This is a genomic window from Sulfitobacter sp. M85 (genome assembly GCF_029285915.1).
Taxonomy (GTDB): Bacteria; Pseudomonadota; Alphaproteobacteria; order Rhodobacterales; family Rhodobacteraceae; genus Sulfitobacter; species Sulfitobacter faviae.
The window spans coordinates 224,806-281,227 of the sequence record NZ_JABECQ010000002.1 but is presented as its reverse complement, the minus strand read 5'-3'; the positions used below and the strand labels follow the sequence as shown (position 1 = coordinate 281,227).

57 protein-coding genes (1 of these 57 cut by a window edge) are annotated in these 56,422 nt (G+C 63.1%); 28 read left to right on the top strand and 29 right to left on the bottom strand.

Annotation, left to right across the window (positions count from 1 at the left end):
- Positions 1-41 precede the first annotated feature (41 nt).
- From modA to modC, 3 genes are read left to right on the top strand one after another with little or no spacing between them, the layout of a single operon-like run.
- The gene (gene modA / locus HKX24_RS05200) at positions 42-779 is read left to right on the top strand and encodes a molybdate ABC transporter substrate-binding protein (RefSeq protein WP_271693193.1); all 738 of its coding nucleotides are present in this window, start codon (positions 42-44) and stop codon (positions 777-779) included.
- Positions 769-1,461 carry a molybdate ABC transporter permease subunit gene (gene modB / locus HKX24_RS05195; RefSeq protein WP_271693192.1) on the top strand — a complete coding sequence of 231 codons (693 nt, stop codon included), beginning with the start codon at positions 769-771 and terminating at the stop codon, positions 1,459-1,461. Before modA ends, modB begins: the two co-directional genes overlap by 11 nt.
- Positions 1,458-2,546: a molybdenum ABC transporter ATP-binding protein gene (gene modC, locus HKX24_RS05190; RefSeq protein ID WP_271693799.1), complete on the top strand. Its 1,089-nt coding sequence runs from the start codon at positions 1,458-1,460 to the stop codon at positions 2,544-2,546. Before modB ends, modC begins: the two co-directional genes overlap by 4 nt.
- Here modC and HKX24_RS05185 read toward each other — a convergent pair whose 3' ends face one another.
- Positions 2,547-3,314, bottom strand: a complete 768-nt coding sequence (locus tag HKX24_RS05185) for an EcsC family protein (RefSeq protein ID WP_271693191.1) — start codon at positions 3,312-3,314, stop codon at positions 2,547-2,549.
- Between the two features lie 51 nt (positions 3,315-3,365).
- Positions 3,366-3,845 carry an N-acetyltransferase gene (locus HKX24_RS05180; RefSeq protein WP_271693190.1) on the bottom strand — a complete coding sequence of 160 codons (480 nt, stop codon included), beginning with the start codon at positions 3,843-3,845 and terminating at the stop codon, positions 3,366-3,368.
- A 105-nt stretch (positions 3,846-3,950) separates the two neighbouring features.
- Between HKX24_RS05180 and HKX24_RS05175 the strand changes: the two genes are divergently transcribed.
- Entirely contained in the window at positions 3,951-4,556 is a 606-nt protein-coding gene (locus HKX24_RS05175) for a flavin reductase family protein (protein WP_067267806.1), read from the top strand.
- A gap of 242 nt (positions 4,557-4,798) precedes the next feature.
- Here HKX24_RS05175 and HKX24_RS05170 read toward each other — a convergent pair whose 3' ends face one another.
- Positions 4,799-6,430: a SulP family inorganic anion transporter gene (locus HKX24_RS05170; RefSeq protein ID WP_271693188.1), complete on the bottom strand. Its 1,632-nt coding sequence runs from the start codon at positions 6,428-6,430 to the stop codon at positions 4,799-4,801.
- A gap of 266 nt (positions 6,431-6,696) precedes the next feature.
- Between HKX24_RS05170 and HKX24_RS05165 the strand changes: the two genes are divergently transcribed.
- Entirely contained in the window at positions 6,697-7,569 is an 873-nt protein-coding gene (locus HKX24_RS05165) for an S-methyl-5'-thioadenosine phosphorylase (protein WP_271693187.1), read from the top strand.
- Between the two features lie 167 nt (positions 7,570-7,736).
- Positions 7,737-8,267, top strand: coding sequence for an adenine phosphoribosyltransferase (locus HKX24_RS05160; RefSeq protein ID WP_271693186.1), 531 nt, complete (start codon positions 7,737-7,739; stop codon positions 8,265-8,267).
- Here the strand turns inward: HKX24_RS05160 and HKX24_RS05155 are convergent.
- The 10 genes from HKX24_RS05155 to coxB form a co-directional block, all read right to left on the bottom strand.
- Positions 8,264-9,679 (bottom strand): FAD-binding oxidoreductase, encoded by a 1,416-nt coding sequence (locus HKX24_RS05155; protein ID WP_271693185.1) that lies wholly within the window; start codon positions 9,677-9,679, stop codon positions 8,264-8,266. The genes HKX24_RS05160 and HKX24_RS05155 overlap by 4 nt on opposite strands.
- Before the next feature lie 135 nt (positions 9,680-9,814).
- Positions 9,815-10,399 (bottom strand): GNAT family protein, encoded by a 585-nt coding sequence (locus HKX24_RS05150; RefSeq protein WP_067267819.1) that lies wholly within the window; start codon positions 10,397-10,399, stop codon positions 9,815-9,817.
- On the bottom strand, positions 10,396-11,658 hold the full coding sequence (locus tag HKX24_RS05145; RefSeq protein ID WP_271693184.1) for a pitrilysin family protein: 1,263 nt from the start codon (positions 11,656-11,658) through the stop codon (positions 10,396-10,398). Before HKX24_RS05145 ends, HKX24_RS05150 begins: the two co-directional genes overlap by 4 nt.
- Positions 11,655-13,043 carry a threonine synthase gene (gene thrC / locus HKX24_RS05140; protein ID WP_271693183.1) on the bottom strand — a complete coding sequence of 463 codons (1,389 nt, stop codon included), beginning with the start codon at positions 13,041-13,043 and terminating at the stop codon, positions 11,655-11,657. The genes HKX24_RS05145 and thrC overlap by 4 nt, the downstream gene beginning before the upstream one ends.
- 4 nt (positions 13,044-13,047) lie before the next feature.
- Positions 13,048-13,734 (bottom strand): SURF1 family protein, encoded by a 687-nt coding sequence (locus HKX24_RS05135; protein WP_271693182.1) that lies wholly within the window; start codon positions 13,732-13,734, stop codon positions 13,048-13,050.
- 95 nt (positions 13,735-13,829) lie between these two features.
- On the bottom strand, positions 13,830-14,636 hold the full coding sequence (locus HKX24_RS05130; RefSeq protein ID WP_271688018.1) for a cytochrome c oxidase subunit 3: 807 nt from the start codon (positions 14,634-14,636) through the stop codon (positions 13,830-13,832).
- Positions 14,637-14,671: 35 nt separating this feature from the next.
- Positions 14,672-15,247, bottom strand: a complete 576-nt coding sequence (locus tag HKX24_RS05125; RefSeq protein ID WP_271693181.1) for a cytochrome c oxidase assembly protein — start codon at positions 15,245-15,247, stop codon at positions 14,672-14,674.
- Positions 15,247-15,414, bottom strand: a complete 168-nt coding sequence (locus HKX24_RS05120; RefSeq protein WP_271688021.1) for a cytochrome C oxidase assembly protein — start codon at positions 15,412-15,414, stop codon at positions 15,247-15,249. The genes HKX24_RS05125 and HKX24_RS05120 overlap by 1 nt, the downstream gene beginning before the upstream one ends.
- Positions 15,414-16,349 (bottom strand): heme o synthase, encoded by a 936-nt coding sequence (gene cyoE, locus HKX24_RS05115; protein WP_271693180.1) that lies wholly within the window; start codon positions 16,347-16,349, stop codon positions 15,414-15,416. The genes HKX24_RS05120 and cyoE overlap by 1 nt, the downstream gene beginning before the upstream one ends.
- Before the next feature lie 60 nt (positions 16,350-16,409).
- Complete coding sequence (coxB, locus tag HKX24_RS05110; RefSeq protein ID WP_276153844.1) at positions 16,410-17,327, bottom strand: cytochrome c oxidase subunit II; 918 nt, start codon at positions 17,325-17,327, stop codon at positions 16,410-16,412.
- Between the two features lie 179 nt (positions 17,328-17,506).
- On the opposite strand from coxB, the gene tldD reads away from it, so the two are divergent.
- The 6 genes from tldD to HKX24_RS05080 all read left to right on the top strand — a co-directional run bounded on the left by tldD (position 17,507) and on the right by HKX24_RS05080 (position 25,254).
- Entirely contained in the window at positions 17,507-18,928 is a 1,422-nt protein-coding gene (tldD, locus tag HKX24_RS05105; protein ID WP_271693176.1) for a metalloprotease TldD, read from the top strand.
- A gap of 96 nt (positions 18,929-19,024) precedes the next feature.
- Positions 19,025-20,179, top strand: coding sequence for a DNA-processing protein DprA (gene dprA / locus HKX24_RS05100; RefSeq protein ID WP_271693174.1), 1,155 nt, complete (start codon positions 19,025-19,027; stop codon positions 20,177-20,179).
- A gap of 243 nt (positions 20,180-20,422) precedes the next feature.
- Positions 20,423-23,092: a type I DNA topoisomerase gene (topA, locus tag HKX24_RS05095; RefSeq protein ID WP_271693797.1), complete on the top strand. Its 2,670-nt coding sequence runs from the start codon at positions 20,423-20,425 to the stop codon at positions 23,090-23,092.
- Positions 23,093-23,243: 151 nt separating this feature from the next.
- Positions 23,244-23,831, top strand: coding sequence for a L,D-transpeptidase (locus HKX24_RS05090; RefSeq protein ID WP_271693172.1), 588 nt, complete (start codon positions 23,244-23,246; stop codon positions 23,829-23,831).
- A gap of 95 nt (positions 23,832-23,926) precedes the next feature.
- Positions 23,927-24,631, top strand: a complete 705-nt coding sequence (locus tag HKX24_RS05085; RefSeq protein ID WP_067267259.1) for a CoA transferase subunit A — start codon at positions 23,927-23,929, stop codon at positions 24,629-24,631.
- Positions 24,631-25,254 (top strand): CoA transferase subunit B, encoded by a 624-nt coding sequence (locus HKX24_RS05080; RefSeq protein WP_271688030.1) that lies wholly within the window; start codon positions 24,631-24,633, stop codon positions 25,252-25,254. The genes HKX24_RS05085 and HKX24_RS05080 overlap by 1 nt, the downstream gene beginning before the upstream one ends.
- 45 nt (positions 25,255-25,299) lie before the next feature.
- Here the strand turns inward: HKX24_RS05080 and HKX24_RS05075 are convergent, their stop codons facing one another.
- On the bottom strand, positions 25,300-26,103 hold the full coding sequence (locus HKX24_RS05075; protein ID WP_271693796.1) for a lytic transglycosylase domain-containing protein: 804 nt from the start codon (positions 26,101-26,103) through the stop codon (positions 25,300-25,302).
- 58 nt (positions 26,104-26,161) lie between these two features.
- On the opposite strand from HKX24_RS05075, the gene HKX24_RS05070 reads away from it, so the two are divergent.
- The 16 genes from HKX24_RS05070 to HKX24_RS04995 all read left to right on the top strand — a co-directional run bounded on the left by HKX24_RS05070 (position 26,162) and on the right by HKX24_RS04995 (position 42,573).
- Positions 26,162-26,473: a hypothetical protein gene (locus HKX24_RS05070; protein WP_271693170.1), complete on the top strand. Its 312-nt coding sequence runs from the start codon at positions 26,162-26,164 to the stop codon at positions 26,471-26,473.
- Position 26,474: 1 nt separating this feature from the next.
- Positions 26,475-26,675, top strand: a complete 201-nt coding sequence (locus HKX24_RS05065; RefSeq protein WP_271693169.1) for a hypothetical protein — start codon at positions 26,475-26,477, stop codon at positions 26,673-26,675.
- Between the two features lie 401 nt (positions 26,676-27,076).
- Positions 27,077-27,937, top strand: a complete 861-nt coding sequence (gene cpaB, locus HKX24_RS05060; protein WP_271688033.1) for a Flp pilus assembly protein CpaB — start codon at positions 27,077-27,079, stop codon at positions 27,935-27,937.
- A 204-nt stretch (positions 27,938-28,141) separates the two neighbouring features.
- Positions 28,142-29,569, top strand: coding sequence for a type II and III secretion system protein family protein (locus HKX24_RS05055; protein ID WP_067267251.1), 1,428 nt, complete (start codon positions 28,142-28,144; stop codon positions 29,567-29,569).
- A 4-nt stretch (positions 29,570-29,573) separates the two neighbouring features.
- A complete protein-coding gene (locus HKX24_RS05050; RefSeq protein WP_271693168.1) occupies positions 29,574-30,248 on the top strand; it encodes an OmpA family protein in 675 nt (224 codons plus the stop codon).
- 289 nt (positions 30,249-30,537) lie between these two features.
- On the top strand, positions 30,538-31,782 hold the full coding sequence (locus tag HKX24_RS05045; RefSeq protein ID WP_271693167.1) for an AAA family ATPase: 1,245 nt from the start codon (positions 30,538-30,540) through the stop codon (positions 31,780-31,782).
- Between the two features lie 24 nt (positions 31,783-31,806).
- Complete coding sequence (locus tag HKX24_RS05040) at positions 31,807-33,276, top strand: CpaF family protein (protein WP_271688036.1); 1,470 nt, start codon at positions 31,807-31,809, stop codon at positions 33,274-33,276.
- Positions 33,277-33,287: 11 nt separating this feature from the next.
- Positions 33,288-34,250 carry a type II secretion system F family protein gene (locus HKX24_RS05035; RefSeq protein WP_271693166.1) on the top strand — a complete coding sequence of 321 codons (963 nt, stop codon included), beginning with the start codon at positions 33,288-33,290 and terminating at the stop codon, positions 34,248-34,250.
- 10 nt (positions 34,251-34,260) lie between these two features.
- Positions 34,261-35,238, top strand: a complete 978-nt coding sequence (locus HKX24_RS05030; RefSeq protein WP_271693165.1) for a type II secretion system F family protein — start codon at positions 34,261-34,263, stop codon at positions 35,236-35,238.
- Positions 35,238-35,837 carry a tetratricopeptide repeat protein gene (locus tag HKX24_RS05025; protein ID WP_271693163.1) on the top strand — a complete coding sequence of 200 codons (600 nt, stop codon included), beginning with the start codon at positions 35,238-35,240 and terminating at the stop codon, positions 35,835-35,837. Before HKX24_RS05030 ends, HKX24_RS05025 begins: the two co-directional genes overlap by 1 nt.
- 27 nt (positions 35,838-35,864) lie before the next feature.
- Positions 35,865-36,716, top strand: a complete 852-nt coding sequence (locus HKX24_RS05020; RefSeq protein WP_271693161.1) for a tetratricopeptide repeat protein — start codon at positions 35,865-35,867, stop codon at positions 36,714-36,716.
- A 3-nt stretch (positions 36,717-36,719) separates the two neighbouring features.
- Entirely contained in the window at positions 36,720-37,214 is a 495-nt protein-coding gene (locus HKX24_RS05015; RefSeq protein ID WP_271693160.1) for a prepilin peptidase, read from the top strand.
- Between the two features lie 121 nt (positions 37,215-37,335).
- Entirely contained in the window at positions 37,336-38,643 is a 1,308-nt protein-coding gene (locus HKX24_RS05010) for an ATPase (protein ID WP_271693158.1), read from the top strand.
- A 45-nt stretch (positions 38,644-38,688) separates the two neighbouring features.
- Entirely contained in the window at positions 38,689-41,142 is a 2,454-nt protein-coding gene (locus HKX24_RS05005) for a ligase-associated DNA damage response DEXH box helicase (RefSeq protein WP_276153842.1), read from the top strand.
- Positions 41,143-41,428: 286 nt separating this feature from the next.
- The gene (gene pdeM, locus HKX24_RS05000) at positions 41,429-42,100 is read left to right on the top strand and encodes a ligase-associated DNA damage response endonuclease PdeM (protein WP_271693156.1); all 672 of its coding nucleotides are present in this window, start codon (positions 41,429-41,431) and stop codon (positions 42,098-42,100) included.
- Positions 42,100-42,573 (top strand): PaaI family thioesterase, encoded by a 474-nt coding sequence (locus HKX24_RS04995; protein ID WP_271693155.1) that lies wholly within the window; start codon positions 42,100-42,102, stop codon positions 42,571-42,573. The genes pdeM and HKX24_RS04995 overlap by 1 nt, the downstream gene beginning before the upstream one ends.
- On the opposite strand, the gene folD is transcribed toward HKX24_RS04995, so the two are convergent.
- The 15 genes from folD to ruvB form a co-directional block, all read right to left on the bottom strand.
- A complete protein-coding gene (gene folD, locus HKX24_RS04990) occupies positions 42,518-43,408 on the bottom strand; it encodes a bifunctional methylenetetrahydrofolate dehydrogenase/methenyltetrahydrofolate cyclohydrolase FolD (RefSeq protein ID WP_271693795.1) in 891 nt (296 codons plus the stop codon). The genes HKX24_RS04995 and folD overlap by 56 nt on opposite strands.
- Before the next feature lie 74 nt (positions 43,409-43,482).
- Positions 43,483-45,159 carry a formate--tetrahydrofolate ligase gene (locus tag HKX24_RS04985; RefSeq protein ID WP_271693154.1) on the bottom strand — a complete coding sequence of 559 codons (1,677 nt, stop codon included), beginning with the start codon at positions 45,157-45,159 and terminating at the stop codon, positions 43,483-43,485.
- 111 nt (positions 45,160-45,270) lie between these two features.
- Positions 45,271-45,855, bottom strand: coding sequence for a sulfurase (locus tag HKX24_RS04980; RefSeq protein WP_271693153.1), 585 nt, complete (start codon positions 45,853-45,855; stop codon positions 45,271-45,273).
- Between the two features lie 39 nt (positions 45,856-45,894).
- Entirely contained in the window at positions 45,895-46,548 is a 654-nt protein-coding gene (locus HKX24_RS04975) for a hypothetical protein (RefSeq protein WP_271693152.1), read from the bottom strand.
- A 145-nt stretch (positions 46,549-46,693) separates the two neighbouring features.
- Positions 46,694-48,610 (bottom strand): ATP-dependent zinc metalloprotease FtsH, encoded by a 1,917-nt coding sequence (ftsH, locus tag HKX24_RS04970; RefSeq protein WP_067262909.1) that lies wholly within the window; start codon positions 48,608-48,610, stop codon positions 46,694-46,696.
- Positions 48,611-48,711: 101 nt separating this feature from the next.
- Entirely contained in the window at positions 48,712-49,983 is a 1,272-nt protein-coding gene (gene tilS / locus HKX24_RS04965) for a tRNA lysidine(34) synthetase TilS (RefSeq protein ID WP_276153841.1), read from the bottom strand.
- A 6-nt stretch (positions 49,984-49,989) separates the two neighbouring features.
- The gene (gene ybgF / locus HKX24_RS04960) at positions 49,990-50,850 is read right to left on the bottom strand and encodes a tol-pal system protein YbgF (protein WP_276153885.1); all 861 of its coding nucleotides are present in this window, start codon (positions 50,848-50,850) and stop codon (positions 49,990-49,992) included.
- A 73-nt stretch (positions 50,851-50,923) separates the two neighbouring features.
- The gene (gene pal, locus HKX24_RS04955; protein ID WP_067262930.1) at positions 50,924-51,448 is read right to left on the bottom strand and encodes a peptidoglycan-associated lipoprotein Pal; all 525 of its coding nucleotides are present in this window, start codon (positions 51,446-51,448) and stop codon (positions 50,924-50,926) included.
- A gap of 98 nt (positions 51,449-51,546) precedes the next feature.
- Positions 51,547-52,890 carry a Tol-Pal system beta propeller repeat protein TolB gene (gene tolB, locus HKX24_RS04950; protein ID WP_271688056.1) on the bottom strand — a complete coding sequence of 448 codons (1,344 nt, stop codon included), beginning with the start codon at positions 52,888-52,890 and terminating at the stop codon, positions 51,547-51,549.
- Position 52,891: 1 nt separating this feature from the next.
- A complete protein-coding gene (locus tag HKX24_RS04945; RefSeq protein WP_271693150.1) occupies positions 52,892-54,040 on the bottom strand; it encodes an energy transducer TonB in 1,149 nt (382 codons plus the stop codon).
- 3 nt (positions 54,041-54,043) lie between these two features.
- Positions 54,044-54,517, bottom strand: a complete 474-nt coding sequence (tolR, locus tag HKX24_RS04940) for a protein TolR (protein WP_209218187.1) — start codon at positions 54,515-54,517, stop codon at positions 54,044-54,046.
- Positions 54,518-54,520: 3 nt separating this feature from the next.
- Positions 54,521-55,216, bottom strand: coding sequence for a protein TolQ (gene tolQ / locus HKX24_RS04935; protein ID WP_271688060.1), 696 nt, complete (start codon positions 55,214-55,216; stop codon positions 54,521-54,523).
- Positions 55,217-55,346: 130 nt separating this feature from the next.
- Positions 55,347-55,745, bottom strand: coding sequence for a YbgC/FadM family acyl-CoA thioesterase (locus HKX24_RS04930; protein ID WP_209218189.1), 399 nt, complete (start codon positions 55,743-55,745; stop codon positions 55,347-55,349).
- Positions 55,742-56,365 (bottom strand): hypothetical protein, encoded by a 624-nt coding sequence (locus tag HKX24_RS04925; RefSeq protein ID WP_271693792.1) that lies wholly within the window; start codon positions 56,363-56,365, stop codon positions 55,742-55,744. The genes HKX24_RS04930 and HKX24_RS04925 overlap by 4 nt, the downstream gene beginning before the upstream one ends.
- Before the next feature lie 30 nt (positions 56,366-56,395).
- Positions 56,396-56,422, bottom strand: the 3' end of a protein-coding gene (ruvB, locus tag HKX24_RS04920; RefSeq protein WP_271693148.1) for a Holliday junction branch migration DNA helicase RuvB. Its footprint extends 993 nt past the window's final position; only the last 27 of its 1,020 coding nucleotides appear in the window; its start codon lies beyond the right edge, outside the window; the stop codon is at positions 56,396-56,398.

The window sequence follows — 56,422 nt, the reverse complement described above, 5'->3', positions numbered from 1 at the left end:
ATCCCCTTGCCCCCTTTCATCGCATCAAAGATACTACCAAAATGATAAGATTTTCCGCTCTTCTGACAGTGCTTTGCAGCCTTGCCCTGCCCCTTCGGGCCGAAGCACCCGTGACGGTCTTTGCCGCCGCCAGCCTGCGCGGCGCGTTGGAGGAGGTCACGGCGGATTTCCACACGCCGGTGGTGCCGTCTTACGGCGGGTCGGGCACGATGGCACGGCAAGTCGCCTCCGGAGCGCCCGCCGATGTGGTCTTGCTGGCCAATAGCGACTGGATGACATGGCTCGCAGATGAAGGCGTGGAGGGGGCCGGGAATGCGCAGATCATCGCCCGCAACCGCCTCGTGCTGATTGCCCCCGCCGACAGCGCCCCACTTGCCGATCCCGCCGAGCTGCCCGCCCGGCTCGGCGCCGAAGGGCGGCTTGCCATAGGGCAACGCGACGCCGTTCCCGCAGGCAGCTATGCCCGTGCATGGCTCACCCATGCGGGGCTTTGGCAACGGCTGCAAAGCCGCTTGGCCGAGACCGACAATGTCCGTGCCGCACTGGCGCTGGTCGCGCGGGGCGATGCGCCACTTGGCGTGGTCTATGCCAGCGATGCGCAGGCCGAGCCGGAGGTGCAGACCATCTACGAGGTCCCTGCCGAGGCCCATGCCCCGATTACCTATCCTGCCGCGGCGCTGACGGCCAAGGGCAGGGCACTGGTCGATTTTCTGACCACCGACGCGGCTCAGGCGATCCTTGTGGACCACGGGTTCCTTCGGGCCGATCATGGATCTTGACGCCGCCGCTTGGGCCGCGCTCTTGCTGTCGCTGCGGGTGGCGAGCGTGGCGATGCTTTGTTCGCTGCCGCTGGCGCTCTGGGTCGCGTGGATTCTCGCCCGGAAAGAGTTTCGCGGCAAAGGCGTGCTGAGCGCGCTGGTCCATCTACCGCTGGTGCTGCCGCCGGTGGTGACGGGCTATCTGCTGCTGCTCAGCTTTGGCCGCAACGCCCCTTTGGGCCGCCTGTTGGAGAGCCTCGGCATCGGTCTTGCCTTTCACTGGACGGGCGCGGTGCTGGCGGCGCTGATCATGGGGTTCCCGCTGATGGTCCGCGCCATGCGGCTGGCGATCGAGGCGGTCGACCCCCGGATCGAAGACGCCGCCGCAACCCTCGGCGCGCCGCGCCTGAGCGTATTTTGCCGCGTCACCCTGCCGCTGATCTTTCCCGGCATCCTCGCCGGGGCAGTGATGGGCTTTGCCAAGGCGATGGGCGAATTCGGCGCCACGATCACCTTTGTCGCCAATATCCCCGGCCAGACCCAGACCCTGCCAAGCGCGATCTGGACGGCCTTGCAGGTGCCGGGCGGTGAAAACCGTGCACTGGCCATGGCCGCGCTGGCCGGGTTGGTAGCGCTGACCGCCGTGCTGCTCTCCGAAGCATTGGCACGGCGGGTCGCGAAACGCATTTCGGGGGCGCGCTGATGCTTGAGGTCACGCTGCGCCATGGGTTCGACGGCTTCGATCTGGACCTGTCTTTCACCACCCAAGGCGGGATCACCGCGCTCTTTGGCCGCTCCGGCGCGGGCAAGACGACGGTGATCAATGCACTCGCCGGATTGCTGCGCCCCGATGTCGGGCGCGTGGTGCTGGACGGTGAGGTGCTTTTGGATACACAGCGCGGCATCTGGGTGCCGCCACATCGCCGCAGGCTGGGCTATGTCTTTCAAGACGCGCGGCTTTTTCCCCATTTGGACGTGCGCGGCAACCTGACCTTCGGCGCGCGCTATGCCCCGCGCGGCAGCCAAGGCGCGGGTTTTGCCGATGTCGTGGCGCTTCTGGGGCTTGAGCCCCTGCTCGACCGTGCCCCGGCAACGCTTTCGGGCGGGGAGAAACAGCGCGTCGCCCTTGGTCGCGCCCTGCTGTGCCATCCGCGCATGTTGCTGATGGATGAGCCGCTGGCCAGCCTCGACGGGCCGCGCAAGCAAGAGATCCTGCCCTATCTCGAACGGCTGCGCGACGGGGGGTTGGGCCTGCCGATCCTCTACGTCAGCCATGCGGTGGATGAAATCGCCCGCCTCGCCGATCGCTTGGTGCTGCTGCAAAACGGGCGGCTGAAGGCCCAGGGCGCGCTGTTCGACGTGATGGCCGACCCGGCAGCCGTGCCGCTGCTCGGCGTGCGCGAAGCCGGCGCGGTGCTGGAGGCCGACGTCATCGCCCATGCCGAAGATGGGCTTTCGACCCTCGCCGTGCGGGCGGGGCAATTGGAGCTTCCCGGCGTGCAAGCGCCGGTGGGCGCGCGGGTGCGGCTGCGGGTCTTGGCGCAGGATGTGATCCTGTCGCGCGCGCGGCCCGAGGGGCTGTCTTCGGTCAACATCCTGCCCGTCCGGGTCGAGGCCGTGCATCCGGGCGACGGGCCCGGTGCGGCCATCGCGCTCGACGCGGGCGGAGACCGCCTTTTGGCGCGGGTGACGGCCCGGGCGGTCCGCGACCTTGATCTGCGTGAGGGCATGGGCTGCTATGCCATCCTCAAGGCCACCACAGTGGCCCCGGGAAGCATCGGGCGCTGATCACAGTTTGGGCGGCGTCCTGCCCATTTTCTTGCGTAGGCGGGCGACCAGTTCCTCTTGCGGGATATCCGCCTCTATCGCCAGTTTGCGCAGGCCGAAATGCACATGGGCCATGTCTTGGTAATAGCTGGTATAGGCATAGTTCGTCGCAGCCCCAGCCACTGCGCCCAGCACCGGCACCGCCTGCGCGGCAAGCTTTTGTCCCAGCACCAGCGCCAGACGCGGCGCCACCCGGGCGATCACCGCATTCATCGCGCGGCCCGTGAGCGCCATGCGCACGGTGAGAAACCCCAGATCGGCGCTATCGTCATCCGCCAGCGGCCCGGCGGCGGTAAAGACATGCACGCAGTCGAATTGCACATTCTCCGCCGATGGATCGAACCCATGTTCAGCCGCCACCCCTTGGATGACCCGCAAAAGCAGCGTGGTGGTCACCGGCAGTTCGGCCAAGGCGGTCGGCAGCCCCCCGGCCCCGCCCGCGGCGCCCATGGCGGTCGAGACGGCTTGGTTCAGCCAGCCTTGCTGGTCTTTCACATAGCTGCGGCTGGAATGGGCGGCCTGCATGGCATGGCCAAGTGCCTTCATCGTCGCCCCTTCGAGGTTGCGGCGCACCGCCCCTGGCAAACGGTCGATCAACCCATCCGCGCTGCCGCCGATAAGGTTGAGCACATGGATGCCCACGCCGCCCGCCTGTTTATAGCGGCGGGCGATCTCATCCAGCCGGGCATCGACATCAATGGTGCTGGGCAGGTTGCTTTCGATCTGCATGGGCGTCCCTCTTCGAGCTTAGGCTCAATGTGGGTCGCGGGCGGGGTAAAATCAATCGTGCCAGCGGCGAACCTTGCCCGTCACCCCGGCCCAAGCCCCCTCGGTCAAGGCGCGGCCCAAGATGCGCGCGGGGTTCGTGGGCGGCGGCATCTCGACCCCCTGCAACAGGGCAAAGCCGAAGCGATTGTAATAGGGCGCGTCGCCCACCAGCATCACCCGTTCCCACCCCAGCGGGGCCGCCTGCGCCAGCGAGGTCTCGATCAGCCCCGCGCCCAGCCCTTCGCCCTGCCTTGTGGGGTGCACCGCCACCGGCCCCAGCAAGAGCGCCTTCGCCGCGCCGATGCGCACGGGCCAATAGCGGATCGCCCCGGCCAGAATTCCGCCGCTGTCACGGGCCACATGGCTGAGCCCTGCCACCGGCGGCACGCCATCGCGCAGACGGTAAGACGACAGCGCCTCGCGTCCCGGCGCGAAACAGGTGTCATAGAGCGCTTCGACCTCCCAATGGTCGGCGGGCACCTCCGGGGTCATCTTGTAGGGCGTCTGATGCAAGGCCGGAGGCTTTCAGGAGCAATTGCGGGTGGCGCTGGACGTAGCATGAGGCTAGCCATGGGTGCAAACCATCAAGGAGTGTACATGTTCTATCGTCCCGAAGACGGCCATGGTCTGCCGCATAACCCGTTCAACGCCATCATCAGCCCACGCCCGATCGGCTGGATCTCTACCCGTGATGGCGCAGGCCGCGACAACCTCGCCCCCTATTCCTTTTTCAATGCCGTCGCCTATGTGCCGCCGCAGGTGATGTTCGCCTCGACCAGCGCCAAGGAAGACGTGGACGGCACCAAGGATTCCGTGGCCAATATTCGGGAAACCGGGGTGTTCTGCGTGAACGTGGTGGAATATGCGGCGCGTGACGTGATGAATGTGAGTTCTGCCATGCTGCCTCATGGCGAGGATGAATTCGCCCGTGCCGGGATCGACAAGGCCGAATGCGAACAGATCGCCTGCGCGCGGGTGGCCAATGCGCCCGCGAGCCTCGAGTGCAAGCTGACCCAGATCGTGCAACTGCCGGGCGAGGCGAATTTCGCGGTTTTCGGTGAGGTCGTAGGCGTGCATATGCGCGACGATTGCGTGGTCGATGGGCGGTTCGACGTGACCCGGTTCCAGCCGCTGTCGCGTTTGGGGTACCGCGATTACACGGTGGTGCGGGATGTGTTCGAGTTGAAGCGTCCGGATGATTGATAAGGGCCATCGCCTGCCCGCGGGTGGGTGATCCAACGCTCAGCTCGGGCCACTTTATTGCTCAGCCGTGATGTGCGTTCTCAGTGTCGCGCCTCGCCTCGCCGGATCGCCTACCCGTGGGGCGGGCAGGCGATGGCCCGGCGCCTGCGGCTTGTTCCGGGCCGGGTGGCAAACTTGACCAAGAAGTTGCTGACTAAGAAGGCTACAAATAACCCGGCACCTCTCGGCGCCGGGTTTTCCATTCAGTGCCCGCCCAGAACCCCGGTGCGCACATCGTAATCAACCGCCAATTCGTAATCGGGGTCGTCATCGCTATCGACCATCAGATGCCCCGCCTTGGTCAGCAAACGGTGGCAATCACGGCTCAGGTGACGCAGTTGCAAACGTTTGCCCGCAGCCTCGTATTTCGCGGCCATCGCCTCGATCGCCTGTAGCGCGGATTGGTCCACCACCCGGCTGTCGGCGAAGTCGACGATCACCACCTCGGGGTCGTTCTCCACATCGAAAAGCTCGGCAAAGCCGTCGGAAGAGCCGAAGAACAACGGCCCGTGGATCTCATAGACCTTGGCGCCCTTCTCGGTCACCGAGTCCCGCGTGGTCGCGTGGATACGGCGCGCGTTGTTCCACGCATAGGCCAGCGCCGAGACGATCACGCCGACAACCACCGCCACGGCGAGGTCTTCCATCACGGTCACCACGGTCACCAGAATGATGACGAAAGCATCCATCAGTGGCACTTTGCGCAGGATGGTGAGCGAGTTCCAAGCGAAGGTGCCGATCACCACCATGAACATCACACCGACAAGAGCGGCCAGCGGGATAAGCTCGATCACCGAGGAGCCGACGAGGATGAAGAGCAGCAAGAACACCGCCGCGGCGATCCCAGCGACACGGGTGCGACCGCCGGATTTCACGTTGATCATAGACTGACCGATCATCGCGCAGCCGCCCATGCCGCCGAAGAAACCGGTGACCGTATTGGCCACACCTTGGGCGATACACTCTTGGCTCGCGCCGCCACGTTTGCCGGTGAGGTCACCGACGAGGTTCAGGGTCAGCAGGCTTTCGATCAGACCGATGGCCGCGAGGATGACGGCGTAAGGCAGGATGATCTCAAAGGTCTCCCAAGTCAGCGGCACCATGGGGATATGCAAGCTCGGCAAGCCACCTTGAATCGACGCCAAGTCACCCACCCGCGGCACGTCGAGGCCGAAACCGATCACGAGGGCGGCAATCACGCCGATGCCCGCTAGCGGCGCGGGGATGACCTTGGTGATGCGCGGGGTGATCCAGATGATCGCCATGGTCGCCGCCACCAGCGTCAGCATGAGGTAGAGCGGCTGGCCCGAAAGCCATTCACCACCGCCCACGCCATGACCGGTGTCGACCATGGTGCCGGGCACTTTGAACTGACTCATCTGGGCGAGGAAAATCACGATGGCGAGGCCATTGACGAAGCCCAGCATCACCGGATGCGGCACCAACCGGATGAACTTGCCCCATTGCATGACGCCCGCGAAAATCTGCAACAGCCCCATCAACACGACGGTGGCAAAGAGGTATTCGACCCCGTGCTGCGCCACCAGCGCCACCATGACCACGGCGAGCGCCCCGGTCGCGCCAGAGATCATCCCGGGCCGACCACCGATCAGCGCGGTGATGAGGCCCACGAGAAAGGCGGCATAGAGCCCGACCAGCGGGTGCACCCCGGCGACGAAGGCAAAGGCCACCGCCTCGGGCACCAGCGCCAGCGCCACGGTCAGCCCTGACAGCAGTTCGATCCGCAGCCGACCGATGGAGAAACCGTCATCCGGCATCCAACGCAGATCGGTCACATCGAGGTTCTTGGCGAAATTGTGCAGCGTGGCGCGCATGGGGGCGTCCTTTGACTTTCGGAAAACGGATATAGCGCCCTGACCGCGGATGCGGGGCGCTTTTGGCTGCACCTAGAGGAATTTCGCCGCAAAGAAAAGCGTCTTGGCGACGGGGCCACGGAAGTTGCTGCAATGCAGAAACACTTTCACCCCCTCGCCTGACGCAGTCGTGTTTTGCCTCTCGGCAAAAACACTTGATCCCCGTGGCATTCTATGAGGTTCTTTGACCCTTACCCGCAACCATCCTAGGCACAGGCTTACCCCTCATGACAGATACGAAAATCGCCGTGATCGGCGGCTCCGGCATTTACGACATCGACGGGCTTCAGGATGCCGATTGGGTCACCGTGGAGACCCCATGGGGCGCGCCCTCGGATCAAGTGCTGACTGGCACGCTAGATGGGGTCGCCATGGTCTTTCTGCCGCGCCATGGCCGCGGGCATGTGCATACGCCGACCTCCGTCCCCTACCGCGCGAATATCGACGCGCTGAAACGGCTCGGCTGCACGGATGTGATCAGCGTCTCGGCCTGCGGGTCGTTCCGCGAGGAGATGGCCCCGGGCGATTTCGTCATCGTCGACCAATTCATCGACCGCACCATGGCGCGCGAAAAGAGCTTCTTCGGCCCCGGCTGCGTGGCCCATGTATCCATCGCCCATCCCACCTGCCCGCGGTTAAGCGACGCCTGCGAGACCGCCGCGCGGGAGGCGGGCATCAACGTCCACCGCGGCGGCACCTATCTGGCGATGGAGGGGCCGCAATTCTCGACGCTCGCGGAATCCAAGATGTACCGCGACAGCTGGGGGGCGGATGTGATCGGCATGACCAATATGCCCGAGGCGAAACTCGCCCGCGAGGCGGAGCTTTGCTATGCCAGTGTCGCGATGATCACCGATTACGACAGCTGGCACCCGGACCACGGCGAAGTGGATGTGACGCAGATCATCGCTACGCTGATGGGCAACGCCGACAAGGGCCGCGCCATGGTTTCGCGCCTGCCCGCGCTTCTGGGGGCCGAGCGCGCGCCCTGCCCGCACGGCTGTGACCGGGCGCTGGAATTTGCGATCCTGACCCAGCCGGATGCGCGGGATCCGGAATTGCTGGCCAAGCTGGATGCGGTGGCGGGGCGGATGCTTTGACCGCAGGCGGCGGCTTTGCTTGGCTGAGTGCGGAAGGTATTTAAGAAAGGATGAAGGGAGGGGGTTGGCGCCCCTTCTTGGATGTTGTGCGGTGGGCGCAGATGGGGGGTTCGCCCGGGCGGCGCGTTGCGCTAAGACGGGTCCGGTCAAACACGCGGAAGGGCGCCATGAAACAGGTTCAGGACTATATTCGCACGATCGTAGATTTTCCCCATGAGGGGATCATGTTTCGTGACGTGACAACGCTTTTCGCCGATCCGCGCGGGTTTCGCATGGCGATCGACCAGATGCTGCACCCCTATGCGGGAATTGCGATTGATAAGGTCGTGGGGCTGGAGGCGCGCGGTTTCATTCTTGGCGGGGCGATTGCGCATCAGCTGAGCGTGGGTTTCGTGCCGATCCGCAAGAAGGGCAAGCTGCCCGGCACGGTGATCAGTCAGGAATACCAGCTTGAATATGGCGAGGCCATTGTCGAGTTGCATGACGATGCGATCAAACCGGGCGAGAAGGTTTTGGTTGTGGATGATCTTTTGGCCACCGGCGGCACGGCGGAGGCCGGGATCAAACTGATCGAGCGTTTGGGGGGCGAGATCGTCTCCTGCGCCTTTATTATCGATCTGCCCGAACTGGGCGGGCGCAAGCGTTTGGAAGCGCTTGGCAAAGAGGTGCATGCGCTCTGCGCTTTTGACGGGCTTTAAGCCCTTAGGACGGCGCCGGGGTTCATGATGCCCTTGGGATCAAGGGCCGCTTTGATGGCGCGCATGGCGGTGAGTTTGGCGGGGTCGCCGTAGCGTTCGAGGTCATCGACCTTGACTCGGCCCACGCCATGTTCCGCGCTGAACGAACCGCCGAGGTCGTGGACGAGGTCATGGACCAGACGTTTCACCGCGTCGCGTTGGCCTTCGTAATCGGTGCGGTCTTTGCCCTTTGCGGGGAAGACGTTGTAGTGCAGGTTGCCGTCCCCGACATGGCCGAAACAGTTGATGCGGAAGTCGCCGAGGGCCGAGAGCGCATCGGTGGCGCGGGTGATGAATTCGGGGATCGCGCCGAGGGGCACCGAGATGTCGTGGCTGGAGACCGAGCCGATCAGGCGGTTGGCCTCGGGGATGGTTTCGCGGATGGTCCAGAAGTCTTGGGCCTGTTGGGCGTTCTGGGCGATGAGGCCGTCGGAGACGAGGCCGGCGTCGAGGGCTGCAGCGAATAGGGCCTCTAGGGCGGCGTCGGTATCGATCTCTCCGGGGGTGCCGATGTCGATCAGGACGCACCATTGCGGGGTTTCGGCGAAGGGTTGGCGGATGTTGGGCAGGGTTTCGTTTAGGAAATCGAAACCTCTTCGGTGCATCAATTCGAAAGCGCTGATCATTTCGCCCAAGTGATCGCGCGCGAGGGAGAGGAGCGCCAATGCGGCGGCGGGGCTCTCGATCACCATGAGTGCGGTACCACTGCGGGCGGGGCGCGCGTAGAGTTTGAGGGCCGCGGCGGTGATCACGCCGAGGGTGCCTTCGGCGCCGATCAGCAGGTTGCGCAGATCGTAGCCGGTGTTGTTTTTGCGCAGGCGGGTCAGGCCGTGCCAGATTTGGCCGTCAGGCAAGACGGCTTCGAGGCCGAGGCAGAGGTCGCGGGCGTTGCCGTAGCGCAGCACGCCGGTGCCGCCTGCGTTCGTCGAAAGCGTGCCGCCAATGCGCGCGGTGCCCTCGGCGGCGAGGGACAGGGGGAAGAGGCGGTTTACCTCTTCGGCGGCGGTTTGGACATCGGCGAGGATCGTGCCTGCTTCGGCGACCAGCACATTCTCTTCGGGCAGGACGGCCCGGATGCGGTTCATGCGTTCGAGGGAGAGGATGAGCGGTGCGGGACCATCGCTGCTGATCTGGCCGCCGACAAGTCCGGTGCCGCCGCCATAGGGCACGACCGGCACGCGGGCGGCATGGGCGGCGCGGATCAGGGTGGCGACCTCTTCGGTGCTGCGCGGCAGGGCCAAGACGCCCCCCTGCCCCGCGTAGCGGCCGCGGGGTTCTTCGAGGTAGCGCTGCTCGGGGTCGCGCAGCACATCGTCTGGCAGTTGCGCGCGCAGGGTGTCGATGAAGGCGGTGTCGGCGGGGTTCAGTGTCATGGGCCTTTGATCCTGCGCGGGGCGCGCAGATGCAAGGGCAAAGCGCCGGACCGGCGGGGAGAATGCGGGGCGTGAGGCGGGGCGATCATGCCCCGGCGATGCTTATGTTGTCAGCGAGGCGTTTCGCGTTGAGCCTTAGCCTACGTCCGTGCGGCCCCGCCGGTCTTTGCGGAGAGAAGCGTAGAGCACATGGGTCCGCCAGCGGCCATCGATCTGTAGATAGCTCTGCGCGACGCCCTCGTATTTGAAGCCCGCCTTTTCGAGCAGGCCGCGGGAGGCTTGGTTTTCAGGCAGGCAGGCGGCCTCGATGCGCGACAGGTCGAGGCGGGTGAAGGCCTGATGCACCGTCGCTTCGATCGCCTCGCGCATGTAGCCTTGGCGGGCAAAGGGTTCGCCCGTCCAATAGCCCAGGGTGCCGGATTGAGCCGGCCCGCGACGGATGTTGTCGAGGGTGATCGCACCGACGAGGTTTTGGTCGCTGCGCCGGATGAGAAAGAGCGGCATGGCGTTACCCGAGGAGACCGAGCGCTGCGCCCAGTAGACACGGTTTGTAAAAGCCTTGCGGGTCAAATGATCCTCGGCCCATGTCGGCTCCCACGGGCGCAGGTAGTCGTTGCTGGCGCGGCGCAGGGCCGCCCAGGCGCGGAAATCGGCGTGGATCGGCGGGCGCAGGGTCAGCCGTTCCGTCTCTATCCGCAGTTTGCGTCGCCCCAGCATCAGGCGGCGCGTCTGTTGTGAAGGTCGTCCAGCGTCGGGGCGGCGTCGACCGGACCGTAGAGCGCGAGAGCCGCAGGGGCTTGCGTGGCCATGCGTTCGGCGAAATCGCGCACGTCGCCAGTGGTGACCGCGTCGATCTGGGCGACGGTTTCTTCCAGCGGCGGTACACGGTCCCAAATCTGGATGAGCCGGGCAAGTCGTTCGGCACGGTTGGAGGGGCTTTCCAGCCCCATGAGCAGCCCGGCCTTCATCTGCGCGCGGGCGCGGGCGACTTCGGCAGGCGACATGTCAGAGGCCGCGCGCTTCATCTCGTCGATGGTGATATTGGCCAGTTCGGGCAGTTGCTCGGCGCTGGTGCCGGCGTAGATCGTGGTCATGCCCGTGTCGGCATAGGCGCCTGCTTGGGCGAAGATCGTGTAGCAAAGGCCGCGATTCTCACGAATCTCTTGGAACAGGCGGGAGGACATGCCGCCGCCCAGAGCTGAGGCGTAGATTTGGGCGATGTAGATGTCGTCGGAGCGGTACCCGGGGCTTTCAAAGCCAAGCGCGAAATGGGCCTGTTCCAGTTGTTTGACCTGTCGATATTCGCCGCCGCCGAAACGGGCGCTGTCGATCTGGTAGAGCGTCTTGGCGGGCATGTCGCCAAAGAGGCTTTCGGCGAGTTTGACGATTTTGTCGTGGTCCACCGCACCGGCAGCCGAAAGGATCATCTGCTCCGGCCCGTAGTGATCGGCGATGAAACGTTGCAGGTCGTCACGCGAGAAGGCCGAGACCCGCTCGCTTGGCCCAAGGATCGTGCGGCCGATGGGCTGATCCGGGTAGGCCTGCTCTTGCAGCCAGTCGAAAATCACATCGTCGGGCGTGTCGAGCGCTTGGCCGATCTCTTGCAGGATCACGCCGCGTTCGACCTCGACTTCCGAAGGGTCCAGCACCGGGTTGCGCAGAATGTCGGCGATCACGTCGAGGCCGAGCGCCACGTCATTTTCCAACACGCGGGCATAATAGGCCGTCACTTCGCGCGAGGTATAGGCGTTGATATAGCCGCCCACATCCTCAATCGCCTCGGCGATTTGCAGCGAAGAACGGGTCGCGGTGCCTTTGAACGCCATATGTTCGAGGAAATGCGCGATGCCATTTTGCTGCGGCGTCTCATGCCGCGCGCCTGCGTTGACCCAGACGCCGATGGCGGAGGAGGCAAGCCCTTCCATATGTTCGGTGACGATGCGAAAGCCGTTGGGCAATGTGGTCTGTTGTAGGCTCACGCGGAGAGGTTTCCTTTGATATGCGCTTTGAGCGCGTCGAGGTCGTTGGGCAGCCGGGTGAAACGTTCTTCCCGGTCGAAAAGGTCCGCCATGCGGGGCGGCAGGCCCGGGCGAATGCCGGTTGCGGCTTCGACCGCGTCGGGGAATTTTGCCGGATGGGCGGTGGCGAGGGTCACCATCGGGGTTGCCGGATCGCGCAGATCATCCGCGACTTTCACGCCGACAGCGGAGTGCGGGCAAAGCAGCTCACCCGTGGTCCGGCGACGGTCAGCGATGGTGGCGGTGGTTTCCTCTTCGGAGACGCGGCCCGAGCGGTAGATGTCTTGCAGCGCTTGCATCGCCCCTTGAGAGACGTCGAAACCGCCCTGCCCCAACTCGTCCATCAACTGCGCCACGGCACCGGCATCGCGATCATAGGCGTCAAAGAGGGCGCGTTCGAAGTTCGAGGAGACCTGAATGTCCATTGACGGGCTGATCGAGGGGGTCACGCTCCCCTTGTGATAGCCTTGGCCCGAGAGGCAGCGGTGCAGGATGTCGTTCTGGTTGGTGGCGACGACCAGATCAGCGATGGGCAGCCCCATGCGCTTGGCGATATAGCCCGCGAAGATGTCGCCGAAATTGCCGGTGGGCACGGTGAAGCTGATCTCACGCAGGGGCGCGCCGAGGCTCGTAGCGGCGGTGAAGTAATAGACCACCTGCGCCAGCACCCGGCCCCAGTTGATCGAATTCACCCCTGCCAGCCGCACGGTATCGCGGAAGTCGAAATCGTTGAACATGTCCTTAAGGCGGGCTTGGCAATCGTCGAAATCACCGTCGATGGCCAGCGCGTGCACGTTGGATTCCGCGGGCGTGGTCATCTGGCGGCGCTGCACGTCAGACACGCGCCCATGAGGGTAGAGGATGAAGACATCGACATTGTCGAGCCCCTTGAAGGCTTCGATCGCGGCGGAGCCGGTGTCACCCGAGGTGGCGCCCACGATGGTCACCCGCTCGCCCTTGCGGCCCAACGCGGCTTGGAACATCTGGCCGATAAGCTGCATGGCGAAGTCTTTGAATGCCAGTGTCGGCCCGTGGAACAGCTCAAGCAGGAAGTGGTTCGGGGCGAGTTGCACCATGGGCGCACGGGCGGCATGGCCGAAACCCTCATAGGCGCGGGCGATGATGGCGCGGAATTCTTCATCCGTAAAAGTGTCACCGATAAAGGGGCGCATGACGGTAAAGGCCACCTCTTCGTAGCTTTGGCCCTGCATGGCCGCGATCTGTTCCGCGCTCAACGTCGGGATCGTTTCGGGGACGTAGAGGCCGCCGTCACGGGCAAGGCCGGTCAGCATCGCCTCTTCGAAGGACAGAACAGGGGCGGAGCCACGGGTAGAGATATAGCGCATAGGGTCAGTCGACTTTCGGCGTTGCAGGGGCGCGGCGGCGGCGCAGGAAAAGGACGGTCATCGCCAGCCAGATGGCGGCGAGGGAAAACCAGGTGATCGCATATTGCAAGTGATCGTTGGGGATGCGGGCGGTATCGACGGGCAGCGGGGTGATCTTTGGGTCCGGCCCGGCGCCTTCGCGCATGACGATCAAAAGCGGTTCGGTGTCGAGTGTTTCGGCCATGACCTCAACATCGCGGGCGAACCAGATGTTGCGATCCATGTCGGCCTCGGGCGTGAAACTGTCGACCTCCTGAGGCCATTGCAGGTTGCCGGTCAGGGTGGCGGTGCCTGCGGGGGCGATAGCGTCTTTGTTCGATGTGGCGGTAAAGCCGAGGTCGATGAGCACGCGCCGTCCGCTCTCCAACGCCATGGGTGCAATGACGCGGTAACCTGCGCCTTTCTGCTTTTGGCTGACCAGCACATGCAGCGCCTGCTCCCCGATTTCTCCGCTGACGGTGACGGGCAGATAGGCGTCGGCTTCTGGATCGGGATCGGCGGGCAAGGCCACGGGTGTTGCGGCGATGCGGTTGTTGATGTCGGCTATGATCGCCTCTTTCCACGCCAGCCGCTGCACCTGCCAGACCCCGAGTGCGACGAGGATGGCTGCCCCGCCAAGGCCGACGATGATGAAGAACAGGCTGCGCCGCATTCGAATCTCTCTGGCTGAAACGACAAACGCGCGAAGAGGGCTTCGCGCGTTTGGGTTTTACGGGTGTGGGGCGCGGATGCAACCCCGCCCTATGTTCAGGGCTGGCCCCACATGTAGACGGCGAAGAAGAGGAACAGCCAGACCACGTCAACGAAGTGCCAGTACCACGCTGCCGCCTCGAAGCCGACGTGGCGTTCGGGGGTGAAGTGGCCGCGCATGGCGCGCAGCAGGCAGACGAAGAGGAAGATCGTGCCGATGATCACGTGGAAACCGTGGAAGCCGGTCGCCATGAAGAAGCTGGAGAAATACATGTCGCCGCCGAATGTCCAATCGTCATGGACCAGCAGTTCATAGTATTCGTAAGCCTGCAGCGCGGTGAAAAGCACGCCGAGGATCACCGCGATGGTCAGGCCCGAGATCAGGTCTTTGCGGTTGTTTTCATGGGCCAGCGCATGGTGCGCCCATGTCACGGCACAGCCCGACAGCAGCAGGACCAGCGTGTTGATCAGCGGCAGGTGGAAAGCGTCGACCGCGTGAATGTCGGGCTGGACGTATTCCGTGCCGACATATTCATACATCGGGTAAAGGGCCTGTTTGAAGAAGGACCAGAACCACGCGACGAAGAACATCACTTCGGACATGATGAAAAGGATGAAGCCATAGCGCAGGCCGATGCGCACCACGCCGGTGTGGTCGCCCACTTCGCTTTCCGAGACGACTTCGGCCCACCAGCCGAACATGACGTAGAGTGTGGCCACCAGACCGCCCAAGAAGACGAAGGGGGTCATCCCGTGCATCCACAGGACAGCGCCCGCCAGCATGACAAATCCGCCTACCGACCCCAGCAGCGGCCAGGTCGAGGGGGGGAGAATATGGTAGTCGTGGTTTTTTGCATGGGCCATGGTTGCGGGTCCCTCACCTTTGTTCAATCAGGTCGTTAATTGGTTGTTGTGGCGCTGTCCTGATCAAGGGCGGCATAGCCCTCGGGCAGGTCAATTTCGTAGAATGTATAGGACAGAGTGATGGTATGTACAAACTTCCCATCACGGTCTTCGACCATTTCCGGGTCGACGAAAAAGCTTACCGGCATCTGCACGCGCTCGCCTGGGGCCAGCACCTGTTCGGTAAAGCAAAAGCAGTCGATCTTCTCGAAGAAGGCCCCGGCGGTATACGGGGTGACGTTATAGCTCGCCTGCCCCGCCACCGGTTTGTCGGTCGGGTTGTACGCCTCGTAGAAAGCCAAACCGGTCTCGCCGATGCGGATCTCCATTTCGCGGACGACGGGTTTGAATTCCCACGGCATACCGTCGTTCAGGGAGCCGTCGAACCGCACCTTGACTGTCTGATCCAGCACATCGGCGCTGGCGGCAGAGACCTGACCCGGCGTGCCGCCAAAGCCGGTAACGCGGCAGAACCAGTCGTAGAACGGCACCGACGCCCAGGCGAGCCCGCCCATGAGCACCACCACGCCAACGGTTTGCATCACTGTTTTCTGAGGACCGGAAAGCGCCATTACTGTGTCACCTCGCGTTGCTCCGGGGGGAGTTCGAAATCGGTCTGGGTGATCTTGACGTAGGTCAACGCCATGATCAGTACCACGAAGGCGCCCAGCATCAGGCCCACGCCGATGTTGCGGCCGCGGCGGCGATTGTGAAGCTCATGCTCTGGTCGGATGCCCATTACCAGCCTCCCAAGCCAAAGGTGCGCAGGGCCGCTTCGCCCAGGATCGCGCCGAAGTGCAAGAAGAGATAGGCCAGCGACAGGCGGAAGAACTTGCGCTCTTCGTCATAGTCGTCACCCTCGGCCATGACCTCATCCCGCTTCCAGATGCGGTAGGCCCCCAAGAGGAAGGCCGCGTTCAGCACCAGCGCCACGGCGAAGTAGAAGATGCCGCCGATGGCAGTGAAGGCCGTGCCGATGGCCAGTGCAGCCAGAAGGACGGTGTAGACGAAGATATGCAGGCGCGTGGCCGGACGGCCATGGGTCACGGTCAGCATCGGCACCTTGGCGTCGTCGTAGTCCGAGCGCATGAAGAGCGCCAGCGCCCAGAAATGCGGCGGGGTCCACATGAAGATCAGCGCGAACATCAGCCATGCCTCGACCGAGAAGCTGCCCGTGGCCGCGACCCAGCCGATCACCGGCGGGAAAGCCCCCGCGGCACCGCCGATGACGATATTCTGCGGCGTCAGCCGTTTGAGCCACATGGTGTAGAAGACGGCGTAGAATAGGATGGTAAAGAGCAACATCCCCCCCGCCAGAAGGTTGGTCGCCAGCGCCAGCATCATCACCGACAGACCCGAGAGCGCCACGCCAAGCGTCAGCGCCTCTCCGGGTTGAACCCGGCCCGAGGGGATCGGGCGCCCGCGCGTGCGGCGCATCACCGCGTCGATATCGGCGTCCCACCACATGTTCAGCGCGCCCGAGGCTCCGCCGCCGATGGCGATGAACAAGATCGCGCAAAAGCCGATGACGGGATTGACCGAAACCGGCGCGGCCAACAGCCCTACGAAGGCCGTGAAGACGACCAACGACATGACGCGCGGTTTCAGCAGGGCGAAGTAATCCCCCAGCTGCGCGTCGTATTCACTTGTTGGCGTATTGGTGATGTCAGTCATCCCGAACCTTCCAAGGATAAACACGGGGCACGGGCCTGCGCCCTGCCCCGTGGCACTGGCTTACTTAGAGGCGACGGTCAGCGGCTGTTCGATGCCGGCATATTCCGCCTTGGCGTTGCCAAGCCATTCCGCATAGGCCTCTTCCGAAACCACTTTGACGGTGATCGGCATATAGGCGTGCGCCTGACCGCAAAGCTCGGAACACTGGCCGTAGTAGACGCCCTCCTGCTCGGCGGTGAACCACAGTTCGGCCAGACGGCCCGGCACGCCATCCTGTTTCACGCCGAAGGCGGGGATGGTCCAAGAGTGGATCACGTCGCTGGCGGTGACCTGCACGACGATGGTCTTACCCACGGGGATCACGACCGAAGTATCGGTGGCCAGCAGGAAGTCATCGCGGCTGTAGCCTTCGTCTTCAAGCTTGGCGACCATCGCGTCATTCAGCACGAAGGGTGTCACGTCCTCATCGCCATCGCCCAGCGTGGCCGGAGCGCCGATCATGTAGCTGTCAAAGGCGATCTCTTCGTCGACATATTCATAGGTCCAGTACCACTGGTTGCCGATGGCCTTGATCGTGATGTCCGCTTCGGGAATTTCCTGCTGACGGAACAGGATCGGCAGCGAATAGGCACCGATCAGCACAAGGATGAGAATCGGCCCGATGGTCCAAGCGATCTCGATCGGGGTGTGGTGGGTGAAGGACGAGGGGTTCGGGTTCCGCTTTTTGTTGTAGCGGATCATGACCCAGATGATCAGGCCGGTCACGAAGACGGTGATCGCGGCGATGATCACCAGAATCAGGTGATCCAAATCATGGATATCCCGCGCCAATTCGGTAACGGCGGGTTGAAAGCCTGTCTCGCCGTCAACAGGTCTGCCGATGACATCAAGCCCGTCAATGCGCAGGCTGTCCTGTGCCAATGCAGGCAGGGCGGCAAGGCTGGTCAAAAGACCGGAAAGGGGGAGTAGATGTTTCATATGTCGTCCTGATCTTGTGACCATTAAGAAGCCGATAAGCACCCCAAACCGCTGCTGCGATCCGGTGCCGTTGTAATCCTGGGTGCTTACAATCATATTCTGCCTACAAGATAAAGTCACATGCTTGCGTCATAGAGCCGCGCGAGACAGTTTTGTGACAGCAAGTAAGGATACCCCCGATGAGCCGCGCGCATTTCACCCCCTTCGAGGCCGATCTGGACCGAGAAACCGCTCTGAGCGTGCTGCGCGAGGCCGTGGCCGGTGCCGATGACGGCGAATTATTCCTCGAACGGCGCCGCTCTGAGGCGCTGGTTTTCGACGACGGACGCCTCAAAACCGCCAGCTATGACGCCGCCGAGGGCTTTGGCCTGCGCGCCGTGCGCGGCGAAGTCGCAGGCTACGCCCATTCGACCGAGATGAGCGAAGCGGCCCTACGCCGCGCGGCGGAAACGGCGCGGCTGGCAGTGGGCGATGGCGGTGGCACTTGGGCCGATGCCCCTCAGGCCAGCAACAAGCGGCTTTATACGGACGAAGACCCGATCGCAGGCCACGCCTTCCCGGTCAAGGTCGATACCCTGCGCGAGATCGACGCCTATGCCCGAAGCCTCGATCCCCGCGTAGTACAGGTGAGCGCCACGATCGCCGCCAGCATTCAGGAGGTCGAGATTCTTCGCCCCGAAGGGCATTCGGTGCGCGACGTGCGCCCCATGACGCGGGTCAATGTCTCGGTCATTGTCGAGCAGGATGGCCGCCGCGAGAGCGGCGGTGTCGGCGGCGGCGGGCGGATCGGGCTCGACGGTATGCTCGCCCCCGAAGACTGGCAGGCCAAGGTCCGCGAAGCCCTGCGCATCGCCTGCGTGAACCTTGAAGCCGTCCCTGCCCCCGCGGGCGTGATGGACGTGGTGCTTGGCCCCGGCTGGCCCGGCATCCTGCTCCACGAAGCCATCGGCCACGGGCTTGAGGGCGATTTCAACCGAAAGGGCTCCAGCGCCTTTGCCGGGTTGATGGGCCAACAGATCGCAGCCAAGGGCGTGACCGTGCTGGATGACGGCACGATCCCCGACCGGCGCGGCTCAATCTCTGTCGATGACGAGGGCACCCCCTCGGCGCGCAATGTGCTGATCGAAGATGGTAAGCTGGTCGGCTATATGCAGGACCGTCAGAATGGGCGGCTGATGGGCAGCGCCTCAACGGGCAACGGGCGGCGGCAGTCCTATGCGCATATCCCGATGCCGCGCATGACCAATACCTATATGCTGGGCGGCGAGGCGGCACCGGGCGATATCGTGGCTGACCTCAAGGACGGGATCTATGCCGTGGGTTTCGGCGGCGGTCAGGTCGATATCACCAATGGTAAATTCGTCTTCTCCTGCACCGAGGCCTACCGCGTGCAAAACGGCAAGATCGGCGCGCCGGTCAAAGGCGCCACGTTAATCGGCGATGGGGCCACGGCCTTGCAAAAGATCCGCGCCATCGGCAATGACCCGACGCTAGACCCCGGCATGGGCAACTGTGGCAAACAGGGGCAATGGGTGCCGGTGGGTGTGGGCCAGCCCACTTTGATGATCGGCGGGCTGACTGTCGGCGGCGCTGCGACCTGACGGCACGCTGGGGTTGAATCAAATACGCGGGGAAATGTTCATAGGTTGTTAAGCACTAAATCCTATACCTGATTCTGCAACGGACGGAGTTTCGGGATGACTGACAAGGACCTACATCCTTCTTCCACTCACCCCCCACTCCCACCCACCCAGGAAGATGAACAGTTTGCCCGGCTTCGTCTGTTGCGCTCTCGCCGCGTGGGTATTTCGACCTATCGGCGCCTGCTGGATGAACATGGCTCTGCCCAAGAGGCGCTGAAGGCGCTCCCGGAAGTCGCGCGTGCCGCCGGGATATCAGACTACCGCATCTGCCCCGAAGGGGTGGTTCAGGCGGAACTCAACGCCGCCCGCCGCGACGGGGCCCGGCTACTGGTCGAGGGGGAGGCACCCTACCCGCGCCTGCTCGGCGACCTCCCCGATGCGCCGCCCTTCCTATGGCTGATCGGCGACCCGGCATTGCTGGCCCGTCCGATGATCTCCCTCGTGGGCGCGCGAAACGCCTCTTCGCTTGGTCTACGCATGGCCCGCAGCCTCGCCGCCGAATTGGGGGAAGCTGATTTTGTCGTCGTCTCCGGACTAGCCCGGGGGATCGACGCGGCGGCGCATGAGGCCGCATTGCCCCGCGGCACCATCGCCGTGCAGGCGGGCGGGGTCGACATTATATACCCTAATGAGAACACTGCGCTGGCCCGTCAAATTGCCGCGCAGGGGCTGCGGCTGTCAGAGCAACCGATGGGGCTGCAACCGATGGCCCGGCACTTCCCCCGCCGCAATCGCATCATCTCGGGCCTGAGCCGCGCGACGGTGGTGGTTGAGGCGGCGGCCCGCTCGGGCAGTTTAATCACCGCTCGCGACGCTCTCGATCAGGGCCGTGACGTGCTGGCGGTCCCCGGCCACCCGATGGACGCCCGCGCGGCAGGCTGCAACATGCTGATCCGCGACGGCGCGGTGCTGGTGCGCTCTGCCGCGGATGTGTTGGAGGTTTTGCCGGATGAGAAAACTCAGCCCCCGCTACCCCGCAGCAAGCCCCCCGCGGCCCCGCGCCCGGAAACGCCGCCGCGAAACCAAAGCCCTGTCGCGAAGCTCCATGCGCAGATCCTCTCTCGTCTCGGCCATGCGCCGGTTGCGGAGGATCAATTGATCCGCGACCTGCAAGTGCCCAGCAGCGATGTCGCCCCCGCGCTCCTCGATCTTGAGATGGAGGGGGAAATTCAGCGCCAACCCGGCGGGCTGCTCAGCCGCTCTGCCTGATGCCGCGAAGGAGCGCGGCCCGGTCAAAGCGCCGCGAAACCCGGGACCAACCGCGCGGCACTTGGTCGGGCCAATCAAGCCTCGAATGCCGACCGTCAATGGCGCCGAAACGGCCCATCCGGCCCGCGAAACCGCTGCGCCGCAAACCCGTGATACGCAGCAGCTGCATTGACAAACACCCCTGCAATCCCACATGAGACAGCGCAAAGCCGCCCCCGTTTTTGATCTAAGGTGCCTGTATTTATGCCCGTCGTCGTCGTCGAATCCCCAGCCAAGGCCAAAACGATCAACAAATATCTGGGCGACGATTACACCGTTCTCGCCTCTTACGGCCACGTCCGCGACCTGCCGCCAAAAGACGGCTCGGTGGATACCGACGCCGATTTCGACATGAAATGGGAGGTCGCCAGCGACAGCAAGAAACACGTCAAAGCCATCGCCGATGCGCTGGCCCAAGACAACGCATTGATCCTCGCGACTGACCCCGACCGCGAGGGTGAGGCGATCAGCTGGCACCTGCAAGAGGCGCTGACCAAGCGCAAATCGATCAAGAAAGACACGCCCGTCAGCCGCGTGGTCTTCAACCAGATCACCCAGAAGGCGGTGACCGAGGCGATGCAGAACCCGCGTCAGGTCGACATGCCGCTGGTAGAGGCCTACCTCGCCCGACGCGCGCTGGACTATCTGGTGGGGTTCAACCTCTCCCCCGTGCTCTGGCGCAAGCTGCCGGGCGCCAAGTCTGCGGGCCGCGTGCAATCGGTCACCCTGCGCCTCATCGTCGAGCGCGAGATGGAGATCGAGGCTTTCCGCGCCCGTGAGTATTGGTCGGTAAAGGCGCTGCTCGCCACCCCGCGCGGGCAGGAGTTCGAAGCCCGCCTTATCTCGCTCGCCGGAAACAAGCTGGAACGCTTCGATCTCGCCGATGCCACGCAGGCCGAAATGGCGGTGCAGGCGATCACCTCCCGCGCGCTGAAGGTGATGAACGTCGAGGCGAAACCGGCGAGCCGCAACCCTTCGGCCCCCTTCATGACCTCGACCCTGCAACAGGAGGCCAGCCGCAAGTTTTCGATGGGCGCACGCCAGACCATGTCGACCGCACAGCGCCTCTATGAGGCCGGCCACATCACCTACATGCGAACCGACGGCATCGACATGGCGCCAGAGGCCGTCTCGATGGCGCGCGATGCGATCAAGGACCGGTTTGGCGCGGATTATGTCCCGAAAGAGCCGCGCATCTACAAGAACAAGGCGAAGAACGCGCAGGAAGCCCACGAATGTATCCGCCCGACGGATATGACCAAGGACGCCAAGGCGCTGAAGCTCGATGCCGATCAGGCGAAACTCTATGACCTGATCTGGAAACGCACGCTGGCATGCCAGATGGAAAGCGCGCGTCTTGAGCGCACCACCGTGGAGATCGGCAGCGATGACGCGCAGGTGGGTCTGCGTGCCAACGGTCAGGTCGTGTTGTTTGATGGCTTCCTGAAGGTCTACGAGGAAGGCCGCGACGATGTCGTCGACGAGGACGACAAACGCCTGCCCCAGATCAGCCAAGGCGACGCGATGGACAAGCGCAGCGTCACGCCCGAGCAACATTTCACCCAGCCCCCGCCGCGCTACACCGAGGCGACGCTGGTCAAGAAGATGGAAGAGCTCGGCATCGGCCGCCCCTCGACCTATGCCAGCATCGTCACCACGATTCAGGACCGCGAATATGTTCGCAAGGATGGCAACCGCCTGATCCCCGAGGACAAGGGCCGTCTGGTGACCGCCTTCCTTGAGAATTATTTCCGCCGCTACATCGGCTATGACTTCACCGCCGATCTGGAGGATCAACTCGACAAGGTCAGCGCCGGGGATGCCGCCTATAAAGAAGTGCTGCGCCGCTTCTGGCGCGATTTCTCGGCCGCCATCGCGGAGACGTCGGAGCTGCGCATCACCGAGGTGCTGGAAAAGATCAACGAGGTACTGGAGCCGCATCTCTTCCCGCCCACCGAAGACGGCAGTGACCCGCGGCTTTGCCCCAATTGCGAGATTGGCCGCCTGTCGATGCGCACCGCGCGCTCAGGCGGTGCCTTCATCGGCTGTTCGAACTACCCCGAATGCCGCTATACCCGCCCCTTCGGCCCACCAGACCCGGAGGCCGAAGCCTCCGCCATTCCGCCCGACGGCAAGCTGCTGGGTGAGGATCAGGGCGACGAAATTCGCGTTTTCAAGGGTCGCTTCGGGCCTTACGTCCAGCGCGGCCCGGTGACGGAAGAGAACAAGAAACCCCCGCGCCAGTCGATCCCCAAGGATTGGGTGCCCGAGGATCTGACGCTGGAACAGGGCGTGATGCTCCTGTCGCTCCCGCGTGAGATCGGCCCCCACCCCGAGGATGGCGTCATGGTCTGGGCCAACATCGGGCGCTATGGGCCTTACATCAAGCACGCCGAAAGCACCTCGCATCGGGGCGGCACCAATGCCAATCTCGAAGGCATCGATGAGGTTTGGACCGTCGGCATGAACCGCGCGGTGCAGTTGTTGGCCGAGAAAGTCGCCAGCCGCGGTGGCCGGGGCAAGGCCGCGAAACCGATCCGCGAGATGGGCGAGCACCCGGATATGGGCGGCGCGGTCAACGTCATGGAGGGCAAATACGGGCCTTATGTGAAATGGGAAAAGGTGAACGCCACGATCCCGAAAGAGATCGAACCGGCAGACCTGACCATGGAGCGCGCGGTGGAGCTGATCGAAGAGAAGCTCGCCAAATCCCCCGCCAAACGCAAAGCGGCGACGAAGAAGGCACCGGCCAAGAAGACGGCAGCCAAAAAGCCCGGGGCGAAAAAGACGGCCACCAAGAAGGCTCCGGCAAAAACGGAGGCCAAGAAACCCGCGGCCAAGAAAACAACCGCGAAAAAAGCCGACAGCGCGTAAGCCGCGCCTAGGCACAGCAACCGCGCCGGGGGATCGGCGCGGTTCCGCCTGTGGCCTGCCTTTATATCCAGCATCATGAATATGTGATTTGCCATTCCCCTTCGATTTTCGGATCAGGGGCGGCGGCAAGACCACTATGAAAGGCAGATCAATGTCAGGCATGAAATTCACCCGGCGCGGGCTGATCGCCGCAAGCGGCGCGGCGCTGATGACGCCGCAGATCCTGCGTGCGCAGGAACCCGGCCAAGCGCCCCGCGAATATTCCGCCGAACCTCCGGTGTCGCGCAACACGTCGAGCTTTGCCACCCAGCGTTGGCAGGACCATTTCGACAGCCTTGGCAAAGGCGCGATCGTGGCGGACACCACCAGCCGCGCCCTGCATTACTGGAGCGCGGACGGCCAGACCTACAAGGTCTACCCCACCTCGGTGCCCGCCACCGAAGAGTTGACCAAGCGCGGCTATACCGAAATTGTGCGCAAGAAAGTCGGCCCTGATTGGACGCCCACCGCCTCCATGATGGAGCGTTTCCCGCATTACAAATACATGCCGCCGGGCCCGGACAATCCGCTCGGCACCCATGCGATGTATCTTAGCTGGCCTGCCTATATCATCCACGGCACCCATGACACGCGCAAGATCGGGCGGCGGTCTTCGGACGGCTGCATCGGGCTTTACAACGAGAAGATCGAAGAGCTTTTCGGCCTCTGCCCCGTGGGCACGCAGGTGCGCATCATCTGACCTTCCGGGCGGCCTTTCCTGCGTAGCACCACGTAATTGACACTGCCACGACGCAGGGTCACATATGGCGCAGCGAAACTGTAGGGAGGTCGCCCGTGAACAAAATCTATGGATCCGCCGCCGAGGCGCTGGAAGGCGTTCTATCGGACGGCATGCTGATCGCCGCCGGGGGCTTTGGCCTTTGCGGCATTCCGGAATTGCTGTTGCAGGCGATCAAGGAAAACGGGGCCAAAGACCTCACCTTTGCGTCGAACAATGCGGGCGTCGATGACTTCGGCATCGGCATTCTGCTGCAATCGCGGCAGGTGAAAAAGATGATCTCCTCCTATGTGGGGGAGAATGCCGAATTCATGCGCCAGTATCTGTCGGGCGAACTGGAATTGGAATTCAACCCCCAGGGCACCTTGGCCGAGCGCATGCGCGCCGGTGGTGCGGGCATCCCCGGCTTCTACACCAAGACCGGCGTCGGCACCCAGATCGCCGAGGGCAAGGAAGTGAAACAGTTCCACGGTGAGGATTACATCCTCGAAGAGGGCATCTTTGCCGATCTGTCGATCGTGAAAGCGTGGAAGGCCGATGACACCGGCAACCTCGTCTTCCGCAAGACCGCGCGCAACTTCAACCCGCCGGCGGCCATGTGCGGCAAGGTCTGCATCGTCGAAGTCGAAGAGATCGTCCCCCGCGGCAGCCTCGACCCCGACCACATCCACCTGCCGGGCATCTATGTGCATCGCATCATTCAAGGCGAGCACGAAAAACGCATCGAGAAGGTCACGACACGCAAGCGGGAGGACGCATAATGCCTTGGGATAGAGATCAGATGGCGGCGCGGGCCGCAGAGGAACTCGAAGACGGCATGTATGTGAACCTCGGCATCGGTATTCCGACGCTGGTGGCGAATTACGTCGGCGACAAGGACATTACCCTTCAGTCCGAGAACGGCATGCTGGGCATGGGCCCCTTCCCCTACGAGGGCGAGGAAGACCCAGACCTGATCAACGCCGGCAAGCAGACCATCACCGAGCTGAGCCGCACCGCCTATTTCGACAGCGCCATGTCCTTCGGCATGATCCGCGGCGGCAAGATCGCGGCGGCGATCCTCGGCGCCATGGAAGTGGCTGAGAACGGCGATCTGGCGAACTGGATGATCCCCGGCAAGCTCGTCAAGGGCATGGGCGGCGCGATGGACCTCGTGGCCGGTGTCCGCAAGGTCATCGTCGTGATGGACCACCAGAACAAGGCCGGTGACTCGAAGGTCTTGAAAGAATGTACCCTGCCGCTGACCGGCAAGGGTGTGGTCGACCGGATCATCACCAACCTCGGTGTGCTCGATGTGGTCGAAGGTGGCTTGAAAATCGTCGAATGCGCCGATGGCGTGACCGAGGAAGAGCTGCGCGCCGCGACCCAAGCGACCATCGTATGAAAATTCAGCCCTCGGCGGCTTCCGCCGGGGGCATGCCCGTCGCGATCAGTTCATCGCGGCAAAGACGCAGCCATCGCTGATCAGTTCCGGCGGGGTCAGGCAAAGCCCCTGCGCCACTTGGAACGCCGCCAGCACCTTGGGCACATAGTCGCGCGTCTCAGCAAAAGGCGGCACGCCCGCATGCTTGCGCACCGACCCCTCACCCGCGTTATAACCCGCCAGCACGAGAATCGGATCGCGGTCGAACTCCCCCATCAGCCAGTCGAGGTATTTGACCCCGCCTGAGATATTCTCGGCCGCGATCATACTGTCGCGCACGCCAAAACGGGCGGCGGTATCGGGCATCAGTTGCATCAGGCCAGCCGCCCCCGCCCGGCTCACCGCATCGGCCCGGCCTGCTGATTCCACGCTGATCACCGCCAACACGAGCGCCGGAGAGACCTTGGTGCCCACGGTGGCGCGCAAGATGTCCACCCCATTGCTGCGCGCGATATCTTGCAAATGTTGCAGGCGCGGTGCGGGCACTTTGCCGTTGGAAAGTGCTGCCATCGCGGGGGCCAACCGCCCTGCCCCGCCCCTATCCGCCGCGGGAGAGACCTTTTCCCAGAACCAATCGAACTGCCCCGCGTTCAATGGCGCAATCGCACCGCTCGGCGTCGCAGCCACGGCGGGCCCTGCCTCCACCTCCGCAGCCGCGGCGGCGCGGGCTGCCGGATCAATTTGCACGGTGATGCGTTTGGCCCCCTTCTTGGGCGGGGCGACTCGCTTCGCGGAAAACTCAGGAAAGGGTTTCGGTCCCTCCGCCACGGCGGCAGGGGCCATGAGGGCCGTGACCAGCGAGATTGCCATTATGCGATACATGCCTGCTCTACCTTGCGTCTGACGCGCCTTTGATCGGCAATATCACATGAATCGCGGAATCGGACCAGCGTTCGGTGCGGGGATCATGGCGATTTCGCCGCAATTACGAAGTCCGGCGATGGAAAAGCGCCGCCGCAAGGTTCGGCGAAAGAATAAAACGCAATCTAAACAGTGCGTTAGTGAATTTTCACAAGAAAAGGGCGAAGGGTCTGAAAAAGGCACGTTTGCTGCCAAATTCGCGCCCCAATCTGACGGCTATATAGGGTCATACCAAGTCGGACAGCTTCAAATGAGAGAGCGAGGCAAACCGGACGGCGAGGTTAAGACCTTTTACTCAGTGATCCTTGGAGGGACATGACATGATGAACTTTATCAAAAACTTCCGCAAAGACGAAGACGGTGCCGTGACAGTTGACTGGGTCGTTCTGACCGCTGCGATCGTTGGCTTGGCTATTGTTGCGTTCAACACCATCGGCAACAGCGCACAAACAATGGCGAACAATATCTCTGACGACATCTCTGATTTCGAGACCACCGCTACGCGCACTTCCCAAGACTAATGTAGCTGCAAGAGGCTACATGCTTCTAATAGGGGCCGTCTTCTGTGAGAATGCGGCCCTTTTTCACGCCATAGGTCTGCGATCGGCAGGAGCTTCCAGTGTACAACTTCCTTAAGAGTTTCTCGAACGATCAGAGCGGTGCTATCAGCGTGGAATGGGTCGCCCTGACCGGCGGACTGGTGGGCCTAGCAATTTTGGTACTTGGGTTATTTTCCGATAGCATTGACGTGCTGCTCGAGTACATCCGGGTTAAACTCAGCACCTAGCGTCAAATCTGCCCCCCCATGCCAAACTCCTCCCCCTCGCCCCCGCACAGACCAATTCTCGCCATAATCGGCAGCTAATTTGCCGGGGTGATCAAAGCGAGCCGAGATTCGCTTCCATAGCAAAGAGGTAACATCATGCGAGCCGTATTTGGATTGGTTCTTTTGGTAGGTGTCGCACTTGCCGGCGGGGCCGTTTATCTGGCGAAAGACCGGATTTCACAGTATCAAGCCGCCAACGCGCAAGCCCAAGCCGCGCTGGCGCAGGTCGTGCCGACGAAAACTGTTTGGGTGGCCGACAAGCCTTTGAAATACGGACAGCCCCTTACCCGCGAAGACGTTCGCGCCGTGAAATGGCCAGAGAATGCCATTCCCGAAGGTACATTCTTCGAAGAAACCGTATTGTTCCCTGAGAACACCAAAGAACAACGCATCGTGCTGCGCAACATCGAGAAAGATGAAGCGATCATGGCCGTCAAGGTGACCGAGCCGGGCGAAGATTCCGGTCTCACCTCCCGTTTGGCCCGCGGCACGCGTGCCTTCACCATCAAAGTCGACGTCTCTAGCGGCGTTTCGGGCTTCCTGCGTCCCGGCGACCGGGTGGATGTCTATTGGACGGGCCGCGTGAACGTGGGTAACCAATCCAGCAACGGCGATGTGACCAAGCTGATCGAATCTGGCGTGCAACTGATCGCCATCGACCAGAGCGCCGATGCGCTGGTGATGGAAGAAGCCTCGATCGCCAAGACAGTGACAGTGGCCGTGAAGCCGCAACAGGTGGCCGCCCTCGCCCAAGCGCAATCGACCGGCAAACTCTCCCTCGCTCTCGTCGGCACGAATGACGACACCGTGGCCGAAGCCATCGAAGTCGACCAACGCTCGCTTCTGGGAATCGAGGCGCAAGAGACCATCGCCGAAGTAACCAAGGAAAAGGTTTGCACGATCCGCACCCGCCGCGGGGCCGAGGTGGTCGAACTGCCGATCCCTTGCACAAACTGACCTGAAAACAACCTCTTGCTAAGTTAATGAAGGCGCCGCACCCCCATGCGGCGTCTTTCCTTTTTGCAGCTATGTTGCGCATAGCCCACATGCACAGCGCCCGCGAAGAGCTTGATTCTTGCAATAAATTTGGAATTGCCGCAGAGTGTTGCCAAACGAGGGCAAAAAGACCCATCCCGAGGCGTGATCAAAAAGGCAGGTCACATGAAAATCGATAGATTTCTGAAAGCGGCCCTGCTGGGGCTGACACTGGGCGCAATGCCGATGGCATTGACCCTGCCCAGTTCAGCTGGCGCCGATACGCTGCGCGTTGTCAAACGCGGCACTAATTCCAGCCTCGACGTCCCGATGAACCGCGCCGTGGTGGTGGAAAGCGACATTCCCTTCGCGGAACTCAGCATCGCCAACCCCGGCATCGCGGATATTTCCTCTCTGTCTGACCGCACGATCTATGTGTTGGGCAAATCGCCGGGGCTGACCACGCTCACGCTGCTCGACGCGGCGGGACAGCTGATCACCAATGTCGATGTCCGCGTCGCGGCGGATGTCTCTGAATTCAAAGAACGGCTGCGTCAAATCCTGCCGGGTGAGAAGATCGAAGTGCGCACCGCCAATGACGGTATCGTGCTGTCGGGCATTGTCTCTTCCACACAGCGGCTGCAACGCGCGCTCGATCTGGCCGAACGCTACGCTCCCGAACGGGTCAGCAACCTGATGAGCGTGGGCGGCATTCAGCAGGTCATGATGAAGGTTCGTTTTGCCGAGATGCAGCGCAATGTGTCGAAATCGCTCGGCTCCTCGCTGGCAATCAACGGCGGCTCCGATTTCAGCGCGGGCACCGGCAGCACCAATACGTCAGGCGGGGTCGCGACATCGCTTGGTGGGTCGATCCCGTCGGCAAACCAGAACGCGGGCGCGGTGCTTTTCGGTTTCAACGCAGGCTCTACCCAAGTGGGCATCCTATTGGAAGCATTGGAAGAAAAAGGCGTCGTCCGGTTCTTGGCAGAGCCGAACCTCGTGGCGCTTTCGGGGCAAGAGGCCAAGTTCCTCGCCGGGGGCGAGTACCCGATCCCGGTCGCCCAAACCAGTGATACGGTGTCGGTGGAGTTCAAACCCTTCGGCGTAGAACTCGCCTTTATCCCGCGCGTCGTGGACAAGGATATCATCAACCTTGAGATGAACGCCGCCGTTTCGGCCATCGACGCAAGCAACAGCATTTCATTGGGCAACGGCATCGAGATTTCCGCCTTCACCCGGCGCGAAACCTCGACCACGGTCGAGATGCGTGACGGGGAAAGCTTTGCCATCGCGGGCCTTTTGACCGACGACTTCACCGACAGCACGCGGCAACTGCCGTGGATCGGCGATGTGCCGGTGCTGGGCGCGCTGTTCCGTTCGGCAGATTACCAGCGCAGCCAGACCGAACTGGTCATCATCGTCACCGCCCATCTGGTCACCCCGACCCGTGGCGAAGCGCTGGCCCTGCCCACGGACCGCATCAAGCCGCCCTCTGAGAAAGACCTGTTCCTGCACGGGCGCACGGCGGATGGCACCCGCACCCCCAGCCGGGGTGCTGCGGGTGAAGTGGCCAAGCAGGACTTCCGCGGTTCCTACGGTTATGTACTGGATTGATCCGATGACACGCAGACATATCACGTTGATCGCGGGCACCGCGGCCCTTGCCGGGCTCGCCGCCTGCGCCCCCAGCAACGATCCGGTCTATACGCAGTTCTACCGCGAGGCGGGGTCGATCGTGGACACGGGCCAATTCGGCAATGCCACATTGCACAACCGCCAAGTCATGACCGGCGAAAAGCGTGTGACCTTTGATCTGGCGAACCGTTTCTCGAACGAAGTCCGCTCGACCGTGACCTTCGCCTTCAACTCGGCCCGACTGGACGCGAATGCGAAAGCCATCCTGCGCCAGCAGGCCAGCTGGATTCGCCAATTCCCCGAGATTCGCTTCCGCGTCTATGGCCACACTGATCTGGTCGGCTCGCAGGCCTATAACCGCGGCTTGGGGCTGCGCCGGGCGCAGGCCGTGGTGCGCTATCTCTCGACCTTGGGAATCAGCCCCAGCCGTTTGGAAGCCGTTGTTTCCTTTGGCGAAACGCAGCCGCTGATCGTGACCCAGGGCCGCGAGCGCCGCAACCGGCGCACGGTGACCGAGGTCAGCGGCTTCGTCCAGGGCCACCCGATGCTGCTGGACGGCAAATATGCGCAGATCATCTACCGCGAATATGTAGCCAGCGCCGTGCCCCCCTCTCAGCTAAGCTCCGGTGCCACCGAGGCAGGCGGCGGCGGGGAGTAAGGGTAAGCCCTTCTTTCGCACGGATAATATTCCCCCGCGCCTTTGGGCCGCGGGGGTTTTCGTCTCTGAAAAGCCATGTCCAATCGGGCGCGAATGGACGTATCGTTTCAAGATACCCAACAATAGAGGCTTTTTGGCCCCAATCTCGCCCCAGTTGGGGGTGATATTCGACGCAGAAGGATAAATGTGCCCGGCTCAAGAGCCGCGCATAAGGCAGAGGTCAGAGCGTTCGCAGCGACAGAATATCGCCGCCCTCCGGCCAAACCGTTGATGTAAAGGACAAAAGGTCATGAGCAGCACTATGCCACAACCCGAAGCAGCGCCGATCGTTGCCTGCACAATCAGCCGTGATGTACAGAACTTCGACCTCTTGATCGAAGATATGGAAGCCACTTTGGGCGAAAGCTGGGGCGATCTGGGATTCGCCGAGGCGCTGGCATTCTTCAGCCAACCCGAAGCCGAGGCGATGGAATTCGTCGCCCTCGCCATGGATGAGACCGACGAGGACAATCTCGTTTTGATGAGTGAAATCATCACACAGGCCAAGGCGCGCGACATCCGGGTGATCCTGATCGCCGAAGACATGACCCCCGCCGCGTTGCATTCGCTGCTGCGGAAGGGGGCGGATGAGTTCGTCCCCTATCCGCTGCCCGAAGGCGAATTGGCACAGGCCATTGCCCGCGTCCGCGCCGGAGAGAATGCCCCCCCTGCCCCCGCAGCCGACAACAGTGCGCCGCAGTTGAAGGCCGGTGCGCAAAAGGATGGCGCACTGATCGTCGTGCATGGTTTGGCTGGCGGCACCGGGGCCACGACCCTTGCCGTAAACCTCGCTTGGGAACTGGCGAATGCCGACAAGAAAAACCCGCCCTCGGTCTGCCTGCTGGATTTCGACCTGCAATATGGCTCGGTCGCGACCTTCCTTGATCTGCAACGCCGCGAGGCAGTCTATGAGATGATGTCCGACACGGAATCCATGGACGAAGAGATCTTTGGCCAAGCGCTGCAAACCTTTGAAGACAAGCTGCATGTGCTGACCGCCCCGGCAGAGATGCTGCCGCTCGATATCGTGACCAACGAAGATATCGACCGCATCCTCAACATGGCGCGCAACCAGTTCGACTATGTCATCGTCGACATGCCCTCGACGCTGGTTCAATGGTCCGAGACGGTGCTGACCAGCGCGCATGTCTACTTTGCCATGCTGGAACTCGACATGCGCTCGGCCCAGAACGCGCTGCGCTTCAAACGGGCACTGCAGTCTGAGGAACTGCCCTTTGAAAAGCTGCGCTATGTGATGAACCGCGCGCCGAAATTCACCGATCTCAGCGCCAAGAGCCGGGTCAAGCGCATGGCCGAATCGCTGAGCATTTCGATCGACGTGCAGATGCCCGATGGCGGCAAGGCGGTGACCCAGGCCAATGACCACGGGCTGCCGCTGGCCAATTCCGCGCCGAAAAGCCCACTGCGCCGCGAAATCGCCAAACTGGCAAGCTCCATCCACGATCTCAAGGGCGAGCAGGCGCAAGCCGCCTGAGCCCCCTAGCGAAAGACCGTACCGATGTTCTCGAAATACAAGAAACCAGCCTCTGCCACCCCGAAAGCCGCCGCCCCCGCGCCGGCGCGTGAGGCCAAGCCAGCCAAAGCCGCCCAGCCCGCCCCCGCGGCACCTGCGCCCGCACCGGCAGCCAAACCGGTTTCAATGCGCCGCGCGGTCAAACCCGCCGCCGCTTCCCCGGAGGACCGTGAGGTCAAGCGCAAGCAGCGGATGAGTGAGATCAAGCTCGAACTGCACCGCGCGCTCTTGGACAACCTCAATCTCGCCGCGCTGGAACATGCCTCGGAAGCTGATTTGCGGCAGGAAATCAACGATATCGCCGTCGAGATCCTTTCCGAAAAGAGCATCGTGCTCAACCGCGAAGACCGCATGACGCTGAACTCCGAGCTTTATGACGAGGTCACCGGTCTTGGCCCCCTTGAGACGCTGCTGAAAGACGACAGCGTCAACGATATTCTGGTGAACGGCCCGCAGCAGATTTTCGTCGAACGCGACGGCAAGCTGCAATTGACCGACATCACCTTTAAAGACGAAAAACACCTGCTGCGGATCATCGACAAGATCGTCTCGGCGGTGGGGCGTCGGGTGGATGAAAGCAACCCTTACGTTGACGCGCGTCTCAAGGATGGCTCGCGTTTCAACGCCATGGTGCCCCCGGTGGCCGTCGATGGCTCGCTCGTGTCTATTCGTAAGTTCAAGAAAGACAAGCTGGGCATCGACGATCTGGTGAACTTCGGCGCCTTCTCGGAAGAGATGGCCGCCTATTTGCAGGCCGCCGTGGCCACGCGTCTCAACATCATCGTGTCGGGCGGTACGGGCTCGGGTAAGACCACCACGCTCAACGCGCTGTCGTCTTTCATCGACAATGCTGAACGCATTCTGACCATCGAAGACACCGCCGAATTGCAACTGCAACAGACCCATGTGGGCCGGATGGAAAGCCGCCCGCCCAATGTCGAAGGCAAGGGCGAAGTCTCGCCTCGCGACTGTCTGAAAAACGCCCTTCGGATGCGCCCCGACCGCATCATCGTCGGCGAGACGCGCGGCGAAGAGGTCATCGACATGTTGCAGGCGATGAACACTGGCCACGACGGTTCCATGACCACAATTCACGCCAACTCGGCCCGCGATGGCATCAGCCGTCTGGAAAACATGATCGCCATGGCCGGGATCGAAATGCCGCTCAAGGCGATGCGAAGCCAGATCTCCTCGGCTGTGAACCTGATCGTGCAGGCCAGCCGCTTGCAAGACGGCTCGCGCCGGATGACCTCGATCACCGAGATCACGGGCATGGAGGGCGAGGTCATCTCGATGCAAGAGATCTTCCGCTTCCAGCGCGTCGGCCTGACGCCCGAGAACAAGATCATCGGCCATTTCACCGCCACCGGCGTGCGCAGCCACTTCTCTGAGCGGTTCCGCATGTGGGGCTATGACCTGCCCGCCTCCATCTACGAACCCGTGGCGGCCCAGTAAGGATTGATGCAATGAGTGCCGAACCAATCATCTATGGCTTGATCTTCATCGGCGTTCTGGTGCTGGTCGAGGGGCTGTACCTTGTCGCATTCGGCAAATCCATCAGCCTCAACAGCCGCGTGAACCGCCGCCTTGAGATGCTGGAGAAAGGCGCGCGCCGCGAAGAGGTGCTCGATAAGCTGCGCAAGGAAATGCAGCAGCATATGAACGCCAAGTCGATCCCGCTCTACTCCCTGCTGTCAGAACGTGCGCAGAAGGCCGCGATTGCCTTCACGCCGCAGCAGTTGCTGATGATCATGGCCGGATTGGCCGCTTTGGCCTTTCTGGGGCTGACCATCGGCACCGATACCTCCGTGTCGGTGCGCGCGCTGATGTCCATCGCCATGGGCGTGGGCGCAGTGTTCTTTTGGGTGTCGCATAAGGCCAGCAAACGCATGGCGATGATCGAAGAACAGCTTCCCGATGCGGTGGAGCTGATGGTGCGCAGCCTGCGGGTGGGGCACCCTTTCTCCAACGCGATCTCCATCGTGTCGAAGGAAATCCAAGACCCGCTCGCCTCGGAATTCGGCGTGATCGCCGATGAAGCCGCCTATGGCCGCGATCTGGGCGAAGCGCTCAAGGATATGGCCGAACGGCTCGACATGCAGGATTTGCGCTTTCTCGCCGTCGCCGTGACCATTCAGCAGCAATCGGGCGGCAACTTGGCCGAGATCCTTGCCGGTCTTGCCAAGGTGATCCGCGCCCGCTTCCGCCTGTTCCGCCGTGTCAAAGCCATCACAGCCGAGGCGAAATGGTCGGGCAAGTTCCTGTCGGGCTTCCCGCTGGCCGCGCTGGTGGTGATCAACCTCGGCGATCCGCATTACTACGACGAGGTGCGCGATCACCCCTATTTCATTCCCGCCTGTTTCCTTGTGGGGATCTTCCTTGTGCTGAACCTTTTCGTGATGCGCATCCTTACCAATATCAAAGTCTGAGAGGCCGGGGATGGAATTTTTCAATCAGCTTAACGATCAGATCAACCAAGCCTTGGGGCCGATGGGGCTGATCATCATCATCGGCACTTTGGGCGTCGCCTTGGTGGCGACCACGCTGGTCTTGATGTTGCGCCAGCCCGAAGACCCGCTGACCAAGCTCAAGCGCACCAGCTCTGCCCCGACGGGCGACGGTTCGCGCGAGAAGCTGCGCCAATCGGATCAAAACGCGCAGTTGCAGAAATTCGCCAAGTTTCTTGAGCCTGAGGACGTGGCCGAACTCAGCGCCAAACAGTTGATGCTGCGCCAAGCTGGCTATCGTTCGCGCGATGCGGTGCGGCTTTATTACTTTGCCCAGTTTGCCCTTGGGATGCTCGGGCTGGTGGGCGGCCTGATCTATACCAATGTCTTGGGCGGCGGCGAAGGGATGACCACGCAGCAGACCATGATGTGGGCCATCGGCCCCGGTGCCATCGGGTATTACCTGCCCAAATACTGGGTCAAACGCCGAGTCGATTCCCGCAAAGAAGAGATCACCCGCGGCTTTCCCGACGCGCTGGATATGATGCTGGTCTGCGTCGAAGCCGGGCAATCGCTGGATCAATGCATCGTCCGCGTCGCGCGCGAGTTGCGCGCCTCCTACCGCGCCCTCTCCGAAGAGTTCGAGATGGTCGCCTATGAGATGAAAGCCGGTAAGGACAAAGTATCGGTGCTCAACGACATGGGCGAACGTTGCGGCGTGCAGGATGTCTCTTCTTTCGTGACCGTGCTGATCCAATCGGCGGCCTTCGGCACCTCCATCGCCGACGCCCTGCGCGTCTATGCCGCCGAGATGCGCGACAAACGCGTGATGCGGGCCGAGGAAGCGGCAAACAAGTTGCCAACCAAGATGACCCTTGCCACTATGGGCCTCACCGTACCGCCGCTGCTGATTATTCTGATCGGCCCCTCGGCACATGGCATCTCGCAACTGGGTCAGGTAGGGAATTAATGACGGGCAAAATTCGGCGCAGCCTCACCCGCGCCGTTTTCATCGGGCCGATCTTGGGCCTTGCTCTGGCCGCCTGTTCGACAGGCGGCTTTTCCGCGTTGCGCGGGGATCAGACACCGAAAAACCTCTATGCCCCCGGCGTGAACCAACGGGCCGAGGCGGTGGATGGGATCGAGGTGGGCCATAGGCTCATCGCGGCGGGGCAATATGAATTGGCCATCAAATCCTTCAACCGCGCCGCGCTGGAGCATGGGCTGACCGGGGAAATCCTCTCGGCCCTTGGCAGCGCCAACCTCGGGCTTGGGCGTTTGGGACAGGCCGAAACCCTGCTGCGCCGCGCCGTTGAGAAAGACGCCGCCGAGCCGGAAGTTTGGAACAACCTTGGCGTCGTGCTGATGGAAAGCGGCCAGACCGCCGAGGCCGAGCAGATTTTCCGCAAAGCCTATGCGCTCGACAATGGCGAAAGTGACGCAATTCGGGACAATCTGCGCTTGGCGCTCGCAAAAACGGAAAAATCTGTTATAACAGAAGTCAATGAAGATAATTACAAATTGGTGCGGCGCGGCAGCGGAGATTACCTGATCCGTCCGACACCATGACCCGGCAGAGCAGTAAGAGGACGCAAAATGCGCCATCCAATCATTCTGGCCGTCTGCATGGCAGGCGTCACCGCGCTTGCAGGCTGCGGTGAAAAAGACGCGAACGCCACCGTTGAACGGGCCTTCAAGGACGTCAATGTGGTGGATGAAACCAACCTTTCTGACGTGATGCTGACCGTGGCCGACCCCAATGAGGCGGTGAGCTATTTCGCGCGGTCCATCAAGGAAAGCCCCGACCGGATCGACCACCAGCGCGGGCTCGCTGCGTCACTGGTTCGCGCCAAACGCACGACCGAGGCCGTTTCCGAATGGGACAAGGTCACCAAGATGGAAGGTGCCACCCCCGAAGACAGCGTGCAATTGGCCGATGCGCTGATCCGCTCGGGCAACTGGGCGCGGGCCGAGACGGTCCTCAACGGCATCCCCCCCACCCATGAGACTTTTGCCCGCTACCGGCTTGAGGCCATGGTCGCCGACAGCAAGGAACAGTGGGACCGCGCCGACAGCTTTTACGAGATCGCCGTCGGCCTGACCACGACCCCCGCCGCCGTGATGAACAACTGGGGCTACTCCAAACTGACCCGCGGGGATTACCCCGAGGCCGAGCGTCTGTTCGGCGAGGCGATCCGCCAAGACAACACGCTTTTCACCGCCAAGAACAACCTCGTCATGGCCCGCGCCGCACAGCGCGACTATACCCTGCCCGTCATGCCGATGGAGCAATCTGAGCGCGCCCAGCTTTTGCACACGATGGCCCTGTCGGCGATCAAACGCGGCGATGTGGAGACCGGCAAGGGCCTGCTGCGCGAAGCGATTGACACGCACCCCCAGCATTTCGAAGCCGCCGTCCGCTCTTTGCGCGCATTGGAAAACGGCTGATCCATGGCGATCTCTGCCACGGCGGCCCTGTGGTTTCTGCCCTTCGTCCTGCCGATCTGCTTCTATGTCGCCTTCACCGACATGAAGCAGATGCGGATCACCAATCAGGCGGTCTTAGTGCTGACCGCGATCTTTGTGCTGCTGGGGCTGTTTCTGCTGCCCTTTGACACCTATCTCTGGCGTCTGCTGAGCCTTGTCGTGGTCCTAGTGGTCGGCATCGTCCTGAACGCCGCAGGGGTCATGGGGGCCGGTGACGCAAAGTTCGCCGCCGCCGCCGCGCCCTATATCGCATGGGGCGATATGCGATTGCTGATGATGCTTTTCATGGCCACCCTTCTCGCCGCCGCCGCCACGCATCGCGGGGTGAAATACACCCCCCTGCGCCGCCTCGCCCCCGATTGGCAAAGCTGGCAAGAAACCAAGAAATTCCCCATGGGTCTCGCCCTTGGCACCACGCTGGGGCTCTATCTGATCTTGGGAGCGCTCTTCGGGGTCTGACCGTCCCGCTGCAAACTCTTTTCATTGCGAAAAAGCGTCCACATTCACGCCATATTCAAGATTTACCCTCCAGTCTGACCGACAAGCCGCACCGCCGCATGACTTTCCAAGGAAGCCATTGATGAACGCCCCGACCAGCACCGTGCTTGCCCCGCCGCCCCCCAAGCGGTTGGAGGATATGAAGCTGCCCATCGTGATGATGCGCGATATCCTTCTGAAAACGATCTTTCGCAAGAACGTCGAGATGGTCAGCGATCTGGCCCAAGCGCTCTGCCTGCCGATCCCGGTCACGCAGGAGATGGTCGACCAAGCCCGCAGCCAACGCCTGATCGAAGCCACCGGCACGCTCAGCGCCACCAGCGGCAATGAGATGGGCTATCAGTTGACCGACGCGGGCAAGGCGCGCGCATTGGATGCGCTGGCGCAGTCGGAATATTTCGGCGCCATGCCCGTCCCGCTTGAGGTTTACCGCGAGCAGGTCAAACGCCAATCCGTGCGCAATCTGCAAATCACCCGTGACCAGTTGACCGGCGCCATGGGCCATTTGGTGCTGCCCGACAGCCTGCTGGATCACCTCGGCCCCGCCGTCTCTGCCGGGCGGTCGATCCTGATGTACGGCCCGCCGGGAAACGGTAAATCCAGCATTTCCAATGGCATACGCGACGCGCTTGGTGATCGGGTCTATGTCCCCCGCGCCATCGAATACGCAGGCCAGGTCATCACCGTCTATGACCCGATCGTTCATTCCGCCGCCGAGGCCGAGGTGCAAGACCCCACCTCCCTGCGCCGGATCACGCGCTATGACGCCCGCTATGTCTGCTGCGAGCGCCCGACGGTCATCACCGGTGGCGAACTGACGCTCGACATGCTTGATCTGGTCTACAACCCCACGGCCCGAACCTATCAGGCGCCGCTGCAACTCAAAGCCACTGGCGGCATCTTTATCGTCGACGACCTTGGCCGCCAGAAAGAGCCGCCGCAAAGCATCATCAACCGCTGGATCGTGCCGCTGGAGGAAAGCAAAGACATCCTCGCCCTGCAATCGGGCGAGAAATTCGAGGTGCCCTTCGACACGCTGGTGATCTTCTCTACCAACTTCCACCCGAATGAGATTTTCGACCAAGCTGCCCTGCGGCGTATCTTCTTCAAGATCAAGATCGACGGCCCGGACCAAGAGAACTTCCTCAAGATCTTTGCCATGGTTGCCCGGAAACGCGGCATGCCACTGGATGAGGCGACGCTGATCCATCTACTCAAGGTGAAATACCCGACCATCGACAATGTCTATGCGAATTACCAGCCGAATTTCCTGATCGACCAGATGATTGCAATCTGCGATTTCGAAGGCATCCCCTATCAGATGAACCCCGATCTGGTGGACCGGGCGTGGGCCAATATGTTCGTTCGCGATGAGGTGATCGTTAAATAACCTCCGCCGCTGGCACCGCGCCCTGCCGATACTACATTGGGTGTCATGCGCGCCCTACCCCCCAAATTCGCCGATTGGTTCGCCCAGAACGGCTGGTCTTTGCACCCGCACCAGCAAGAGATGCTGGACCGTGCCGAGGCTCCTGCCCTGCTGCTCATCGCCCCCACAGGAGGCGGCAAAACGCTGGCCGGTTTCCTGCCAACCCTCGTCGATCTGGCCGAAGAAGAGCACGAGGGGATGCACACGCTCTATATATCGCCGCTCAAGGCGCTGGCGGCGGACATCAAACGCAACCTCACACGCCCGGTCGAGGAGATGCGCCTGCCGATCCGCATCGAAGACCGCACCGGCGACACCTCGCAGTCGCGCCGCCGCCGCCAGCGTGCCGACCCGCCGCATATCCTGCTGACCACCCCCGAAAGCCTCGCCCTGCTGACCTCCTATGAGGACGCCGCGCGCACCTTTCGGGGCCTCAAACGCGTGGTGATCGACGAGATCCACGCCCTGGCCGAAAGCAAACGCGGCGACCAGCTGATGCTGGCCTTGACCCGGTTGCAAGCCCTCTGCCCCGACCTGAAACGCGTGGGCCTCTCGGCCACGGTCGAAGACCCCGCGGCCATCGCCCACCTGATGGCCCGCCACCCCGACCCCTGCGAAGTGCTCTTGGCCGATCCCGGCCCCGCCCCCGACATCCAGATGCTGCGCACAGAGGAGGCCCCGCCCTGGGCCGGCGGCGGCGCGGCCTATGCGATCCCCGCGGTCCTCGAACAGGTGCGCCAACACAAGACGACGCTCATCTTCCACAACACCCGCGCGCAGGCCGAGATCTTCTTCCACAAACTCTGGCTCGCCAACGAGGACGCCCTGCCCATCGCCATCCACCACGGCAGCCTCGACCGCGCGCAGCGCGAGAAGGTCGAGGCGGCGATGGTACGCGGCGATCTACGCGCCATCGTCTGCACAGGCACGCTTGATCTGGGGATCGACTGGGGCGACGTGGACCTCATCATCCAGATCGGCGCGCCGAAGAACGTGAAACGTCTGGTCCAGCGCATCGGCCGCGCCAACCACCGCTACAACGCCCCCTCCAAAGCGCTCCTGGTCCCCGCCAACCGCTTTGAAGTGGTGGAATGCGTGGCGGCGCTAGAGGCCGTGCTCGAAGGTGCACTCGATGGCGATCCGCGCGGGCAAGGCCCGCGCGACGTGCTCTGCCAGCACATCCTCATCGCTGCCTGCGCCGGCCCCTTCGACGCCGAGGACCTCTTTGCCCAAATCCGCACCGCCGGGGCCTATTCCAACCTGTCACGCGCCGCCTTCGACGCCTGCCTCGATTTCTGCGCCACGGGCGGCTACGCGCTGCGCGCCTACGACCGTTGGCAACGGCTGCTGCAACGCCCCGACGGGCAATGGCAACTGCGTGACCCCCGCGCCGCGCAACGCATCCGTATGAACATCGGCACCATTCAGGACACCGACAAGCTCAAGGTCCGCATGAAACGCAACCGCGGCGGCAAGCCCCTTGGCGAGATCGAAGAGGGCTTTGCCGCCACGCTCACCAAAGGCGATACCTTTCTGATCGGCGGGCAAATCGTGCGCTACGAAGGGCTGCGCGAAACCGTGGTCGAGGTCAGCCGCAACGCCGCGAAGAAGCCGAAAGTGGCGACCTTCGGCGGTACGAAATTCGCCACCTCCACCCAACTATCGGCCCGCGTGCAACAAATGTTCACCCAAGACAGCTGGCCCGAACTGCCCTCCCACACCGCCGAATGGCTCAGCCTGCAACGTGAGGTCAGCCAACTGCCGCAGCCCGGCACGCTGCTGGTGGAAAGCTTCCCCCATGACTTTGCCGAACAGACGGTGTTCTACGGCTTTGCCGGACGCAACGGCCAACAAACGCTCGGCCTTCTGCTCACCAAACGCATGGAAGACCTTGGCCTACGCCCTCTGGGCTTTGTTGCAACGGACTATGCCACGCTGATCTGGGGGCTCTCCCCCCTCGACGACCCGGCTCCGCTGCTTGATCCGGCGATGCTGCACGAAGGGCTCGACAGTTGGCTTGCGGGCAATGCCGTGATGAAACGCACGTTTCGCGCCGCCGCCACCATCGCCGGGCTGATCGAGCGCAACAGCCCGCAGGCGCGCAAATCCGGACGGCAAACGACCTTTTCTAGCGATATCCTCTACGACACGCTGCAGCGCTATGAACCGGACCACCTGATGCTCGACATCACCCGAGAAGAAGCCCTCAGCGGGTTGGTGGATTTCGGCAGAATCGAAGAAATGCTCGGGCGAATTGCCGGGCGGATCACCCATCGCAAGCTCTCCCGCGTAAGCCCCCTGGCCGCGCCGCTGTTTCTCGAAATGGGCCGCGTTCCGGTCGAAGGCGCCGGGCAGGATCGTCTGTTGGCAGAAGAGGCGGAACGTTTGATGGAAGCCTCCGGCCTCGCGCAACTCACCCCGCCGCCCTCGGATCAGCCGCCATGGCGGGATGGTCGTTGAACATGAGCGTTTCGCGGGCGGAGAGGTTCTGCAAGGTATTTGAAAAAGGATGAAGATGATTAAGGGTTCTTTAACCAAGGTGGCGCATCTTCCTCTCGCGGTACAGGCTGAGGAGCCGATGACCGCAAAGGATGAAGGCGCGTCTCCGGTCCGGTGACCACCCGATCGCGGGGCGCGCTTTCTGCAGTTCATCCTTTCTTAAATACCTCTGCGCTGACCTTTCCGTCTGCGCAACCTTCGCGTTTGGCCCCTTGCCAAATCAGTGCCGATCTCAGATGAACAAAGGATGAACGGACTTAAGTTTTCATTCGCCGGGGCGGGGCTGACTGCGCTTGGTTCTGGCGCGCTTTGGTGGCGCGAAAGGGATTTGCTTTGTGTGAGCGATCTTCACTTGGGCAAGTCGGAACGGATTGCGCGGCGCGGCGGGTCGGCGCTGCCGCCTTATGAGACGCGCGATACGTTGAAACGGTTGGCGGCGGACCTGTCTTACACTCAGGCGCGGCATGTAGTCTGCCTTGGCGATAGTTTTGATGACCTCGGGGCGGCGCAGGCGCTGCCAGAGGAAGAGCGGCTTTGGATTCTTGGCCTGCAGGCCGGGCGGCGGTGGGATTGGATCGAAGGCAATCACGACCCGGGCCCGGTTGGGTTGGGCGGTACCCATTTGGGTGAGTTGGCGCTCGGCCCGCTGACCTTTCGGCATATCGCGGCGGAGGGGACCGGCGGCGAGGTGTCGGGGCATTATCATCCCAAGGCATCGATCCGCGCGCGGGGCCGCAGCATCTCGCGTCCGGCGTTTTTGTTTGACAGCAAGCGGCTGATCCTGCCTGCATATGGCACCTATACCGGCGGGCTGCGCAGCCAGTCGCGGGTGCTTTGTGATTTGATGGGGCCAGAGGCCTGTGCGGTGCTGACCGGGCCGCAACCTGTGGCGATCCCCATGCCCGGAAAGAAGCGATGATGGATGATCAGATTGAACGCCGGGTGCGGGAGAGTTTTGCCAAGCAGACCATGATGCAGACCTTGGGGGCCGAGATCATCGAAGTGCAGTCGGGTCTGGTCAAGGTTGCGGCGCCGGTCCTGCCGGGCGCGATGCAGCAGCAGGGTTTTGGCCATGCGGGGCTGACCTTTTCCATTGGCGATTCCGCGGCGGGCTATGCGGCCTTGAGCATGTTGCCGCCGGAGGTCGATGTCGTAACCTCGGAGATCAAGATCAACCTTCTGGCTCCCGCCAGGGGAGACCGGCTGATTGCCACGGGCCGGGTGGTGAAACCGGGCCGGCGGCTTTGTGTGGTCACGGCAGAGGTGCATGCGGAAACGGATGGCGCCGCCAAGCTCATCGCCATCCTGCAGGCACCATCGTGCCGGTGCCGGGCGCTTAGGCGGTCAGCCCTTCGGGTTCTGCCAACCCATTGGCGCGGCAACAGGCGGTGACCGTATTGGCCAGCAGGCAGGCGATGGTCATCGGCCCGACCCCGCCGGGCACCGGGGTGATGGCCCCGGCGCGCTGGCTGGCGCTGTCGAAGTCCACGTCGCCAACCAGTTTGGTTTTCCCGCCGGTCTCGATCCGGTTGATGCCCACGTCGATCACCGTCGCGCCCTCTTTGATCCAATCGCCGGGCACCATTTCGGGGCGGCCAACGGCGGCGACCACGATATCGGCGCGGCGCACCACTTCGGGCAGATCGCGGGTGCGGCTATGCGCGATGGTCACCGTGCAGCTATCGCCCAAGAGCAGCTGCGCCATCGGTTTGCCGACAATGTTGGAACGGCCAATGACCACCGCGTTCATACCCGTCAGATCGCCGTGATGGTCGCGCAGCATCATCAGGCAGCCCAGCGGGGTGCAGGGCACCATGCTTTTCTGCCCTGTGCCTAGCAGGCCGACGTTGGAAATGTGGAAGCCGTCCACGTCCTTGGCGGGCGAGACGGCGTTGACCACACGGCTTTCGTCCAGATGATCCGGCAGCGGCAGTTGCACGAGGATGCCGTGGATCTCGGGGTCGTTGTTCAACGCGTCGATCAACTTGAGCAACTCGCCCTGATCAACGGTCGCGGGCAGCTTGTGTTCGACCGATTTCATACCGACTTCGCGGGTCATCTTGCCCTTGGAGCGGACATAGACTTGGCTTGCCGGGTCTTCGCCCACCAGCACCACGGCGAGGCCGGGGGTGACACCGTGATCCGTCTTTAGCCGGTCGACATGGCCCGCGACCTTCTCACGCACCGTTGCTGCAAAGGCTTTACCATCGATGATTGTCGCTGCCATATCCGTCTCACTTTCGCTCGCTGCAGGTTGAACATGCTCTACATCACCGCGACGGCGGGTCATTGCAACCCGCCTTAGAACAATCCCTCCACATCGCCATCGGCGTTGAGCTTGATTGCCTCGGCAGAAGGCACCCGCGGCAGGCCCGGCATGGTCATGATCTCACCGCAGATGACGACAACGAAACCCGCCCCTGCTGAGAGGCGCACCTCGCGGATGGGGACGCTGAAACCAGTGGGCGCGCCGCGCAGGTCGGGATCGGTCGAGAAACTGTACTGGGTCTTGGCCATGCAGACCGGCAGATCGCCATAGCCCTGCGCCTCCCAATCCTTCAACTGGTTGCGCACCTTTTGGTCGGCCAGCACTTCGTCGGCACGGTAAACACGTTTGGCGATGGTCTCGATCTTTTCGAACAGCGGCATCTCGTCGGCATAGAGCGGGGCGAAATTCGCGTGATCGCCATCGGCGATCTCTGCCACGCGGGTGGCCAGATCGGCGGAGCCTTCCGAGCCCAACTCCCAGTGGCGCGAGAGGATCGCTTCGGCCCCTTGGGCCGCGACATAGTCCTTCACAGCCGCCACTTCGGCATCGGTATCGGTGACGAAATGGTTGACCGCCACGACCACGGGCACGCCAAAGGATTTCACGTTTTCGATGTGGCGGCCAAGGTTGGCGCAGCCCTGTTGCACTGCCTCGACATTCTCGGTCCCTAGGTCGGCTTTCGCCACGCCGCCGTTCATCTTCATCGCGCGCACCGTGGCGACGACGACCACCACCGAAGGCGCCAGCCCCGCCTTGCGGCATTTGATGTTCATAAATTTTTCGGCCCCGAGATCGGCGCCAAAGCCTGCCTCTGTCACCACATAATCTGCCAGTTTCAACGCTGTGGTCGTGGCGATGACCGAGTTGCAGCCATGGGCGATATTGGCGAAGGGCCCGCCGTGGACGAAGGCGGGGTTGTTCTCAAGCGTCTGCACGAGGTTCGGCTGCATCGCGTCTTTCAAAAGCACCGTCATGGCCCCATCCGCCTTGATGTCGCGGGCATAGACCGGACTACGGTCGCGGCGGTAGGCGACGATCATCGCGCCAAGGCGCTCTTGCAGATCGGTGAGGTTCTTGGCCAGACAGAGGATCGCCATGACCTCGGAGGCTACGGTGATGTCAAAGCCCGTCTCGCGCGGGAAACCGTTGGGCACACCGCCCAAGGAGGCGGTGATCTGGCGCAGGGCGCGGTCGTTCATGTCGACCACCCGGCGCCATGTGACGCGGCGGGTGTCGATCTCCAACTCGTTGCCCCAGTAGATGTGGTTGTCGATCATCGCCGCCAGCAGGTTGTGCGCGCTAGTGATGGCGTGGAAATCGCCGGTGAAATGAAGGTTCATCTCTTCCATCGGCACAACTTGGGCATAGCCGCCGCCCGCAGCGCCCCCCTTCATCCCGAAGTTCGGCCCGAGAGAGGCTTCGCGGATGCAGACCGCCGCCTTTTTGCCGATCTGGTTCAGCCCGTCGCCGAGCCCGACGGTGGTGGTGGTCTTGCCCTCCCCCGCCGGGGTTGGGTTGATCGCGGTGACGAGGATCAGCTTGCCGTTCGCGCGGTCCTGCACAGAGTCGATAAAGGATTGGCTCACCTTCGCCTTGTCATGGCCATAGGGCAGCAGGTCGTCGCTTGAGATGCCCAGCTTCGCGCCGATCTCTTGAATAGGGCGTTTCGCCGCTTCGCGGGCGATTTGAATGTCGGTTTTACAAGCCATGAGAATCCCCTGTTGCCGTTGGTGGCGATCTTTATTCTTTAGCCATAGCGCGACAAGCCCCCGACGGGGGGCCGTGTTTCCGACACTCAAAGTTCGCGAAACGGCGCGCGCTTAGCCCAGATGCGGCCAGACCGGCTGGTTCGGCACGAAAAGCCGCAGCGTGTCGCCCAAGCTCAACGGCCCCTCCCGCTCAACCCATGCGGTCACGCCGCGTTTGCCTTGGGCGGCGGCTTTAAAGGTTTTGCCATGGCCGGGGGCCTCCACCTCGATCTCACGGGCAGGGAGGTTGCAGGGGCCGTTTTCGATGTCCACGACCAAGGTGGTGCCATGCTCGTTTTGTAGCCGCGACCCCGGCGGGACGAGGGTGAAATCCGGGATCCCTTCAAGGATGATCGAAGCGCCCAGCAGGGTCGGGTCGAGCTTGGGAAGGTCGATGGCGGCGGCGATCTCGGCCATCTCTTCGGCGGAGAGGATGGAGAGTTGGCGCGTGTTGCGTATCTCTGTTCCCTTGGCATGCAGGTTGCGCACGCGCACGCAGGCCGGACGGGTCAGCCCTGCGTGAAAATCCCCTTCGATGCCCGCATAGGTCGCAAAGACCTGTTCCACCGCGACCGAGCGGATGTTTTCGCGGTCCTGAGGGACCATGCCCAGCCAAGTGATCCGGGCGGTATGGTCTGTCTTGCGCAGTTCGGGCATGGGGCGTCCTTTGACGTGGTTTGCTGTGGCATCCTATGCCTATTGCCGGACCAGATGTACCTTGAAACCGCCCCCACTCAATGAGGCTTTGGCAAGGGTGCCCGCTGTATAGACAAGCGCCATCCCGAAAGATTTGAGATAAAATGGCGAGACATAGCCCGGCCCCATGACTACACGAAAGGACATATCACAGAACACCGAAGCCCCTTCCTCTCGGCTGCTCTGCGTCACGATCTGCACCACGCGGCGCCCATCGTAGAGCGACAGCGGCGCGGGGCAGCTTTTGCCGGTGGCTAGCGCCGCGAAAAGCTCCGGCGGAAACAGGACACCGGGCGGCACCGCCTTGGCATCCGACATTTTCGTCATTTCCGATGACGGCGTGATCTTGACCGAGGTGACCTGCCGCCCCGCCCGTTCAATCGCGATATCGCGCGTCTCGCTCCCCCGGTTTGAACCGAGATAGCTGACCGCGTTCCCTTTCGCCTTGGAAACCGCGTTGAAACTGCCGTTCTTGATGCCGAATGGTGCGTTGTCGAGCGACAGCAAGAAAGCGGCGTTCCGGCTTTGGCCGTTGAACTGCAAAGTCCCCAACTGCCGCCCGCCCAAGGCCACGGCGTAGGTTTGCGGATCGGCCAAAGCGCGTCCGGCGTTGACGGCCATAAGAAGGGCAAGGGCAGAAAGGATGCGTCGCATGGGACCCCGGCTTGTCGAGAATTCCGCCTCTATGTAACGCGACGGCGGCTGCGACGCGATAGTGGAATTCCCGCCCCTCAACGAATGCCCCCCCAAAATGAAAAGACCCCGCCGAAGCAGGGTCTTTCAAATGTCGTAGGTCGGATCAGACCGAAGGTTCAGGTTCCATCCCGCCATCCTTCGGCGGGGTTTTCTTGCCCTTCGCCTTGGGGATCGCGGTGACGCTCGGCGCGCTGCCGGTGTCGGAGTTGTCGTCGTCGGAATCCTCTGCTGGCGGCAGGCCGTCCATGACGCGTTTGATCTCATCGCCGGTCAGGGTCTCATACTCCAGCAGACCTTGGGCCAGACGCTCGAACTCCACCTCTTTCTCGGTGATGATCTTCATCGCGCGATCATAGCCGTCTTGGATGAACTGCTGCACCTCTTTCTCGACCAACTCCTTGGTATTGGCTGAGACGGAGAAGCCCGCAGTGTTGCCCTGATAGCCCTGCGCGGCTTCGGAATAGTCGATATTGCCGACCTTATCCGACATGCCCCATTGCAGCACCATCGCACGCGCCAGCGCAGACGCTTGCTGGATGTCGCCCGCCGGACCGTTGGAGACCGAATCCGGCCCGTATTTGTGGATTTCCGCCGCCTTGCCCGCCATGGCCATGGCCAGACGCTGGTGGCATTCGTCCTTGAACATGTTCAGCCGGTCGATCTCAGGCAGGCTCATCACCATGCCGAGCGCGCCGCCGCGCGGGATGATCGTGGCCTTGTAGACCGGGTCGCATTTGGGCAGCGTCATGCCCACCAGCGCGTGACCGGCCTCATGATAGGCGGTCATTTCCTTCTGCTCGGCGGTCATCACCATCGACCGGCGCTCGGGGCCCATCATCACCTTGTCCTTGGCCTGCTCGAAATCGACCATAGTGACGAAACGCCGGCCGACACGGGCGGCCATCAGCGCGGCCTCGTTCACGAGGTTCGCCAAATCCGCACCCGAGAAGCCCGGCGTGCCGCGCGCGATGATGCGCAGATCGACGTCCGGCCCCAGCGGGGTCTTGCGGGCGTGGACCGAGAGAATCTTTTCGCGGCCCTTGATGTCGGGGTTGGGCACGGTGACCTGACGGTCGAAACGGCCCGGACGCAGCAGCGCGGGGTCGAGCACGTCGCGACGGTTGGTCGCGGCGAGGATAATGACGCCTTCGTTGGACTCGAAGCCGTCCATCTCGACCAGAAGCTGGTTCAGCGTCTGTTCACGCTCGTCGTTGCCGCCGCCGTAGCCGGCGCCACGATGACGGCCCACGGCGTCAATCTCGTCGATGAAAACGATACAGGGGGCGTTCTTCTTGGCCTGTTCGAACATGTCGCGGACACGGGATGCACCGACGCCGACGAACATCTCGACGAAGTCGGAGCCCGAAATGGTGAAGAAGGGCACGCCAGCCTCGCCCGCAATGGCGCGGGCCAGCAGGGTCTTACCGGTGCCCGGAGGGCCCACCAGCAGCGCGCCCTTGGGGATCTTGCCGCCGAGGCGCGAGAACTTCTGCGGGTTGCGCAGGAATTCGACGATTTCTTCGAGTTCTTCCTTGGCCTCGTCGATGCCCGCCACGTCGTCAAAGGTCACGCGGCCGTGCTTTTCGGTCAGCATTTTGGCCTTGGATTTGCCAAAGCCCATGGCCCCGCCCTTGCCGCCGCCCTGCATGCGGTTCATGAAGTAAATCCACACGCCGATCAGCAGCGCGATGGGCAAGAGCGACATCAGGAAGGTCTGGAAACCAGACTGTTGCTGGGGGCGCGCTTTGACAGGGATGTCGTTGTCGATCAAAAGCTGGGTCAGCTCGGCATCGCCGGGTTTGATCGTCAAGTAGTCGGCACCATCCGCTTGGCGGAATCGCACTTGCTCACCATCCAATGTCACATTTCGGACATCCCCATCCTGTACGGAGGTGACGAATTCGGAATAGCTGACTTCGTTGTTTTGCAGCGACCCGCTGGACCCGCTGAACAGGTTGAACAGCGCCAGCACAAGCAACATCAGGACAACCCAGAAGGCGAGGTTACGAACATTTCCCAAGGGAATTCTCCTAAATTCACATGGCCGCGGGCAAGTCCCGCAACCCAAGGGGCGCCCGTTCGGGCAACCACCATACTAAGATAGACATGATGCGCTCATGTTCAATGCGATAATGGCGCTGTTTTGTTCCATTCCGCGCCGCTTTCGCGCCGGACATGCCATTTCTGGTCCAGCCCGGCAAGGGGCGCGGCAAGCAGCCGCGGGCCCTGCCAGATGGCCGGGGTCGACAGCAAGGCGGCACGGGGTCGCCCAAGGCTGCGCCAATCGGGGCATTGGGCCAGCCCCTCTGGGCCAAGCGCGCGCAATTCGGCCTCCGGCGGCAGCCCTTCGGGGGGGATCGCACGCCAGCGTCCGTCCCAAAGCTGATCCGCAGGCACGCGCAGATCGCGCACCGCGTTATACTCGCGAAAGATCCAGATTTCACCGCGCCGGAGCAGTGCCTGACACCCCGCCAGCGTGGCCGCCTGCCCTTCCGCTAGCCCCGCGATCAAAGCGGCCACGGGGCCGCGGCGCGGGGGGTATGCGCCGCCGTTGATCTGCCCAATTGCCCGGAGCATCAGGCGGCGGCGGATCTCGTTCGGCTCGGCGAAAAAGGCATCGGCCTGCATCACCTGCGCGCCCGCCTCCATACGCAGAATATCGCCCGCGGCGCGATCGGTTTGGACGTCCAACGCCGCCCGGGCGGTGGCCATGTTGCGCGCGACCTCGGCCAAAGTCTCTACATCGATGCCAAGCGGCGCGAGGGCATCGAGGCTTTGGCGGGTTCTGATCCGGGCATAGCGCGGGTCATCGTTGCCGGGGTCTTCGACCCAGTGCAGCCCCGCCCGCTGCAGATGATCGCGCAGGGCCGCGCGCCGGGCAAAAAGCAGCGGGCGCAGCCATGTGACACCGAACCTTTCGCTGCGCGGCGCCATCGCCGCAAGCCCATCGACCCCCGACCGGCGCGCCAAGCGCATCAGCACCGTCTCGGCCTGATCGTCCGCCGTATGGCCAAGGGCCACGACGGGTAGCCCGCGCCGCGCGGCCCAACCGGCCATCAGGCGATAACGCGCCTCCCGCGCGGCGTTTTGGAGATTGCCCTGCCCGTCCCAATCGCGCCAGTGCAGGGTTTCATGGGCCAACCCCAGTCGGGCGGCATGGCGCGCGACCATGGCGGCCTCTTCCGCCGCTTCTGGGCGCAGTCCATGGTCGACGGTCACGGTCTCAAGATGGCTGCGCGTCGCCGTCGCCACCCCATGCAGAAGCGACAGCAGCGCCATGGAATCGCCCCCGCCCGAGACGGCGACGCCAAGGCGGGGCGGCAGCGCGCCGCCCAAGCCAGAAAGCAACCCCTCGGTCAGCGCTGCATCAGCCGTTGCGGCGGGTGCAGTCATCTGCGGTCAGGAACAACCCAGCGTCTGGCGCTGCGCCTCGGCTTGGCTGACCTGCGGGGCGTTCGGGAAGCGCACGCCGACTTCCGAAAGGGTCACGCAGGCCTCTTGGGTCTGCTCCAACACGCCAAGGGCGCGGCCTAGTTCAAAGAGCGACCGCGGGGCCACCGGCCCTTCGGGATCGGTACTGAAGGCCGCGAGATAGGCGCGCGCCGCTTCACGGTTGTCGCCCAGACCGGTCAGGGCTTCGCCCCGGCGCATCTCGACCTCGGCGGCTAGCGGACCGCCGGGGTAGGTCGTATTGAAGGACGCAAAGAGATCGGCGGCGCTGCGAAAGTCACCCGATGCGAGCGCCTCCTGCGCCCGCTCGAAATCGGCCTTCTCGCTGACCGCCAGCTCTGCTTCGTTGATGGGGGTGATGATGCCGCCAGATGTACCTGCGCCACCGCTGCCGGGGGTCACTTCGACAACCTCGCGATCTGCGTCGGGAGCGGGGGCTGCCACGGCGGGCGCCTCCCCTCCGCCGAGGGTCGACGTCTCACCCAAAGCGCCCAGATCGCCGCCTTCAAGCTCAACCAGACGGTATTCCAGATCGCCGATCCGGTTGGTGCCATCGGCGACGATCCGGTTGATGCGGTTCTCCATCTCCTCGGTCTTGGAGGTGAGGCGCTGCAACTCGCTCTCCATGGTGCTGACCCGCTCCAACACCGAATTGCCGCCGGTCTCGACCGAGGCGCCGCCGGTGGTCGACAATTCGCGGCGCAGCTTTTGCACCTCGACGTTGAGCACGGTCAGCTGCTGGCGAATGTCCGCCAGCGTTTGATCGTTGTCCTGCGCCATAAGCGCGGCGGGGGCGGTCATCAGCCCCATCACGGCCACGAAGATATATCGCTTCAGCACATCGGCCTCCTTGGATTGGTCATTGCTTGGGCAGTTGCCGCGATCAGCTGGTCAGCGCGCCGCCAGCCAGCACGGTCACCGCGCGGCGGTTCTTGGCATAGCAAGCCTCGGCCGAGCAAATCTCGATCGGGCGCTCCTTGCCGTAGCTGATGGTCTTGAGCCGCGAGGCCGCGATCCCGCGTGAGATCATGTATTCGCGCACCGCGTTGGCGCGGCGACCGCCAAGGGCAATGTTGTATTCGCGTGTGCCCTGCTCATCGGCGTGGCCTTCGATCACGGCTTGGTAGTCGGAATTGGCCTGAAGCCATGCGACCTGCCCGTCAAGCGTGGCGCGGCCTTCGTCGGTCAGGGTGGATTGGTCCACAAGGAACAGCACCCGGTCGCCCACGGCCTGCTGGAAATAGGCGGTGGAGGTCGGGTCATTCGCGCTGCCCGGCACCACGCCGGCGTTGACCCCGGCCCCTGCATTTGCCCCGCCCATGCCATCGGCACCAAAGCGGTCAGGGTTGGTACAGGCCGACACGGCCAATGCGGAAATCAAAAGCGTGCTGGTCAGAATGCGTTTCATGGGGTCTGCCTTCTATGTGGTGGCGTTATCGTTGCTGGTATTAACACAGGCGCGGGATCATTGGAATTGCCCGCACCCGTGGGTGGCATGTGGAAACCTTAGTCTTGCAGCGGTGACCACGAGGGGTCAGAGCCGCCTTCGGGCGTGCGCACAGGCTTGAGGTTGCGCCCCGAAATATCGACGGAATAGAGCGAGGAAGACCCGCCCGCCCCTTGGGTTTCGCGCGCGAACATGATGACCCGCCCGTTGGGGGCCCAAGTCGGACCCTCATCAAGGAAAGAAGCGGTCAGCAGACGCTCTTCCGAGCCATCCAGCCGCATGACACCGATGTGGAAGCGGCCCTTGTTCTGCTTGGTGAAGGCCACCAGATCCCCGCGCGGCGACCAGACGGGCGTGCCGTAGCGCCCCTCGCCAAAGGAAATCCGCGTCGCCTCGCCCCCGGTGGCGGGCATGACATAAAGCTGCGGGCTGCCGGAACGGTCACTTTCAAAAACGATCTTGCTGCCATCGGGCGAGAAGCTCGGCGCCGTCTCGATCGCGGGGGTGTTGGTCAGGCGCACCGACTGGCCGCTGTTGATGTCCATCGAGTAGATATCCGTGTTGCCGCCTTGGCTCAGCGAATAGACGACCGTCTGACCGCTGGGCGAGAACCGCGGCGCGAAGGCCATGGAGCCTTCGGCGCTTTGCAGCGCGCGGCGTTGGACGGTGCCGATGTCGAGCACATAAATGCGCGGGAAGCCGCTTTCATAGCTGGTGTAGAGCACACGGTCCCCGCTGGGCGAAAAACGCGGCGCCAGCACGATAGAGCCGGATTCGGTGAGGTATTTCAGGTTCGCCCCGTCATAGTCCATCACGGCCAGACGTTTCTGGCGATTGTCCTTCGGCCCGGTCTCGGAGACGAAAACCACGCGGCTGTCGAAATAGCCGCCCTCGCCGGTGATCCGGCTGTAAACCGCATCGGCCACCTTATGCGCCATGCGGCGCCAGCCGTCGACGGTGCCGCTAAATTGCAAACCGCCCTGCCCGCTGGCATCCAGCAGCTCTTCACCCGAGAAGACGTCATAGACGCGAAATTTCACGTTCACGCTATTGCCGGTGACATTGACCGCCCCGGTGATCAGCGCCTGCGCGTTGATCGCCTTCCAATCGGCATATTCCACCGGCGCATTGAAGTCGCTCACGGTAGAAATATAGGCGCTGGCCGGAATCTCGCGGAACAGGCCAGTGCCGGTCAGATCGTCCGAGACGACGCGGGCGATGTCGACGGCCAATTGCCCCGCCTCACCGCTTTCGGGCTGAAAGCTGGGGACGGCAAAGGGCAAGGGTTCGATGGTCGGGTCGTCGATCACGATGCGCAACGGCTCGGCGCGCGCGGTGTCCGGGGCTGCCGCGAAGACGGTCGCGGCCCCCAGTGCCAGAAGTCCCAGAAGTCTCGTCAGCATGTTATCGGCTCCTCATTGGATCGAATGTCATCTCGATGTCTTGCCACTGGCTGTATTTTTCTTGTGGCAGGTCGTAGCCGCGGCTGCCGCAGCGGATGATTGCACGTTTGGCCGCCTCGAAGGCCTGCCTTGCTGCGGCATCGCCACCGCCCGAGGCGCTGAGCATCCGGATCGACCCGATTACCGGCGTGCCGTCCTGATTCATCTGCAGCCCCACGATCACCGTGGTCCGCGCCGCTTCGGTCGACAGCGCGCCGATGTTCCAGCAGGCGGAAACCGCGACGCGCAGGCTCTCGCGCTCGCCCGACGACAGCGGCGGGCCGCTCGGCACCGGGGCTTCGGCCTCCGGCTGGCCGAGGACTTCGCTCAGCGCATCGGCGATGGCGTCTTCGGTCGTGTCCTGCGCAGGTTCCTCGGCGGGCTCCGGTGTCGGTTCGGGGGCGGCTTCCTCCTCGGGTTCCTCCGGGGCCTCGGCCACCTCGACGGGCGGCGGCGGGGCCGGACGGCGACCGGGCGGACGGGCCGAGGCCGCCGGGGCCTGATCGGCCTCGGTCACGATCTCGGTCGTGCTGTCCTCAGGCGTCTGCGCCTCTTGCGGCTCTTCTTCGACGGCAACTTCCGGCTCGGCCTCGGGCTCGGGCGCGACGGCGGGCTGTTCGTCAAGGTCGGGGCGCGCTTCGGGCTCGGGCGGGGCCACGGGCTCGGGCGCCACGCGCGGGGCCTCGCGGGGGCGGGCCTCGGGGGCGATCTCGGGCACCAGAACGGCGGTGTCGCCGATGGGCTCGTTCAGTTCGGGCGCGCTGTCGTCCACTTCGGTCTGCGGCGGCAGTTCCAGCTCGGTCACCTCGGGCGGCCTGTCCTCGGGCGGGGTCTCGGTCTGCACCGGCTCGGGCTGTTCGATCTCGGCATCCGGCTCGGCGCTGACATCGGGCGCCTCCTCGCTCGGTGCGGGCAATGCGGGCTGGGCCACCTCGGTAGTCGAAGCGGGCGGCTGCTGGGCCGCGACGAGCGCGTCATATTCCGCCGCCGAGATCACCGAGACCTCGGTCATCTCGACCGGGTCCGGCTCGGAGGTGAAGATATTCCCGAACAAAAGCCAGCCGATAAGACCCAGATGCCCGGCACCTGATATGTAATGCCCGGTATGCACCGCTCAGCCACCCGACGTGTCGCTGCCGTCCATCGCCGGGCCGCCGATGTCGGTCACTAGACCGATGTTGGAAAATCCGCCCGCGTTGAGCGCGCCCATGACCTCCATGACCTGCGCATAGGGCACCGCGCCATCGGCGCGCAGGAAGACCCGGTCGCTGGCCCGCTCGGCCGCGATGGCGCGCAGCTTGGTCACCAGCTGGTCGCGTGGCGTGTCGGTGGTCTGGATCTGCACCGCGCCTTGGGCGGTGACGGTGACGGTCAGCGGCTCTTCCTGCTCGGCTGGCAGGGCCGTGGCGGCGGTCTTGGGCAGTTCCACCGGCACGCCGACGGTGAGGAGCGGGGCCGCGACCATGAAGATGATCAGCAGCACCAGCATCACGTCCACGAAGGGCGTGACGTTGATCTCGGCCATCGGCTGGGCGCGGCCGCGCCGCCGCCCCTTGCCGCCTTGCTTTTTCATGACACCCGCACCCATGGCTTAGCTGTCCAACTGGCGGCTGAGGATGGTCGCGAATTCGTCCGAGAAGGCCTCGTAGGTGCCGAGGATCCGGTCACTGTCGGCGCTCAGCTTGTTGTAGAAGACCACCGCCGGGATCGCGGCGAGAAGGCCGATGCCGGTCGCCAGAAGCGCCTCGGCGATGCCCGGGGCCACAACGGCGAGGTTGGTGTTCTGCTGGGCCGCGATCTCGATGAAGGAGTTCATGATGCCGAAGACGGTGCCGAACAGCCCGACGAAGGGCGCGGTGGAGCCCACGGTCGCCAGCACCGGCAGCCCCTTTTGCAGGCGCTCGGCCTCCTTGGCGATGGCCACGTCCATCGACCGGTCGATGCGCGCGGTGGCGCCGGGAATGAGCGCCCCGTCCTCGCGGTGGGAGCGGCGCCATTCCGACATGCCGGCGGCGAAGATCTTCTCCGACGGGCCGTCGGGATCGGCGCCAATCGTGTCAAAGAGACCGTCCAAAGGCTCACCCGACCAGAAGGCCCGATCGAACTGCGCCGCCTCTGCACGGGCTTTGCGGTATTGGATGGTTTTCTGAATGATGATCGACCAAGACCAGAAAGAGGCCCCGATCAGCATGATCATTACAAGTTTGACCGTGACCGTCGCCTTCGCGAACAGACCCCACAGGGAGAAATCGATCCCCTGTGCCAATGCCAGCGTCTCTGCTTCCATTTAACTATGCTCTTTTACTGCCGCCCCTTCGGGGCATTCTGCCTCTGGGTTCTATCTCTGGGCCCTATTTTCCGGCCTCAATTTGGAGCAAAGCTAACGGACTGCAACCTAGATTGCCAGAATTATGGTATCACCGCGCCGGATCGCCGTCCGACAAGCGGAGTTTCGCTGGCAGCCGCGTGGGTTTTCCGCCCGTTGTCATGCAAACGGCGGTAACTTTGGCGCGAAAGATGACCTTGCCATCGCGCAGCACGTCTTGGTCGAACACCCAACGCACCGGCCCTTCGGCCTGATGGGTCGTCTGCACCTCCAGCCGGTCGCCAAAGCGCGCGGCGCCGAGGTAATCCGCCTCCACCCGCGTCACGACAAAGACCAGCCCCTCGTCGCGCATGGCGCGTTGATCAAGGCCGATCTGTTCGACAATGTCCGACCGCGCCCGTTCGATATAGCGCAGGTAGTTGGCGTAATAGACGACACCCGCCATATCGGTGTCTTCATAGAAGATGCGGACCGGGAAGCTATGGCTCATGACGCCACCTGCACCCGCGCGGCAAGGCGCAGCGCGTGGCTAGCATCATTGGCGGCGGGGGGCATCACCGGGTCATAGGCGGCGCGGATCACATCCGCCACCTCGGGGCGCAGCACCAGCGCGTCATCGGCCATCGCCAGCGGGGATTGCTCCTGAAAGGCATCCTCGGACCACAAAAGGATGACCTGCACCGCTTGGCTCAGCGCCAGCACCTGCGCGGACATGTCTTGCAGGCTCTCGTCCATGCGCAGGAAGACGAAAGCCGCCTTGATCGCGCCGTTCTCGTCGAAACGGAAGAAACGGTACTGGTTCGCCCCCGCGGCCTGCAGCCGCTCGACCTGCGCCGCGAGGTCGGGCACCAGCCCATCCATACCCGGCACGTCCAAAAGCTCCGCCCAATCGGCGAAGAAGAACATCATCAGGTTGCTGCCCAACTCCGGGTCGGTTTCGGCCATGTCGTGACCGGCAAGCGTGGCCACCGCTTCGAGCGCGCCTTTCACCACCGGCAGCGCCTCTTCCTCGATCCCGAAAGCCACGGGGGCGATGGGACGGCCCCAGCGGGCAAAGGCGAACTGCCCGTCGCGGCGGGTGAAAAGGGTCTCGATCTGCTCTGCGGTCATCGTCATCTGGTCTACCTTCGCTCCGAAACGTCAGCCAAAAAGGTCGCTCTGCCCTCT

Coding starts and splice junctions, on each gene's coding strand:
- modA (WP_271693193.1), top strand. CDS start 42: ATGATAAGATTTTCCGCTCTTCTGACAGTGCTTTGCAGCCTTGCCCTG.
- modB (WP_271693192.1), top strand. CDS start 769: ATGGATCTTGACGCCGCCGCTTGGGCCGCGCTCTTGCTGTCGCTGCGG.
- HKX24_RS05185 (WP_271693191.1), bottom strand. CDS start 3,314: ATGCAGATCGAAAGCAACCTGCCCAGCACCATTGATGTCGATGCCCGG.
- HKX24_RS05180 (WP_271693190.1), bottom strand. CDS start 3,845: ATGACCCCGGAGGTGCCCGCCGACCATTGGGAGGTCGAAGCGCTCTAT.
- HKX24_RS05175 (WP_067267806.1), top strand. CDS start 3,951: ATGTTCTATCGTCCCGAAGACGGCCATGGTCTGCCGCATAACCCGTTC.
- HKX24_RS05170 (WP_271693188.1), bottom strand. CDS start 6,430: ATGCGCGCCACGCTGCACAATTTCGCCAAGAACCTCGATGTGACCGAT.
- HKX24_RS05165 (WP_271693187.1), top strand. CDS start 6,697: ATGACAGATACGAAAATCGCCGTGATCGGCGGCTCCGGCATTTACGAC.
- HKX24_RS05160 (WP_271693186.1), top strand. CDS start 7,737: ATGAAACAGGTTCAGGACTATATTCGCACGATCGTAGATTTTCCCCAT.
- HKX24_RS05155 (WP_271693185.1), bottom strand. CDS start 9,679: ATGACACTGAACCCCGCCGACACCGCCTTCATCGACACCCTGCGCGCG.
- thrC (WP_271693183.1), bottom strand. CDS start 13,043: ATGCGCTATATCTCTACCCGTGGCTCCGCCCCTGTTCTGTCCTTCGAA.
- HKX24_RS05135 (WP_271693182.1), bottom strand. CDS start 13,734: ATGCGGCGCAGCCTGTTCTTCATCATCGTCGGCCTTGGCGGGGCAGCC.
- HKX24_RS05130 (WP_271688018.1), bottom strand. CDS start 14,636: ATGGCCCATGCAAAAAACCACGACTACCATATTCTCCCCCCCTCGACC.
- HKX24_RS05125 (WP_271693181.1), bottom strand. CDS start 15,247: ATGGCGCTTTCCGGTCCTCAGAAAACAGTGATGCAAACCGTTGGCGTG.
- HKX24_RS05120 (WP_271688021.1), bottom strand. CDS start 15,414: ATGGGCATCCGACCAGAGCATGAGCTTCACAATCGCCGCCGCGGCCGC.
- cyoE (WP_271693180.1), bottom strand. CDS start 16,349: ATGACTGACATCACCAATACGCCAACAAGTGAATACGACGCGCAGCTG.
- coxB (WP_276153844.1), bottom strand. CDS start 17,327: ATGAAACATCTACTCCCCCTTTCCGGTCTTTTGACCAGCCTTGCCGCC.
- tldD (WP_271693176.1), top strand. CDS start 17,507: ATGAGCCGCGCGCATTTCACCCCCTTCGAGGCCGATCTGGACCGAGAA.
- dprA (WP_271693174.1), top strand. CDS start 19,025: ATGACTGACAAGGACCTACATCCTTCTTCCACTCACCCCCCACTCCCA.
- topA (WP_271693797.1), top strand. CDS start 20,423: ATGCCCGTCGTCGTCGTCGAATCCCCAGCCAAGGCCAAAACGATCAAC.
- HKX24_RS05090 (WP_271693172.1), top strand. CDS start 23,244: ATGTCAGGCATGAAATTCACCCGGCGCGGGCTGATCGCCGCAAGCGGC.
- HKX24_RS05080 (WP_271688030.1), top strand. CDS start 24,631: ATGCCTTGGGATAGAGATCAGATGGCGGCGCGGGCCGCAGAGGAACTC.
- HKX24_RS05075 (WP_271693796.1), bottom strand. CDS start 26,103: ATGGCAATCTCGCTGGTCACGGCCCTCATGGCCCCTGCCGCCGTGGCG.
- HKX24_RS05070 (WP_271693170.1), top strand. CDS start 26,162: ATGAATCGCGGAATCGGACCAGCGTTCGGTGCGGGGATCATGGCGATT.
- HKX24_RS05065 (WP_271693169.1), top strand. CDS start 26,475: ATGATGAACTTTATCAAAAACTTCCGCAAAGACGAAGACGGTGCCGTG.
- cpaB (WP_271688033.1), top strand. CDS start 27,077: ATGCGAGCCGTATTTGGATTGGTTCTTTTGGTAGGTGTCGCACTTGCC.
- HKX24_RS05055 (WP_067267251.1), top strand. CDS start 28,142: ATGAAAATCGATAGATTTCTGAAAGCGGCCCTGCTGGGGCTGACACTG.
- HKX24_RS05050 (WP_271693168.1), top strand. CDS start 29,574: ATGACACGCAGACATATCACGTTGATCGCGGGCACCGCGGCCCTTGCC.
- HKX24_RS05045 (WP_271693167.1), top strand. CDS start 30,538: ATGAGCAGCACTATGCCACAACCCGAAGCAGCGCCGATCGTTGCCTGC.
- HKX24_RS05040 (WP_271688036.1), top strand. CDS start 31,807: ATGTTCTCGAAATACAAGAAACCAGCCTCTGCCACCCCGAAAGCCGCC.
- HKX24_RS05035 (WP_271693166.1), top strand. CDS start 33,288: ATGAGTGCCGAACCAATCATCTATGGCTTGATCTTCATCGGCGTTCTG.
- HKX24_RS05030 (WP_271693165.1), top strand. CDS start 34,261: ATGGAATTTTTCAATCAGCTTAACGATCAGATCAACCAAGCCTTGGGG.
- HKX24_RS05025 (WP_271693163.1), top strand. CDS start 35,238: ATGACGGGCAAAATTCGGCGCAGCCTCACCCGCGCCGTTTTCATCGGG.
- HKX24_RS05020 (WP_271693161.1), top strand. CDS start 35,865: ATGCGCCATCCAATCATTCTGGCCGTCTGCATGGCAGGCGTCACCGCG.
- HKX24_RS05015 (WP_271693160.1), top strand. CDS start 36,720: ATGGCGATCTCTGCCACGGCGGCCCTGTGGTTTCTGCCCTTCGTCCTG.
- HKX24_RS05010 (WP_271693158.1), top strand. CDS start 37,336: ATGAACGCCCCGACCAGCACCGTGCTTGCCCCGCCGCCCCCCAAGCGG.
- HKX24_RS05005 (WP_276153842.1), top strand. CDS start 38,689: ATGCGCGCCCTACCCCCCAAATTCGCCGATTGGTTCGCCCAGAACGGC.
- pdeM (WP_271693156.1), top strand. CDS start 41,429: ATGAACGGACTTAAGTTTTCATTCGCCGGGGCGGGGCTGACTGCGCTT.
- HKX24_RS04995 (WP_271693155.1), top strand. CDS start 42,100: ATGGATGATCAGATTGAACGCCGGGTGCGGGAGAGTTTTGCCAAGCAG.
- folD (WP_271693795.1), bottom strand. CDS start 43,408: ATGGCAGCGACAATCATCGATGGTAAAGCCTTTGCAGCAACGGTGCGT.
- HKX24_RS04985 (WP_271693154.1), bottom strand. CDS start 45,159: ATGGCTTGTAAAACCGACATTCAAATCGCCCGCGAAGCGGCGAAACGC.
- HKX24_RS04980 (WP_271693153.1), bottom strand. CDS start 45,855: ATGCCCGAACTGCGCAAGACAGACCATACCGCCCGGATCACTTGGCTG.
- HKX24_RS04975 (WP_271693152.1), bottom strand. CDS start 46,548: ATGCGACGCATCCTTTCTGCCCTTGCCCTTCTTATGGCCGTCAACGCC.
- tilS (WP_276153841.1), bottom strand. CDS start 49,983: ATGACTGCACCCGCCGCAACGGCTGATGCAGCGCTGACCGAGGGGTTG.
- ybgF (WP_276153885.1), bottom strand. CDS start 50,850: ATGGGGCTGATGACCGCCCCCGCCGCGCTTATGGCGCAGGACAACGAT.
- pal (WP_067262930.1), bottom strand. CDS start 51,448: ATGAAACGCATTCTGACCAGCACGCTTTTGATTTCCGCATTGGCCGTG.
- tolB (WP_271688056.1), bottom strand. CDS start 52,890: ATGCTGACGAGACTTCTGGGACTTCTGGCACTGGGGGCCGCGACCGTC.
- tolR (WP_209218187.1), bottom strand. CDS start 54,517: ATGGGTGCGGGTGTCATGAAAAAGCAAGGCGGCAAGGGGCGGCGGCGC.
- tolQ (WP_271688060.1), bottom strand. CDS start 55,216: ATGGAAGCAGAGACGCTGGCATTGGCACAGGGGATCGATTTCTCCCTG.
- HKX24_RS04930 (WP_209218189.1), bottom strand. CDS start 55,745: ATGAGCCATAGCTTCCCGGTCCGCATCTTCTATGAAGACACCGATATG.
- HKX24_RS04925 (WP_271693792.1), bottom strand. CDS start 56,365: ATGACCGCAGAGCAGATCGAGACCCTTTTCACCCGCCGCGACGGGCAG.